The 57,671-nt window shown below is 59.9% G+C and carries 51 protein-coding genes and 1 pseudogene (2 of these 52 only partly in view); 36 read left to right on the forward strand and 16 right to left on the reverse strand.

All coding sequences use genetic code 11. The features are described from left to right. From carB to EWR20_RS05340, 8 genes are all read left to right on the forward strand, one after another. Nucleotides 1-2,022 carry the 3' portion of a carbamoyl-phosphate synthase large subunit gene (gene carB, locus EWR20_RS05305; protein WP_129359604.1) on the forward strand. It extends 1,293 nt beyond the left edge of the window, so only the last 2,022 of its 3,315 coding nucleotides appear in the window; its start codon lies beyond the left edge, outside the window; it ends in the stop codon at nucleotides 2,020-2,022. Next, nucleotides 2,019-2,876: an orotidine-5'-phosphate decarboxylase gene (gene pyrF / locus EWR20_RS05310; protein WP_129359605.1), complete on the forward strand. Its 858-nt coding sequence runs from the start codon at nucleotides 2,019-2,021 to the stop codon at nucleotides 2,874-2,876. Before carB ends, pyrF begins: the two co-directional genes overlap by 4 nt. 336 nt (nucleotides 2,877-3,212) lie before the next feature. Continuing rightward, nucleotides 3,213-3,527: an integration host factor, actinobacterial type gene (gene mihF / locus EWR20_RS05315; protein ID WP_129359606.1), complete on the forward strand. Its 315-nt coding sequence runs from the start codon at nucleotides 3,213-3,215 to the stop codon at nucleotides 3,525-3,527. Nucleotides 3,528-3,531: 4 nt separating this feature from the next. Next, the gene (gene gmk / locus EWR20_RS05320) at nucleotides 3,532-4,116 is read left to right on the forward strand and encodes a guanylate kinase (RefSeq protein ID WP_238147599.1); all 585 of its coding nucleotides are present in this window, start codon (nucleotides 3,532-3,534) and stop codon (nucleotides 4,114-4,116) included. Between the two features lie 205 nt (nucleotides 4,117-4,321). After that, entirely contained in the window at nucleotides 4,322-4,738 is a 417-nt protein-coding gene (rpoZ, locus tag EWR20_RS05325) for a DNA-directed RNA polymerase subunit omega (RefSeq protein WP_129359608.1), read from the forward strand. A 59-nt stretch (nucleotides 4,739-4,797) separates the two neighbouring features. Beyond that, on the forward strand, nucleotides 4,798-6,090 hold the full coding sequence (gene coaBC, locus EWR20_RS05330) for a bifunctional phosphopantothenoylcysteine decarboxylase/phosphopantothenate--cysteine ligase CoaBC (RefSeq protein ID WP_129359609.1): 1,293 nt from the start codon (nucleotides 4,798-4,800) through the stop codon (nucleotides 6,088-6,090). A 4-nt stretch (nucleotides 6,091-6,094) separates the two neighbouring features. Beyond that, complete coding sequence (gene metK / locus EWR20_RS05335) at nucleotides 6,095-7,297, forward strand: methionine adenosyltransferase (RefSeq protein ID WP_129359610.1); 1,203 nt, start codon at nucleotides 6,095-6,097, stop codon at nucleotides 7,295-7,297. A gap of 2 nt (nucleotides 7,298-7,299) precedes the next feature. Next, nucleotides 7,300-9,462, forward strand: coding sequence for a primosomal protein N' (locus EWR20_RS05340; RefSeq protein WP_129359611.1), 2,163 nt, complete (start codon nucleotides 7,300-7,302; stop codon nucleotides 9,460-9,462). Between the two features lie 18 nt (nucleotides 9,463-9,480). On the opposite strand, the gene EWR20_RS05345 is transcribed toward EWR20_RS05340, so the two are convergent. Continuing rightward, a complete protein-coding gene (locus tag EWR20_RS05345; protein WP_129360122.1) occupies nucleotides 9,481-10,581 on the reverse strand; it encodes a glycosyltransferase family 4 protein in 1,101 nt (366 codons plus the stop codon). A gap of 26 nt (nucleotides 10,582-10,607) precedes the next feature. Further along, complete coding sequence (locus tag EWR20_RS05350; RefSeq protein ID WP_129359612.1) at nucleotides 10,608-11,591, reverse strand: alpha/beta fold hydrolase; 984 nt, start codon at nucleotides 11,589-11,591, stop codon at nucleotides 10,608-10,610. A gap of 116 nt (nucleotides 11,592-11,707) precedes the next feature. On the opposite strand from EWR20_RS05350, the gene leuS reads away from it, so the two are divergent. The 5 genes and pseudogenes from leuS (at nucleotide 11,708) to holA (ending at nucleotide 18,929) form a co-directional block, all read left to right on the forward strand. Further along, nucleotides 11,708-14,281, forward strand: coding sequence for a leucine--tRNA ligase (gene leuS, locus EWR20_RS05355; protein WP_129359613.1), 2,574 nt, complete (start codon nucleotides 11,708-11,710; stop codon nucleotides 14,279-14,281). A 9-nt stretch (nucleotides 14,282-14,290) separates the two neighbouring features. Next, nucleotides 14,291-15,241, forward strand: coding sequence for a DegV family protein (locus EWR20_RS05360; protein WP_129359614.1), 951 nt, complete (start codon nucleotides 14,291-14,293; stop codon nucleotides 15,239-15,241). Nucleotides 15,242-15,333: 92 nt separating this feature from the next. Beyond that, entirely contained in the window at nucleotides 15,334-16,296 is a 963-nt protein-coding gene (locus tag EWR20_RS05365; RefSeq protein ID WP_129359615.1) for a ComEA family DNA-binding protein, read from the forward strand. Between the two features lie 653 nt (nucleotides 16,297-16,949). Further along, nucleotides 16,950-17,876: pseudogene (locus tag EWR20_RS12895) on the forward strand (ComEC/Rec2 family competence protein). A gap of 48 nt (nucleotides 17,877-17,924) precedes the next feature. Next, nucleotides 17,925-18,929, forward strand: a complete 1,005-nt coding sequence (holA, locus tag EWR20_RS05380) for a DNA polymerase III subunit delta (RefSeq protein ID WP_129359618.1) — start codon at nucleotides 17,925-17,927, stop codon at nucleotides 18,927-18,929. A 76-nt stretch (nucleotides 18,930-19,005) separates the two neighbouring features. On the opposite strand, the gene rpsT is transcribed toward holA, so the two are convergent. Then, entirely contained in the window at nucleotides 19,006-19,269 is a 264-nt protein-coding gene (gene rpsT / locus EWR20_RS05385; protein ID WP_129359619.1) for a 30S ribosomal protein S20, read from the reverse strand. A gap of 240 nt (nucleotides 19,270-19,509) precedes the next feature. After that, nucleotides 19,510-20,109, reverse strand: a complete 600-nt coding sequence (locus EWR20_RS05390) for a type II toxin-antitoxin system PemK/MazF family toxin (RefSeq protein WP_238147600.1) — start codon at nucleotides 20,107-20,109, stop codon at nucleotides 19,510-19,512. A gap of 33 nt (nucleotides 20,110-20,142) precedes the next feature. On the opposite strand from EWR20_RS05390, the gene lepA reads away from it, so the two are divergent. Further along, nucleotides 20,143-21,999, forward strand: a complete 1,857-nt coding sequence (lepA, locus tag EWR20_RS05395) for a translation elongation factor 4 (protein WP_129359620.1) — start codon at nucleotides 20,143-20,145, stop codon at nucleotides 21,997-21,999. Beyond that, nucleotides 21,996-23,222: a radical SAM family heme chaperone HemW gene (hemW, locus tag EWR20_RS05400; protein ID WP_129359621.1), complete on the forward strand. Its 1,227-nt coding sequence runs from the start codon at nucleotides 21,996-21,998 to the stop codon at nucleotides 23,220-23,222. The genes lepA and hemW overlap by 4 nt, the downstream gene beginning before the upstream one ends. Nucleotides 23,223-23,238: 16 nt before the next feature. Here the strand turns inward: hemW and EWR20_RS05405 are convergent, their stop codons facing one another. Together EWR20_RS05405 and EWR20_RS05410 are read right to left on the reverse strand one after the other, a co-directional pair. Beyond that, entirely contained in the window at nucleotides 23,239-23,658 is a 420-nt protein-coding gene (locus EWR20_RS05405; RefSeq protein ID WP_238147601.1) for a DUF4870 domain-containing protein, read from the reverse strand. Between the two features lie 149 nt (nucleotides 23,659-23,807). Further along, the gene (locus EWR20_RS05410) at nucleotides 23,808-24,674 is read right to left on the reverse strand and encodes a DUF3097 family protein (protein ID WP_129359622.1); all 867 of its coding nucleotides are present in this window, start codon (nucleotides 24,672-24,674) and stop codon (nucleotides 23,808-23,810) included. Nucleotides 24,675-24,882: 208 nt separating this feature from the next. Here EWR20_RS05410 and hrcA point away from each other — a divergent pair, with 208 nt between their 5' ends. The 3 genes from hrcA to EWR20_RS05425 all read left to right on the forward strand — a co-directional run bounded on the left by hrcA (nucleotide 24,883) and on the right by EWR20_RS05425 (nucleotide 27,871). After that, nucleotides 24,883-25,896, forward strand: a complete 1,014-nt coding sequence (gene hrcA, locus EWR20_RS05415; protein WP_129359623.1) for a heat-inducible transcriptional repressor HrcA — start codon at nucleotides 24,883-24,885, stop codon at nucleotides 25,894-25,896. Between the two features lie 67 nt (nucleotides 25,897-25,963). Then, nucleotides 25,964-27,094, forward strand: coding sequence for a molecular chaperone DnaJ (gene dnaJ, locus EWR20_RS05420; protein WP_129359624.1), 1,131 nt, complete (start codon nucleotides 25,964-25,966; stop codon nucleotides 27,092-27,094). Between the two features lie 9 nt (nucleotides 27,095-27,103). Further along, complete coding sequence (locus EWR20_RS05425) at nucleotides 27,104-27,871, forward strand: 16S rRNA (uracil(1498)-N(3))-methyltransferase (protein WP_129359625.1); 768 nt, start codon at nucleotides 27,104-27,106, stop codon at nucleotides 27,869-27,871. Between the two features lie 6 nt (nucleotides 27,872-27,877). Here EWR20_RS05425 and EWR20_RS05430 read toward each other — a convergent pair whose 3' ends face one another. Further along, nucleotides 27,878-28,795, reverse strand: a complete 918-nt coding sequence (locus EWR20_RS05430; protein ID WP_165000963.1) for a GerMN domain-containing protein — start codon at nucleotides 28,793-28,795, stop codon at nucleotides 27,878-27,880. Between the two features lie 232 nt (nucleotides 28,796-29,027). Here EWR20_RS05430 and EWR20_RS05435 point away from each other — a divergent pair, with 232 nt between their 5' ends. The 9 genes from EWR20_RS05435 to EWR20_RS05475 all read left to right on the forward strand — a co-directional run bounded on the left by EWR20_RS05435 (nucleotide 29,028) and on the right by EWR20_RS05475 (nucleotide 39,351). Next, nucleotides 29,028-30,071 (forward strand): PhoH family protein, encoded by a 1,044-nt coding sequence (locus EWR20_RS05435; RefSeq protein WP_129359627.1) that lies wholly within the window; start codon nucleotides 29,028-29,030, stop codon nucleotides 30,069-30,071. A gap of 47 nt (nucleotides 30,072-30,118) precedes the next feature. Continuing rightward, nucleotides 30,119-30,604, forward strand: coding sequence for an rRNA maturation RNase YbeY (ybeY, locus tag EWR20_RS05440; RefSeq protein WP_129360125.1), 486 nt, complete (start codon nucleotides 30,119-30,121; stop codon nucleotides 30,602-30,604). A gap of 6 nt (nucleotides 30,605-30,610) precedes the next feature. Continuing rightward, on the forward strand, nucleotides 30,611-31,897 hold the full coding sequence (locus tag EWR20_RS05445) for a hemolysin family protein (protein WP_129359628.1): 1,287 nt from the start codon (nucleotides 30,611-30,613) through the stop codon (nucleotides 31,895-31,897). Next, complete coding sequence (locus EWR20_RS05450) at nucleotides 31,894-32,988, forward strand: GTPase Era (RefSeq protein ID WP_129359629.1); 1,095 nt, start codon at nucleotides 31,894-31,896, stop codon at nucleotides 32,986-32,988. Before EWR20_RS05445 ends, EWR20_RS05450 begins: the two co-directional genes overlap by 4 nt. A gap of 111 nt (nucleotides 32,989-33,099) precedes the next feature. Then, nucleotides 33,100-34,587, forward strand: coding sequence for an LCP family protein (locus tag EWR20_RS05455; protein WP_129359630.1), 1,488 nt, complete (start codon nucleotides 33,100-33,102; stop codon nucleotides 34,585-34,587). A gap of 255 nt (nucleotides 34,588-34,842) precedes the next feature. Then, nucleotides 34,843-36,579, forward strand: coding sequence for a 2-isopropylmalate synthase (gene leuA / locus EWR20_RS05460; protein ID WP_129359631.1), 1,737 nt, complete (start codon nucleotides 34,843-34,845; stop codon nucleotides 36,577-36,579). Nucleotides 36,580-36,661: 82 nt separating this feature from the next. Continuing rightward, entirely contained in the window at nucleotides 36,662-37,420 is a 759-nt protein-coding gene (gene recO, locus EWR20_RS05465) for a DNA repair protein RecO (RefSeq protein ID WP_165000964.1), read from the forward strand. After that, nucleotides 37,417-38,202 (forward strand): isoprenyl transferase, encoded by a 786-nt coding sequence (locus tag EWR20_RS05470; protein WP_129359633.1) that lies wholly within the window; start codon nucleotides 37,417-37,419, stop codon nucleotides 38,200-38,202. The genes recO and EWR20_RS05470 overlap by 4 nt, the downstream gene beginning before the upstream one ends. A gap of 60 nt (nucleotides 38,203-38,262) precedes the next feature. After that, the gene (locus tag EWR20_RS05475) at nucleotides 38,263-39,351 is read left to right on the forward strand and encodes a quinone-dependent dihydroorotate dehydrogenase (protein ID WP_255411248.1); all 1,089 of its coding nucleotides are present in this window, start codon (nucleotides 38,263-38,265) and stop codon (nucleotides 39,349-39,351) included. An 87-nt stretch (nucleotides 39,352-39,438) separates the two neighbouring features. On the opposite strand, the gene EWR20_RS05480 is transcribed toward EWR20_RS05475, so the two are convergent. After that, complete coding sequence (locus EWR20_RS05480) at nucleotides 39,439-40,092, reverse strand: DUF3043 domain-containing protein (protein WP_366150737.1); 654 nt, start codon at nucleotides 40,090-40,092, stop codon at nucleotides 39,439-39,441. Nucleotides 40,093-40,104: 12 nt separating this feature from the next. Between EWR20_RS05480 and EWR20_RS05485 the strand changes: the two genes are divergently transcribed. The 5 genes from EWR20_RS05485 to EWR20_RS05505 all read left to right on the forward strand — a co-directional run bounded on the left by EWR20_RS05485 (nucleotide 40,105) and on the right by EWR20_RS05505 (nucleotide 45,321). After that, entirely contained in the window at nucleotides 40,105-41,526 is a 1,422-nt protein-coding gene (locus tag EWR20_RS05485; protein ID WP_129359635.1) for a dipeptidase, read from the forward strand. A gap of 151 nt (nucleotides 41,527-41,677) precedes the next feature. Beyond that, nucleotides 41,678-42,040 carry a HesB/IscA family protein gene (locus tag EWR20_RS05490; RefSeq protein WP_129359636.1) on the forward strand — a complete coding sequence of 121 codons (363 nt, stop codon included), beginning with the start codon at nucleotides 41,678-41,680 and terminating at the stop codon, nucleotides 42,038-42,040. Between the two features lie 296 nt (nucleotides 42,041-42,336). Next, nucleotides 42,337-43,194 (forward strand): aa3-type cytochrome oxidase subunit II, encoded by an 858-nt coding sequence (gene ctaC, locus EWR20_RS05495; protein WP_129359637.1) that lies wholly within the window; start codon nucleotides 42,337-42,339, stop codon nucleotides 43,192-43,194. Between the two features lie 10 nt (nucleotides 43,195-43,204). Next, complete coding sequence (gene ctaD / locus EWR20_RS05500; RefSeq protein WP_129359638.1) at nucleotides 43,205-44,908, forward strand: aa3-type cytochrome oxidase subunit I; 1,704 nt, start codon at nucleotides 43,205-43,207, stop codon at nucleotides 44,906-44,908. An 11-nt stretch (nucleotides 44,909-44,919) separates the two neighbouring features. Continuing rightward, nucleotides 44,920-45,321, forward strand: coding sequence for a cytochrome c oxidase subunit 4 (locus EWR20_RS05505; RefSeq protein WP_129359639.1), 402 nt, complete (start codon nucleotides 44,920-44,922; stop codon nucleotides 45,319-45,321). A 1,213-nt stretch (nucleotides 45,322-46,534) separates the two neighbouring features. Here EWR20_RS05505 and qcrB read toward each other — a convergent pair. From qcrB to ctaE, 4 genes are read right to left on the reverse strand one after another with little or no spacing between them, the layout of a single operon-like run. Next, a complete protein-coding gene (gene qcrB / locus EWR20_RS05510) occupies nucleotides 46,535-48,163 on the reverse strand; it encodes a cytochrome bc1 complex cytochrome b subunit (RefSeq protein ID WP_129359640.1) in 1,629 nt (542 codons plus the stop codon). Nucleotides 48,164-48,165: 2 nt separating this feature from the next. Further along, a complete protein-coding gene (gene qcrA / locus EWR20_RS05515) occupies nucleotides 48,166-49,257 on the reverse strand; it encodes a cytochrome bc1 complex Rieske iron-sulfur subunit (RefSeq protein ID WP_129359641.1) in 1,092 nt (363 codons plus the stop codon). 58 nt (nucleotides 49,258-49,315) lie between these two features. Further along, on the reverse strand, nucleotides 49,316-50,110 hold the full coding sequence (gene qcrC, locus EWR20_RS05520; RefSeq protein ID WP_129359642.1) for a cytochrome bc1 complex diheme cytochrome c subunit: 795 nt from the start codon (nucleotides 50,108-50,110) through the stop codon (nucleotides 49,316-49,318). A gap of 55 nt (nucleotides 50,111-50,165) precedes the next feature. Then, nucleotides 50,166-50,804: an aa3-type cytochrome oxidase subunit III gene (ctaE, locus tag EWR20_RS05525; RefSeq protein ID WP_129359643.1), complete on the reverse strand. Its 639-nt coding sequence runs from the start codon at nucleotides 50,802-50,804 to the stop codon at nucleotides 50,166-50,168. Nucleotides 50,805-51,056: 252 nt separating this feature from the next. Between ctaE and trpD the strand changes: the two genes are divergently transcribed. After that, complete coding sequence (gene trpD / locus EWR20_RS05530; protein WP_129359644.1) at nucleotides 51,057-52,112, forward strand: anthranilate phosphoribosyltransferase; 1,056 nt, start codon at nucleotides 51,057-51,059, stop codon at nucleotides 52,110-52,112. A 61-nt stretch (nucleotides 52,113-52,173) separates the two neighbouring features. Here trpD and EWR20_RS05535 read toward each other — a convergent pair whose 3' ends face one another. After that, on the reverse strand, nucleotides 52,174-52,593 hold the full coding sequence (locus EWR20_RS05535) for a DUF3054 domain-containing protein (protein ID WP_238147603.1): 420 nt from the start codon (nucleotides 52,591-52,593) through the stop codon (nucleotides 52,174-52,176). Between the two features lie 161 nt (nucleotides 52,594-52,754). Between EWR20_RS05535 and EWR20_RS05540 the strand changes: the two genes are divergently transcribed. From EWR20_RS05540 to EWR20_RS05550, 3 genes are all read left to right on the forward strand, one after another. Then, a complete protein-coding gene (locus EWR20_RS05540; RefSeq protein WP_129359645.1) occupies nucleotides 52,755-53,249 on the forward strand; it encodes an NfeD family protein in 495 nt (164 codons plus the stop codon). A gap of 42 nt (nucleotides 53,250-53,291) precedes the next feature. After that, nucleotides 53,292-54,464, forward strand: coding sequence for an SPFH domain-containing protein (locus EWR20_RS05545; RefSeq protein WP_129359646.1), 1,173 nt, complete (start codon nucleotides 53,292-53,294; stop codon nucleotides 54,462-54,464). A gap of 233 nt (nucleotides 54,465-54,697) precedes the next feature. After that, complete coding sequence (locus tag EWR20_RS05550) at nucleotides 54,698-55,051, forward strand: RNA polymerase-binding protein RbpA (protein ID WP_129359647.1); 354 nt, start codon at nucleotides 54,698-54,700, stop codon at nucleotides 55,049-55,051. Nucleotides 55,052-55,157: 106 nt separating this feature from the next. On the opposite strand, the gene EWR20_RS05555 is transcribed toward EWR20_RS05550, so the two are convergent. The 3 genes from EWR20_RS05555 to EWR20_RS05565 all read right to left on the reverse strand — a co-directional run. After that, a complete protein-coding gene (locus EWR20_RS05555; protein ID WP_129359648.1) occupies nucleotides 55,158-55,913 on the reverse strand; it encodes a polyprenol monophosphomannose synthase in 756 nt (251 codons plus the stop codon). 134 nt (nucleotides 55,914-56,047) lie between these two features. After that, entirely contained in the window at nucleotides 56,048-56,905 is an 858-nt protein-coding gene (locus tag EWR20_RS05560) for a hypothetical protein (protein ID WP_129359649.1), read from the reverse strand. Beyond that, nucleotides 56,902-57,671: the 3' portion of a DEAD/DEAH box helicase gene (locus EWR20_RS05565; protein ID WP_129359650.1), read on the reverse strand. The gene runs 2,080 nt beyond the window's last position; the window shows 770 of its 2,850 coding nt (coding positions 2,081-2,850); its start codon lies beyond the right edge, outside the window — the gene reads right to left on this strand; its stop codon occupies nucleotides 56,902-56,904. Before EWR20_RS05565 ends, EWR20_RS05560 begins: the two co-directional genes overlap by 4 nt.

A 57,671-nucleotide genomic window follows, 5' to 3' on the forward strand; every position in this document is an offset into this window, starting at 1 on the left:
ACGGAGCGGCTCCACCAGGTCCGGCGTGCGCTGGCGGCTGGAGCGTCGATCCAGGACCTCTATGAGGCGACCGGAATCGATCCCTGGTACCTGGATCAGCTTCAGCTCATCAACGAGGTCGCAGACCAGGTTCGCGAGGATAAGAACCTGAGCCGTGAGACCCTTGAGCTGGCCAAGCGCCACGGATTCTCCGACGCTCAGATCGCGGAACTGGCCGACAGCCGTGAAGACATTGTGCGCGGGGTCCGTCATGCGCTGGGTGTGCGCCCCGTCTTCAAGACCGTGGATACGTGCGCCGCGGAGTTCGAGGCATTTACCCCGTACCATTACTCTTCCTACGACCAGGAGGACGAGGTCGAGCCCCACGAGGGCAAGTCGATCATGATTCTGGGCTCAGGGCCCAACCGTATCGGTCAGGGCATCGAATTCGACTATTCGTGTGTCCACGCGTCCATGGTTCTTCGGGAGGCCGGATACGAAACGGTCATGGTCAACTGCAACCCGGAGACGGTCTCGACGGACTACGACGTCTCAACGCGCTTGTACTTCGAACCGTTGACCCTCGAGGACGTTCTCGAGGTCATCGATTCGGAACGCCGTACCGGCGGCCTGATGGGAGTTTTCGTCCAGCTCGGCGGCCAGACGCCGCTCAAACTCGCGCGCGAGCTCAAGGAGGCAGGAGTCCCGATTCTCGGGACCTCCCCGGAGGCGATCGATTTGGCTGAGGACCGCGGCGAGTTCTCGCAGGTTCTCGAACAGGCCGGGCTGACCAGTCCCAAGAACGGCACGGCCTCGACATTCACCGACGCTAAAGTCATCGCCGACGATATCGGGTACCCGGTTCTGGTCCGACCCTCGTATGTTCTGGGCGGACGCGGCATGGAAATCGTGTACGACGAGGAGAACCTCGCTCGCTACTTGTCCAACGCGACAGAGGTCTCGCCGTCACAGCCTGCCCTGATCGACAAGTTCTTGGAAGATGCGATCGAAATCGACGTCGACGCACTGTTCGACGGGAATGACCTGTACATGGGCGGAATCATGGAGCATATCGAGGAAGCCGGTATCCACTCCGGTGACTCGTCCTGCACCTTGCCCCCAATCACGTTGAGCCCCGCAGTCCTGGACCAGGTTCGTCAGGCCACGCTGGGCATAGCCCAAGGCGTCGGCGTGAAAGGGCTGATCAACATCCAGTTTGCGGTCGCTTCGAACGTCCTCTACGTGATCGAGGCGAATCCCCGGGCATCGCGGACGGTTCCGTTCGTTTCCAAGGCCACGGGCGTGCAATTGGCCAAGGCTGCAGCGCTGATCGGCACGGGGGAGACAATTCAGTCCCTCAAGGCCTCGGGGCATTTGCCGAGCCACATGGACGGGGCCAATCTTCCGGAGGAAACAGCGATCGCCGTCAAGGAAGCGGTCCTGCCCTTCAACCGGTTCCGTACGCACTCGGGTGCCGCCGTCGACTCGCTGCTCGGGCCCGAAATGCGGTCAACCGGTGAGGTCATGGGCTTGCACAAATTTTTCGACACCGCATTCGCGAAGGCTCAGGCTGCGGTCGGAAACATCCTTCCGACCGAAGGCCGCGTCTTCGTGACCGTAGCGGACCGCGACAAGCGCGCGGCAATCGTCTACGTCAAGATGCTCAAAGAGCTCGGGTTCGAAATCATCACCACCGGCGGAACGGCCCAGGTCATGCGTCGAAACGGCGTGGACTGCACAGTGGTCCCCAAACTGCGCGACGCGAAGGAAGGCGAACGGACCATCGTCGATATGATCACCGACGGCGAGATTGCCTTGATCTTCAATACGCCGTCGGGAGCCGGATCCGCTCGTGGCGATGGCTACGAAATCCGCGCCGCGGCGACCAGCATCGGGTGCCCGCTCATGACGACGATTTCGGAATTCGGTGCGACGATCCAGTCCATCGACGCTCAGCGTCGCCACACGTGGGACGTGATGAGCCTGCAAGACCATGAGGCCACGCTCGCCGCCGCCGCGGAAGCCGAGGGAGCGAAAGCATGACGGCGACAGCTCGTCCCGCCGGGGACCGTTTGTACCGTGCGATGCAGGACAAGGGCCCGCTCTGCGTCGGGATCGATCCGCACCCCGCGCTTCTCGCAGCGTGGGGCCTGCCGGACGACGCCGGTGGCTGCGAGTCCTTTGCCCTGACGGTCATGGATGCCATCGGGGGAGAGGTCGCATCGGTCAAACCGCAGGTCGCGTTGTTCGAAAGGCACGGGTCTGATGGTCTGCGAGTCCTGGAACGGGTCGTCGCCAAGGGCAGAGCCTCCGGAACCCAAGTCATCTGCGATGCCAAACGTGGCGACATCGGTTCTACTATGGCCGCTTACGCCGACGCGTGGCTGGACGGAACATCGCCGTTGGCGGGGGACTCGGTGACCCTGAGCCCTTATCTGGGATTCGGGTCGCTGGTTCCTGCGCTGGATGTTGCGGACGCAAATCGACGAGGCACTTTCGTCCTTGCGCTGACCTCCAACCCGGAGGGCGCGGACGTCCAGCACCGAGGCCAGGAAGTATCGGTGGCCAAGAGCATCGTGGCGCAGGCCGAGAAGGAGAATCGACGTCGTGAGGCCGAGTTCGCAGGCCCCTGCGGATTGGTCGTCGGCGCAACGGTCGGGCCAGCACTGGAGACCTTGGGGATTTCGCTCGCGGAATTCAACGGGCTGATCCTGGCTCCGGGGTACGGGGCGCAGGGGGCCACCGAATCCGATTTGGCGAGGGTTTTTGAAGGGGTCACCGACCGAGTCGTCGTGGCTTCTTCCCGGGGGGTGCTCCAGTACGGACCCGATGCCGGCTCCTTGGTCGGCGAGGCCCGACGCTGTAACGACGCATTGATGGCGGCCTTAGGTCATTAGCCAAAGACGATCTGGACGTGCGGCCTTTATTGCACAACGCAACAGCCCTGGGAACAATTGATTGATATCCGTCTATTGTTCCTGGGGCCGGTCTTTTACGCTGCCATCGGGTCAACGGGCAAGCATGCGAAGACGCTGTGTTCGCCGGAATACCGAGGGTCCGGGGTCAAACTGCAGTTACGTCATCTCATGGAGCAGATAATCCGGCGAATGTTGAGTCGTGGCGCCTTTTTGATTGGTTTATTAGCCTACTCTGAGGTAATTTTGGGTCCATATCCACGAGGAGTTAATGGGGAACTAGCAATCTAACCTCGTGTGCCCATGAGAGGAGTAACTATGGCTCTGCGCCCTCTGACCGACGAAGAAAGAGCTGCCGCGCGTGAGAAAGCGAGACAGTCACGTCAGGTCCGTGCCGACGCGAAGTTGGCCCTTAAGAACCGAGAGATCACCATCAAGGAGTTTCTCGAGAGAGCCGATGCGGATGAGGCTTTGCAACGCATCCGTGTCGAGGATATGTTGAAATCCATCCCGAGCATCGGAGACATCCGAGCAGCGGCGATCATGAGGGAACTCAGGATCGCTCCGAGTCGACGCCTCCGAGGTTTGGGTGCCCATCAGCGCAGAAATCTCATCGAACACCTCGAAGGGTAATCCAGTGACAGAGACCCAGTCCCCGCAATTGACCGTATTAGCCGGACCGACAGCCGTGGGCAAGGGGACGGTCTCTGCGTACATCAGGGATCACTATCCAGAGGTGTGGCTCTCGGTATCCGCAACCACCAGGGATCCTCGGCCGGGTGAACAAGACGGCGTTCACTACTACTTCGTGTCGGATGAAGAATTCGATTCGATGATTGAAAATCGTCAGATGCTGGAGTGGGCAAAGGTCCACAACAATCACCGGTACGGAACCATGAAGACCATGGTCGAGGATGCCCTGGCGGCCGGGCGCCACGTGCTGCTGGAGATTGATCTGCAAGGTGCGCGCCAGGTACGAAACGCCATGCCGGAAGCCCAGATGATCTTCTTGGCTCCGCCAAGTTGGGAAGAGTTGGTCCGTCGACTCCGCACCCGCGGCACCGAAACCGATACGGAACAGCACGTTCGTCTCGAAACAGCCAAGGAAGAGCTCGGTGCCGAACCCGAATTCGACCAGACCGTCATCAATGAGACGATCGAACAAGCAGCAGGGGAGCTCGTGGAAATCATGGGTATTGCGCGGCGCTCCACCGAGGTCTAGGCCGCCGGCCCAGTCCCGGCCCTGGCCGACGGCCACGTGAGCTGACGGACAATCGATCCTCAATAGCAGATGAGACGTGCTTTCGACCCCTCACGGTTGTAGCATGGTGTATTAGGTTTGCCCGGTAGGTCATTTACGATGATCACCGGAAGGACGCTTGGCTAGCTAGGCCGGCGGTTTTTTATCAACGTCACGGGAGAATTTCTTGGCACTTTCCGAACATGAAGGCATCATCGACCCCTCGGTGGACTCGCTCCTCAAGAAGGCCGATTCGAAGTATGGCCTGGTCCTTTTCGGTGCCCGTCGCGCGCGCCAGATCAACGCCTACTACTCCCAGCTGCAAGAGGGGCTCTTCGAACACGTGGGCCCGCTCGTTGACACCGCAGTGAATGAGAAGTCCCTCTCCATCGCCATGCGAGAGATCGAAGAAGACCTCCTCGAATCTCACCCGGTCGAGGGCGGTCGTTACAACGAGAACGGTCAGCTGATTCACGATGACGAGCCCGTAGCCGATTTCTTCGGTTCGGATATCTTCGCCAACGACGCCGAGTCCACGGATACGTTCGTAGCATTCAGCGAAGAGGCAACCGAGGAATCCGGTTCGGAGAGCGAATCCGAATAATCCGACTTGCGTCTTCGTAGGCGAAGACACTACATCTCACGGACCGCTAGACTGGTTTCGTGCGAATTATTCTAGGTATAGGCGGAGGCATCGCGGCTTACAAGGCCGCGATGCTTCTGCGTTTGTTGAGCGAAGACGGCCGTGAGGTCGTAGCCATGCCGACCTTGTCTGCCCTCGAATTTGTCGGAGCCCCTACGTGGGAGGCGTTGTCGGGGCGTCCAGTCCGGACGTCCGTATTCGAAGATGTCGAAGCCGTCAACCACGTTCGGCAAGCTGAAGAAGCCGATCTGATCGTCGTCGCACCTGCAACCGCGGACCTTTTGGCGCGAGTTGCGACCGGCCGGGCTGATGACCTGTTGACGGCCACGATTCTTACGGCCACGTGTCCCGTTGTTTTCGCTCCCGCGATGCACACCCAGATGTGGGAGAACCCGGCGACCCGCCGAAACGTGCGACTGCTGCGCAGTTACGGGTACACCGTGATCGACCCCGCGGTCGGTCGGCTCACGGGTCATGACAGTGGAGCCGGGCGACTGCCGGAGCCTGCAGAAATCTATCGCCGCTGCCTGCAGGCCTACGATGACGCGAAGTCGAACCGACCGGAGGCTGTGGACCTCAGCGGAAAAAAGTTCGTAGTCACCGCGGGCGGTACTCGAGAGGCGCTGGACCCTGTTCGTTATCTCGGTAACCGGTCCTCGGGAAAACAAGGGATCGCCATCGCGCAGGCTGCCGCCGACCAAGGCGCCCAAGTGCACCTCATCCTGGCACACACTGAAGTCCCCGATCCGGAGGAGACCGAAAGGTTCGGCATCACTCGGGTCTCCTCTGCCCGGCAATTGCAGGCTTCCACGGAGCGGGCAACGATCGAAGAAGGAGCCGATGTCCTCGTCATGGCGGCCGCCGTCGCCGATTTTCGCCCACGGGAGGCCTACGGGTCCAAGATCAAGAAAGATCCGAACCGTGACGATGCCCCGGCGCTGGAACTCGTGCGCAATCCGGACATTCTCAAGGGCCTGGTCCGGGCCAAGAAAGAAAGCCGACATCATGCCCTCCTGGTCGGGTTCGCGGCTGAGACCGGCTCGGCCGAACAGAGCGTTGCCGAACTCGGTCGAGCAAAGCTGGCCTCCAAGGGATGCGATGTGCTCGTCGTCAACGAAGTAGGAACCGACCTCGTCTTCGGCAAGGATGAGACCGCGGCAACCATTCTGGTCCGTGGCGGAGAACGTGACCCCGAGGAGACCGAAGTCAGGGGGACGAAATCGGACCTCGCGCGACGTCTTGTGACGCGCGTGGCGTCACACTTCAACATTCCGCCAGAGCAGGCTCAGGCCGCGAACGAACTAGTAGAGTAGCCGCGTGACTTCCAACGATAATCAGCATCTCCGTCTCTTCACCTCAGAGTCCGTAACTGAGGGGCATCCCGACAAAATCTGTGACCAGATTTCCGATTCGATCCTTGATGCTCTGTTGACCGACGATCCAGCGGCGAATGTCGCTGTGGAGACCATGGTGACCACCGGGCAGGTTATGGTTGCCGGCGAGGTGACCACCACCGCCTACGTCGAAATCCCCAAGATCGTGCGAGACACCATTCTGGAAATCGGGTACGACTCGTCGACGCGTGGCTTCGACGGCGATTTCTGCGGAGTCTCCGTATCGATCGGTGAGCAGTCCCCGGACATCAACTCTGGCGTGTACACATCATTGGAGCAGCGCACCGGAGTCGCCGAAGACGCTCTGGATCTTCAGGGCGCCGGCGACCAGGGGCTCATGTTCGGCTATGCGACCAACGAGACGAAAGCTCTGATGCCCGCTCCGATCTGGATCGCGCACCGTCTGTCCGAGCGGCTCACCAAGGTCCGTAAGGACGGGGTTCTGCCCGGCCTCCGTCCTGACGGCAAAACCCAAGTCACGCTGGGTTATGACGGTCATACGCCCGTATCTGTGGATACGGTTGTGCTCTCGACTCAGCACGGCGAGAAGTACTCCCTGGACAGCCTCAAGGATGAGGTTCAGAGGTTCGTCATCGACCCTGTGCTCGAAGATCTCGATCTGGACACCAGCACGGCAGATTTCATCATCAACCCGGCAGGTCAGTTCGTTCAGGGCGGCCCTGTGGGCGACGCCGGATTGACCGGCCGCAAGATCATCGTGGACACCTACGGTGGAATGTCGCGCCACGGCGGGGGCGCCTTCTCGGGCAAGGACCCGTCCAAGGTGGACCGGTCCGCGGCCTATGCAATGCGCTGGATCGCCAAGAATGTGGTCGCGGCAGGGTTGGCTGACCGCGTCGAGGTCCAAGTTGCCTATGCCATAGGTCGGGCGCGTCCCGTCGGCCTATACGTCGAGACCTTCGGAACTCACCACGAGGACCCGGTCCGGATCGAGAAAGCGATCAATGAGGTCTTCGACTTGCGGCCTCTGGCCATCATCAACGACTTGGACCTGCGCCGTCCGATCTACGCCAAGACCGCCGCACACGGTCACTTCGGCCGTGACGAGCCGGAGTTCACATGGGAGAGAACCGACCGCGTCGATGCCCTGAGGTCTGCTCTGTAAATATGGAAAACCATCCGGACGGGGTCCTTCCGGGACTGGAAGGATGGGAGCAAGACACCAGAGCCAACGGTCGTGAAGTAGGCGGCGTCGTTCTGGCCACGGACCGGCCGGTCGCCCGCGTTGCGATCGACACTCGCGTCCCGCACCTGGACAGGCTCTTCGACTATTCGGTGCCATCCCATCTAAGCGACACTGCCGAACCCGGCACGCGGGTGCGCATCAAGTTCCACGGACGCGAGACCGTGGCCTGGCTCATCGAAAGGTGCCAGCAAAGCGATTCCCATGTTTCCCTCCAACCTCTCCGCGAGGTTGTCTCACCGGTCCGCGCGCTGGCCCCGGAGATATGGGAACTCATTCAAGCTGTCGCGAGCCGGTACGCGGGGCTGAACTCGGATGTTTTGCGCCTGGCGGTACCTCCCCGTGCAGTCCGGCCCGAGAAGAAATTCGAACGGGATGTTTTGGGCTTCGAACCACGGAAGAAGACCCCCCACGGCAGCGACGAGCAGAAACCGAATACGCATGTGTCCGTTCCGGCCGAGATCCCGGGACCCACCTGGGTGCCGGAAGGTGACGACGAGGTCGGCCATGGATGGGCCCTGTACGCCGGTGGGACCCGGATGCTAGAACAACTTGCTGAGCCTTCGGGCGATCCGGTTCGACGGGTTGTCGCGGTAGCACCTTCCGCGTCCCAAGACTGGGCCGCGCTGATGGCTCGGGCGTGCGCAGCCACTCTGTCCTCAGGGAAACGCGCCGTCGTCGTCGTGCCGGACAACCCCGCGCTCGACCGGTTGGAGAGTGCACTGAACCGGCTCGTGGATGCGGACAAGATCGCTCGCCTCAGCAACGGATCTGGGCTCATGGCTCGATACAGTTCATTCCTCAAGGCCCTGTCCGGCCAGGCCTGGGTGGTTATCGGTACCCGGTCTGCGGCATTCGCACCCGTTCCGGACCTCGGCCTTCTCGCTTGCTTCGACGACGGGGACGAGAACCTCGTCGAGCGTCAGGCCCCCTACTGCAATGCGCGAGACGTGCTCCTTCTGCGCGCACAGCTCCAGGAATGCTCGGCGATCTTCCTGGGCTACGCGGTCACGCCGGAAGGCGAGCGCCTGGTGCAGACGCGGTGGGCTCAGCCGGTGGCACCGAAGCGCGATGATCTCAGGTCGCACTCGCCGTTGATACGGGCGACCTCGGATTCGTTCACGCGGGAGCGGGATCCCATGGCGGCACTCGCCAGAATCCCGCATCTCGCGTATCAGGTCGCTCGGGAAGCCCTGAGTCACGGCCCTGTGCTGGTTCAGGTGGCACGCACCGGATACGCTCCTTCGCTGGCTTGCCAAAGGTGCAGGGCCTCCGCGCGTTGCCCGCACTGCATGGGCCCGCTGAGCCTGGACAAGGATTCACGTTCTCAGGCGGTGTGCCGGTGGTGCCACCGTGGTGTCTCCGAGTGGAGCTGTTCTGAATGCGGACACGATCAATGGCGGTTGACCACGGTGGGTGCTTTGCGCACCGCAGAAGAATTGGGCCGGGCTTTCCCACAGGTACCGGTGGTGAATTCGAGCGGAGAGAACGTCAAGGATTCGGTCAGCGACCAGCCGGCTCTGGTGGTGGCCACCCCGGGTGCTGAACCTCGGGCCGTCGGCGGGTACAGGGCCGCGCTGCTTTTGGACGGCGACCGAATGCTGGCCCGTGATTCACTTCGGGTCTCCGAACAGGTGCTCAGACGCTGGATGAACGCGTGTTCGTTGGTGACCTCTCGGGTCAACGGCGGCCAGGTGATCTGCACGGCCGAGGAGTCTTCGGCACTCGCGGCGTTAGTCCGGTGGGACCCTGCGGGATTTGCCGCTCGCGAGTTGTCGGAGCGCCACGACCTCGGTCTTCCGCCTGCGGTTCGGACGGCCGCTATTACGGGTCCGCGGATCGCGGTCGAGGAATTTGTCCGTGCCCTCGATCTGCCGACCGTGGGTACGCCCCCGGCCCTGCGTCTCATCGATCCTGTTCCGACGAGTGATGACGACGAGGACGATGAGTACCGGGCCATCATTTTCATGGCATACGGGGTCGCTTCACGGGTCACGGAACTGCTGAGGGGTACAAGAGCTGTGTTCTCCGCGTCCCGCAAATACGAATCTGTCCAGATTCGTTGCGACGCCCTCGACGTTTTCTGATGGCTTCCGGAACACCGGCTAGTGGTTTGTCAGGCGCGTCGCGAGATCGATGAGACGGCGGGCCGACATGTTCCAGCTGTATTGGGCGGCGTCGTCCAGGGAACCGGTAACGGCCGCACGATAGATCTCAGGATCCTCGAGCGCACGAACGGACTCGGCGAACTCGTGTTCGTTCGAAAAGTCGATGTGGTGCGCGTTGGGCGCGATTTCGCGAAAAATGGGAATGTCCGAGACGATGCGGGCTGTACCTTCTGCGGCCGCTTCGGCCACCGGTAGCCCGTACCCTTCGGCCGAGCTTGCCGTCACGAGTGCGGTACATGTGGTGAGCAGCTCCGAATATTCCTCATCGGAAACACCGTCGTGGAAAATGACGCGTGATTCCATCGGAACCAGGTTCTCGAGTTCGGCCCGCCGCCTGGGATCATAGCGGGACAAGAGGTGGAGCTCGTAATCGGGGAGGAGCTCCATGCCCCGTATCAGAAGGTCTACACCCTTGTAGGGCATCGCCGAGCCCATGTAGAGCAGCGTCTTGTGCCGCTTCTGGATCCTGGCGACGGCCTGTTCTTCCGTAGGCCGCATGCCTTCTGGCGGTGCGTTCGGTATGACGGTGACCGGTTTTCTCGTGAGAGCGTGTTCCTCGATGAGTCGGGCCGTGGTCTCACTAACGGTTGCGACGGCGTCGGCTCTATTGAGAAGCATCCGCTGCGGGACGTATGACCGGTGGAAGAGGCGCCATCCCCATCGGACGGGCGCAGGAAGGAACGCCGGTGGTTCCGGGTGATCGTAATAGATCAGGTCGTGCAGCGTCAGGATCAATCGGTATTTGCGTCCCCAGGAACCCATGGTCTGCATGGGGGAGAACACGACGTCCGGACGGTACCGGTTGACGGCCACCGCACTGAGCGGCTCGAGAGGACCGGTCGGGGAGAAGCCCCTCACATGGGGCAAGTCAGGCAGCTGAGTCAAGGCCGACTCGTCGCTGACGAGCATGGCCACGCGCAGCCCGGGGTATTCAGCGGATCCGGCGCAGCGAGCAAGACTATGCAGAAGGCTCGCGGTGTAACGGCTGATCCCGTCGTGGGTCGACCGAACGTAGCGGGCGTCGACGAGCAGCTTCACGCCGGTTCCTTCCCCGGACTCCTGGTTCATCGGCTGAATTCCTTCGCGTTCTCGGTTTGGCTGTCCTGGGCACCGACGGTTTCGAGCTCTTCGGCGAATCCGTCGATCATTGCGGCCGCCCTGCGGGGAGCCTCGTAGTGGATCAGATGCCCGACGTCGGGTATCACCTCAAGACGAGCGTTCCGGAATAGGGCCGCGAGTTTTTCCTGGCCCGGAATCGAGCCCAAGTCATCCTCCTCGGCCGCGACGAGCAAGGTCGGTACGGCTACGTCGCGGGCCGAGTCCAGGACCGTGTCCCGGATCGAGGACTCATAGGCTTCGAGGACGACCGCGCGGGAAGCGAAGCTGCCAAAATAGGCGTCGTGCTGCCCGTTGATGAAACGGCGAAGCGTGCGGTCAGGGGTTTTCATCATGAGCATCGAAGAAATACGAGTCACTACGGAAGAACGAACCAGTGCGTTGCCTAGCGGCTCGGGCAGTTCGGTGCACACTCGGTAAAAGAGAGAAGCCGCGAGGGACGGTATCTTGGCCGATGAGTCCAAAGCGGGCTCGCAGATGGGGTTGATCAGAGCGAGGCCCACAACGCGCGGGAGACCCAACGCCGCAACCTTGGCCGTCACGACGGAGCCGAAGGAATGCCCCACGAGGATCACCGGTCGATCGCCCCAGCGCGTGAGCAGGTCCGCAACCGCCAGCGCGTAGGCCTCGGCCGTATGTCTCCGGCTCGTGAGGGCTTCCGACCTGCCGAATCCGGGCAAATCGGGGACCACAACATCCCACCGCGCGGACAGCGCTTCCGCAATCAGCGCGAGCCCGTGGTGGTCTCCCCGGAAACCATGCACGAGGACCACAACGGGGTCGAATCGTCGTTGTTCCTGATCAGTCCGAGAATAGGTCCAATAGCGCATCCGGGCGTCGTCATGACGAAAGCTGTCCTCCCGTGGAAACCGGCCCCCAGCCGGAGCTTCCTCGAAAGCCGATGCGGAGGTTGTTGTCTCGGAACGGCGCACAATGGGCTCCTCGGGGTCGAAAAGGATAACCTCAGGTGAGGTTCGGGCAACCGATCTTCACCTTACAAGCGAATCAGGTCTCGACGCGTCAACGCGTTAGACTGAATGCATCCCTGATGAGATGTCCTAACGGGGGCGCGCCCTGGCCACGGACTGACACCACTCACAAGCGCAAAGGAAACACTGTGCCGCAAACGGTTGGAGAGAATCCCTCACGAGACGCTGCCGAGGAGAAATCCTACGATTTCGCCTCGATGGAGGCCACGTGGGCGGACTACTGGGAGCGTGAGAATGTCTTCGCTCCGCTCGACGACGGTTCGAAAGAGCGCAAATACGTTTTGGACATGTTCCCGTACCCGTCCGGGGATCTTCACATGGGTCACGCGGAAGCCTTCGCGATGGGCGACGTCGTCACGCGCTACTGGATGCAGAAAGGCTATGACGTTCTGCACCCCATCGGGTGGGACTCCTTCGGACTGCCTGCGGAGAACGCGGCGATCAAGAACAACACGCATCCCGCGGAGTGGACCTACAAGAACATCGAAACCCAGGCCGCGTCGTTCAAGAGGTACGGAATAGCCGTGGACTGGTCCCGGCGCCTGCACACCTCGGATCCCGAGTACTACCACTGGACGCAGTGGCTTTTCGAGCAGTTCTACAGCAAGGGCCTGGCGTACAGGAAGGACTCTCCCGTCAACTGGTGCCCCAAGGACCAAACCGTGTTGGCCAATGAACAGGTCATCAACGGCGCGTGCGAACGATGCGGAACCCAGGTCACCAAAAAATCCCTCAACCAGTGGTACTTCAAGATCACCGAGTACGCGCAGGAGCTCCTGGACGACATGGAGCAGTTGGAGGGCCACTGGCCCGATCGTGTTCTGGCCATGCAACGCAACTGGATCGGACGCTCGGAAGGCGCTCAGGTGCGTTTTTCGATCAAATCCTCCGGTGACAAGCCCGCCGACGAGCTCTCAGTTTTCACCACGCGTCCGGACACCCTCTATGGCAACACATTCTTCGTCGTGGCCGCGGATTCCCAACTCGCTTTGGACCTGGTCACCGAGGAGCACGCAGCGGCTCTGAATGCCTACCGTGAAGAGGTCAAGTCTTTCTCCGACATCGAGCGTCAGTCGAGCGATCGCCCGAAAACAGGCGTGTTCATCGGCCGGTACGCGATCAATCCGCTGACTCATGAGGAACTACCGATCTGGGCATCGGATTATGTCCTCGCCGATTACGGTACCGGTGCCATCATGGCCGTGCCGGCACATGATCAGCGGGACCTCGACTTCGCACGAACCTTCGACCTGCCGGTCCGGACCGTGGTGGACACGGGCGAAGCCGACCCGAACGAGACCGGAGAGGCCACCGGAGGCAGTGGCACCCTTGTCAACTCGGGTCCTTTGAATGGCTTGTCGAAGGAAGAAGCGATTTCTCGCGTGATCGAGCTGCTCGAAGCCGCGGGAGACGGTGAGGGGCAGACGATCTTCCGCCTCCGTGATTGGCTCCTGTCTCGTCAGCGGTTCTGGGGCGCCCCGATCCCGATCATTCATTGCCCGACATGCGGTGAAGTCCCCGTTCCCGAAGACCAGTTGCCGGTACGTCTGCCATCGGATCTCAAGGGCGAAGACCTTGCACCCAAAGGTCAGTCGCCTCTGGCGGCCGCGACCGATTGGGTCAATGTCGAGTGCCCGACCTGTTCCGGACCCGCCCAGCGCGACACCGACACGATGGACACTTTCGTGGATTCCTCGTGGTACTTCCTGCGCTTCGCCTCGCCGAACCTTGATACGGCGGCTTTCGACCCGGCAGAACTCCGCAAGTGGGAGCCTGTAGACCAGTACGTGGGCGGGGTCGAACACGCAATTCTGCACTTGTTGTATTCGCGGTTCTTCGTCAAGGTGATCAGGGACCTCGGGTATCTGGACTATGACGAGCCGTTCCGGGCGTTGCTGAACCAAGGGCAGGTTCTCAACCAGGGCAAAGCCATGTCCAAGTCCTTGGGCAACGGTGTCGACCTGGGCGAACAGCTCAACGAATACGGCGTCGACGCGGTCCGCACCACCATGGTTTTCGCCTCTCCGCCGGAGGACGACGTCGACTGGGCAGACGTTTCACCCTCTGGCGCCGGCAAATTCTTGGCCCGTGCGTGGCGGCTGGGACAGGATGTCTCTGCAGACACAGACGACGTTGCTCCAGGGGACGACGCCCTCCGACGAGTAACTCATAAAATAATTCGGGATGCCGAACAGGCTTTGGAGTCGCACAAATTCAATGTCGTCGTCGCCAAGACCATGGAATTGGTCAACGCGACGCGCAAGGCGATCGATTCCGGTCCCGGAGCCTCGGATCCCGCGGTTCTCGAGGCGACCGAAACAGTTGCTGTGCTGTTGTCCCTGTATGCCCCATATACCGCGGAAGATTTGTGGCACCAACTCGGTCATGAGACTCCGGTGCTGACCGCAGGGTGGCCGGAGGTCGATCCCGCGTTGCTCGTCGAGGACACCGTGACCGCAATCGTCCAGATCAAGGGCAAGGTGCGTGCGCGTCTGGAGGTGTCCAAGGACATCACCGCGGATGCGCTCGAGAAGCTCGCGCTCGCAGACGAGGCGGTCAACAAGCATCTGGCCGACGCACCGATTCGCAAGGTCATCGTTCGGCAGCCGAAACTCGTCAACATCGTGGTCTAAGGTTTTATCATGACGTTAGGACGCGAGCCCCGCACCCGAGTTGCCGTTGTAACGGACTCGGCGGCGGGGCTCGCCCCTTGTGTGACCAAGGAATGGATCCAGACCGGAGGTTTCGCCTGCATTTCATTGCCCTTGATGATCGGCGACCAGATTTACACGGACAGCGACGATCCCGGTGTCCAAGAGCGATTGGTCGTTGCGACGGCCGAAGGCCGGAGAATGACGACGTCGCGGCCTTCACCGGGTGCTTTTACTTCTGTTTACGAAAGCCTCGCGACCCAAGGGTACGAACATATCGTCTCGGTTCATCTCTCTGCCGAGCTCTCCGGAACCGTCGACTCCGCAAGGTCCAGCGCCCGGCAGGCCTCCGTTCCAGTATCGGTAATCGATTCTCGCAGTGCGGCGATGGGCCAAGGGTTCGCGGTCGCGGCGGCCCGCGATGCGGCGAGGGCCGGGGCCGCCCCGGCCGAAGTCGAGAAGGCAGCTCTTCACGCTTGCGACATTGCGCACATGCTTTTCTACGTCCCGAATCTCGATGCGCTGGCCAAAAGCGGGAGAATACCCAAAAGTCTGGCCGTCGTCGGGCAAATGTTCCAGATACGCCCTATTGCGACTATTGCCGAGGGCAAGCTCAAGTACTTGGAACGCCCGCGCCAAGAAGCGGCGGCCATCAAAAGGATGGTTGAGCTGGTCCTGGACGAGGCGGAGCGAACCATAGCCGAGGACACAAGGGTTTCGGGTCTGCCCTCTGGCCGGGCCGTCGTCGCGATCCAGGATTTTTACGGCCGACCTCTGGCCGAGCTGCTTTCCGAAAGGGTCCGGACCCGGTTCGGCGAAGCAGCTCAGGTGATGCGCTCGACCGTGCCCCCGGTTCTGGCGGTCCACGCAGGGCTCGGACCCGTATGCGCAGTGAGCGTTCCCTCCAGCTTAGTCCCGGGACTCTCGCCCACAGGGCGGTAAATCTCCCGCTCACGGTGGGGCCTTCCACAGTCCTCGCGTTTTCAACGTGATGAACCGAAGGCTGACGTGCTCTCAATCCGTACGATTTGCCCATGCAACACCATGAAGGGGCCGGAAAAAGGAACACATACGACGAAGGCGGTGCCGTCCTTCGACGTCGAACGCTCACAGCACGCCGCATAGGCTCCCCTGAAGCTCGGGAAAGACTCAACGCGATGATCGCTCGATCACGCGATCGTTTGAGCGCCGAGGGGGAGTTCGCTGAGGATGAGATCGGCTCGTCTGCTTTGGGCCCGGAGGTTACCAAAGCGGAGGTATCGGGCGCACACCGTGCTGCGCGGGTGCGGTTTTCTCCTTCGCCCCGAGCTCTTGCAGGTGTCCTAGTCCTGGCGGTTCTGGGAATCCTGGTTGCGCTGCTCGTCTTTCCTCGTGCTGGGGCACCTGGTGAGGTTTCGGTCATGGTTTCGGGAACGGCATCTCCTCTTGACCCGGACCGGATTTCCGCCGCCGGCGCAGATGGTCAGTTTTACAAGGAGCGGGCGGCCGATAACGAAGGCGACGCCAGCACAGACTCGGTCATGGTTCACGTGGTGGGTGCCGTCGCCCGGCCGGGTCTGGTCCGTGTGCCTCAGGGGTCCTTGACGAATGACGCTATCCAAGCCGCAGGCGGGCCTGCGCCGGACGCGGCCCTTGATTCTCTGAACCTCGCTGAGCCGGTCCGTACCGGACAGCAGATCAAGGTTTTGTCACGTGAGGAGGCGGAGCATCTGGCGAGTGGCACCGAGAGAGGCGCCGGTCCCGAGGCTGCTTCGGGGAGCCCGGGGGCGAACGGTTCCGCCGCGAAAAGTGGCCCGACCGCTTCGGGGAAGATCGACTTGAACCGTGCAACCGTCAACGATTTGCAGACGCTGCCCAAGGTCGGGCCGAAGCTTGCCCAGCGGATCGTGGATTGGAGGACCGAACACGGACCGTTCCGATCCACAACCGATCTCGACGCGGTGCCGGGTATAGGTCCTACATTGATGCAAGCTCTTGAACCGCTGGTGACTGTGTGAAGAGCGACTCGCATCTGGACCTTCGGTTGCTTCCAGCAGCCATTGCCGCATGGGCAACCGCCCTCTGGGCGGGAAGCCATTATCCGGTCCACGCCACGTGCAGCGTGGCGGTCTTGTGTGCCGGCTTGGTCTCCGGAGCGGGCGCCCACGTGCGCGAGAGAAGATGCCGACGGCGCGTAGGCCGGGTATCTGCGATTCTGGCCGGAACTGGCAGCGTCTGTCTGGCCGCAGGCTCGGTCCTCTGGTTCGCTGTTCCTCCGTCTCACGACATGAGCCGAATCTTGAGAGAAGCTGCCGAACGCGCTCTCGTGGTCCGTTGCGTGATCGTCCCGGTTTCCCAAGAACGTGTCGTGGAGACGAACTTCGCGAAGAGCCGGGTGAGCGAGGCAAACCTGGTGAAGATAGAAGGCCAGAACGGATTGGTACAGGGATCGGAAAAGGTCACGGTGTTCAGAAACGTGACGGATCGGAATTCTGAGAAGGAAAACCGTAGTTCCAGAGCCTCGCGGTCCGCGCAGGGCGTGATCGCTCGTATAGACATGGCGGACGATGGGCGATTCCAGCTCCGCATTCTTGCCGAGGATGGGCTGATACATGGCTACCCTCCTGAGGGCCATTCACCCAACGTGTGGGCTGGTCGGTTGCGGAAGGCAATGTCGGAACGTACCGAGAGGCTATTGCCTTCGGATGTCGCCGCCCTGACCACGGGTATGTCCTACGGGGACGATGCGGATCTTTCGGAGGGGTCTCGGCAGGCCCTCAGAACCGCAGGGCTGACTCATCTCACGGCCGTATCCGGCTCGAATGTAGGCCTCGTTTTCATGATGGGTATTCATATGGTCCGCTGGACCAAGTGTCCACGGAGTCTCACGATCCTTGCAGGTGTCGGCGCCGTGTGGGGATACGTGAACCTCGTGGGGCCGGACCCCTCGATTCTTCGGGCCGCGTCGATGGGAATCATCGGAGGGACCGCGATGATCCTCGGCAGAGCGGGCACGGCCAGTTCAGCATTGTGAGTCAGCATCGTGGGGCTGTTGTGTGCCGATCATCAGATGGCCACGGATGTCGGATTTGTGCTCTCCGTTCTCGCAACCGCAGGAATTCTCGTCCAAGGTCCGCCGTTGTCCCGTGTGTTTTCCGCTGTCTTGCCTCGCCTGATTGCAGATCTAGTGGCCATGACGATTGTCGCTACTTTGTGGTGCGCGCCCGTCCTCGTGTGGCTGTCCGGGTACTGGAGCTTATATACAGTGGTCGCGAATCTCGTCGTGGCACCTGTAGTCCCTGCAGCCACTTTGTGCGGGATCCTGGCGACAATCCTTCCCATGGTTCCGGTTCTTTCAGATTGTCTCGTGATGTGCGTGGGAATGGGGGCCTCGTGGATCGATACCGTAGCCAGGATGATCTCGTCCTGGCCTGTTTCCCGAATCCGGATCGGCACCGGCACGTTCGCCATAGCTTCATCCGTTGCTTTGAGTGTCTCTTGCGTCATCCTGACCTATCGCCTCGATCCGGCCCGGGGAACTAGTATGGAGGATGATCTGGGGGAGGTTCGCGCGCTTGCTTGTGAATCAACCTCGTGACTTTTCACCGACCGCATTGCACCATCGTTCGCCTCATGGAGAAACCCTGTGCCCCCACGTAGATCAGCCCGTGAACCCTCGGGTGGCCCCACTTGGCGTGATGTTGAGCCCGCGCCCGTCGTCCTGCTCTATGGGCCCGAAGAGTACTTCGCGTCCCAGGCCAGGCGGCGTCTGGTGATGGCGGTACGCGAAGGCCGCGGCGAGGTTGAGGTCCACGAGCTTTCCGGGAAGGACTACACGACCGGTTCTCTGGCTATGGCCACGAGTCCTTCGCTCTTCGGAGACGCCCGTGTCGTCGTGGTCAGCGAACTCGAGAAGATGAACGACGAGTTCCTCGCCGAGGCCATCCCGTACGTCGAGTCTCCCGACCCGGAGTCAGTCGTGATTCTCCACCATGGGGGAGGCAACCGAGGGAAGAGACTGATCGACGCTGTGAAGAAGTCTCGAGCCCCCATGGTCGAGTGCAAACCCCTCAAAACGGACCGGGACAAGACAGATTTCGTTTATCAGACTTTCCGGGCCGATCAGCGTCGCATCGAGCCCGATGCCGCCCGTATGCTGATTGCCGCGGCTGGCAGCGATGTCTCCGAGCTCGCCGCGGCCTGCCACCAGTTGGTCGCGGACGGGCCTCCTACGGTCACGGATCAAGTCGTGGAGAAGTACTACGGCGGAAGAGTGGAGGTGACTGCTTTTAAGGTTGCGGACGCCGCGGTCAGCGGTAACAGTGGTTTCGCCCTTCGGACCTTGAGACAGGCGCTGGATTCGGGCGTCGATCCGGTCCCATTGGTTGGAGCCATTGCCGCTCGTGTCCGCCACATAGCGCAGGTCCACGGCCGGAGGGAAAACTCGAATGCCCTGGCCAAATCGTTGGGATTGGCTCCATGGCAGATCGAGCAAGCACAACGCGACTCACGGCGATTCAGCTCGGAAGCACTGAGCCAAGTCATCCGGAGCCTCGCCGCGGCGGATGCCCAGGTCAAGGGTGAGGCCCAAGACCCGGTTTATGCCTTGGAACGGGCGGTCCTGACGCTGTCCACCGCGGGCTCCAGGTAGGCCAAACACCAGGTCAGACAAAACGAAAGGCCCCTCCGAATGGAGGGGCCTTTCGACTCACTTCTCTAGCTGCAGACTAAGACAGAGCGTTGACACGCTTGCTGAGACTCGACTTCTTGTTAGCAGCGTTGTTCTTGTGAAGAACTCCCTTGCTAACAGCCTTGTCGAACTTCTTGCCGACGAAGCGAAGAGCTTCTTGAGCCTCTTCCTTGTTGCCGGCTTCAACAGCAGCATTGACCTTGCGGACGGCGGTACGCAACTCCGACTTGTAAGCGTTGTTGCGTAGGCGCGCCTTCTCGTTAGTCAGGATGCGCTTCTTCTGAGACTTGATGTTAGCCACGTAAAAACTTTCTGTTTTGTCTAATAGGTCAGTGAGGGCAAACGAGCCGGATCTTGACTGAGCGGCGTGGGGATACCTATGGCAATCCGGCCCGCAGTGCCCGATGACCATCGGACACACAACTGTTGAGTTTATCAGAGCTGAATGACTCGGGCCAGGGCGGACACGTAATGAGCTAGGCCACGCATTGGCTTCCGTTCCAGGCGAGGACGATGTACATGGGGAAACCCGGAAAGCGTTTTATCGGCGGGAATTCACCGCGGAGACCACCAGCTCAAACGTCTGACGGTCCAGCGAAGCACCCTCCCGTCGCACGTTGTTCGGATCCACCTTAATGATGCGGTCGATCTTGATCTCCGACGGGCGTGACTGTGAATCCCACGGTCCGGAACCGATGTCCACGTATCTGTCATCGTGCTCATGAGCGTTGTTGTGGTCTATGCTGGTCAGCATCAAGCCCAAGAGCTCCTCGCCATCGCGGCCTACCAGAAGGACCGGACGGTCTTTGCCTTTTGAATAGTCTTCTTCGAACGGAACCCAAGTCCAAACTATTTCCCCGGGATCTGGCCGACCATTCGGATTCGGCGCGTAGTCAGCTTTTAACCGACCGCGATAGTCTCCCTTGTAACCCGATGCATTGCGCGGCGCGCGGTTCCCCGCGGAGCGGCCCGGTTGTGGTCTGCTTGAAGTATTCTGCGCTTTTCGAACCTGGCGAAAGACACGCCTTGTCAGCCGGAAAATGCGGTTGATCGTGTACCCATCGACATTCATGTCCACCAGCTTAGGGGAGAACTTCGCGCCCCACGCGAAAACGTGGGAAACTTGGTCATTGACCGGCACACGTGTGCGTACACCCAGGAAAGGAAGTCTTCCGTGGCACCTCAGGCGAGTCAGGCCCCACGGCCCGCCGCAACCGATCCGAGCATTCTTCGGAACTTTTGCATCATCGCCCACATCGACCACGGCAAGTCGACTCTCGCTGACCGTATGCTCCAGGCGACGGGGGTCGTCACGCCTCGTCAGATGAAGGCCCAGTACCTGGACAGAATGGACATCGAGCGTGAACGCGGAATTACCATCAAGTCCCAGGCCGTCCGAATGCCCTGGGAACTGGACGGGTCCTCCTACGCGCTCAATATGATCGATACGCCCGGACACGTCGACTTCACCTACGAGGTTTCTCGCTCCCTGGCAGCATGCGAAGGCGCATTGCTGCTGGTGGACGCGGCCCAGGGGATCGAGGCCCAAACATTGGCCAACCTGTACCTGGCCATGGAGAACGATCTCGTGATCATTCCGGTCCTGAACAAAATCGACTTGCCCGCAGCGCAACCTGACAAATACGCCGAGGAAATCGCGAACCTCATCGGCGGCCAGCCCGAGGACGTCCTGAGGGTCTCGGGCAAAACCGGAGAAGGCGTAGAGGAGCTTCTGGACAGAATCGTCCGTGAGATCCCGGCTCCTCAGGGTGATCCTGACGCTCCGGCACGTGCCATGATCTTCGACTCCGTGTACGACTCATACAGGGGAGTTGTCACCTACGTACGCGTTGTCGATGGCAAGCTTGCACCGCGCCAACGCATTGCGATGATGTCGACGGGCGCCGAACACGAACTCTTGGAAATTGGCGTGATTTCGCCCGAACCGAAGCCGACCGAAGGCCTCGGCGTCGGAGAGGTCGGTTACCTCATCACGGGCGTCAAGGACGTTCGCCAGTCGCGCGTCGGAGATACCGTCACGGACGGCCGGAAACCCGCACAAGAATCGCTCGGAGGGTACGAAGACCCCAAACCGATGGTCTTTTCGGGGCTGTTTCCCATCGACGGATCGGATTACCCGGTACTCCGTGACGCGCTGGACAAGCTCAAACTCAACGACGCCGCCCTCGTTTACGAGCCGGAGACCTCGGCCGCCCTGGGATTCGGCTTCCGCTGCGGGTTCCTAGGGCTCCTCCACCTGGAGATCATTCGGGAACGCTTGGAACGAGAGTTCAACCTGGACCTGATCTCCACGGCACCCAACGTCATCTACGATGTCGTCGCGGAAGACGGTTCCTACCTGCGTGTCACGAGCCCCAGCGAATTCCCCGAAGGGAAGCTGGAGACCATCGCGGAGCCCATGGTCGCGATCACGATCATTTCCCCGAGCGAGTTCGTCGGCGCCATCATGGAATTGTGTCAATCCAGGCGCGGACAGATCGGCGGAATGGACTATCTGTCACAGGAACGTGTGGAACTGCGCTACCGATTGCCCCTCGCCGAAATTGTGTTCGACTTCTTTGACCACCTCAAGTCTCGGACCCGTGGCTACGCTTCCCTGGACTGGAAGTTGGACGGTCAGCAGGAATCGGATCTGGTGAAGGTGGACATTCTTCTCCAAGGCGAGCGTGTTGACGCATTTTCGGCGATTACTCACCGGGACAAGGCCTATTCCTACGGCGTCTCCATGGCCTCAAAGCTCAAGGAACTCATTCCCAGGCAACAGTTCGAGGTTCCGATTCAGGCGGCCATCGGGTCGCGCATCATCGCCCGAGAAAACATCCGGGCCATCCGCAAGGACGTTTTGTCCAAGTGCTACGGCGGTGACATTTCCCGCAAACGGAAATTGCTGGAAAAGCAGAAGGAAGGCAAGAAACGCATGAAGACGATCGGTCGCGTGGAAGTGCCCCAAGAAGCCTTCGTCGCAGCCCTTAGCTCCTCCGATGAGGCCAAGGACAAACCGAAAAAGTGAGTCCTGCTCAGCCAACTGGCGATCCGGCCCCTCGCGACGGCCTCCTGCCGCCGTCCGTCCTGCGGCAAGCCGAAGGACGAACGTTGAGCCTCTACGTCCATGTGCCGTATTGTTCCGTCCGCTGTGGATACTGCGATTTCAATACCTATGCCAAAGAAGACTTCGGCGAAGGCGTGGGCCGCCTGACATATGCGAAAGACGCTCTGCGCGAGCTGCATTTTGCTCGCGAAGTTCTGCAGGCCTCGGGTGTGAAGAAGCGCCCTCTTCACTCCGTATTTTTCGGCGGGGGCACCCCAACGCGTATTCCGACTGACGATCTGGTTGAGATCCTCCGAACTGCCGTCGAGACGTTCGGTTTGGTACCTGGAGCCGAAGTCACTACGGAAGCGAATCCGGATTCGGTCGAGCGGGAAGACCTCGTTGCCCTCAAGCAAGCGGGTTTCACGCGAGTTTCCTTCGGGATGCAGTCGGCGGTTCCTCGTGTTCTCGAGGTCCTGGACCGAACCCATGAGCCGTCCAACGTGCCCAAGGTAGTTCGCTGGGCCCGTGAAATAGGCTTGGAAGTATCCGTGGATCTGATCTCGGGCGCCCCCGGAGAGACGCTCGAGGAATGGCAGACTTCCGTCAAATCCGCGATCAGCTACGAACCGGACCACATTTCCGCGTACTCCCTGATCGTTGAGCCTGGCACCAAGTTGGCGGCACAGATCGCCCGGGGCGTTTACACGGCAGTCGACGATGACCAACAAGCCGATATGTATCTCTTGGCCAGCCGCCTATTCGAAGAAGCCGGATACGGGTGGTACGAAGTGTCGAATTGGTCTCGAACCGTCGAAACACGCTCCAGTCACAACCTGGCCTATTGGCACAATCAGGACTGGTGGGGGATCGGCCCGGGAGCGCATTCCCACGTCAACGGGACGCGCTGGTGGAATGTGAAACACCCACTGCCTTACGCGCAACGAGTACGAGCCCAAGATTCACCGGCGGCGGCTCGGGAGATCCTCGACGACGACACTCGCTATATGGAAAACGTGATGTTGGCGGCGAGAATCCGCGACGGATTGCCGTTGTCGAGTTTGAGGCCAGACGGTCGTGAAAGAACGTCGTGGCTGGCAGATCAAGGACTCATCGACCAGGCAGCCCTCGACGACGGCACCGTACTTCTGACGCTCCAAGGACGTCTGCTGGGCGACGCGGTCGTGCGTGATCTGACGGCCTGAAAATAGTCGATGGCGTTCAGCGCCGCCGGCGGCGGGAGAACCAGTCGAAGGCGCGCGTGTTGTAGTGATACTGGTACGGATTGCCCCGGTTTACCTTGATGCCCGCAATGAGCGAGGAAACCGCCAGATAAACCCATACAGCCGCCGCGATCAGCCCAAATATCCAGCCGATCCCGGGAACGACCGAGAGCGCGACGCTCACCACGACAACCACCGACGGCAGCAATGTGAAATTCAAGGCCTCGCGAGCCTCTTGAGCGGTGAAGCGGCCACGTGCCCGCAAGGTTGCGTAGATGATAGCGGCCGGAACGCATCCTACGACACCGCCGAAGTGGGCCATCGTGGCCATCGAGCGATCGTCTTTGACGCTGAGAGGCTCCGGAGTCGCGGACACACCTTCGAACGGGGGTTTCTTATCGGTGGAAGTGGTCGTCAAAACCTCGCCTTTTCTTTCGGGCAGACATGAAAGCGTCAAGGACGCGATTCCAAATATTACCGATTAGTTGAGCCAAACGGGTACGTACTTACCGCCACATTGCCACGGATTGCGGTTCGGTGCCAAGGCTCTGGGGCTGGGGCAGTCGATTACGGGGCCCCGGGCGTCGCCGTCAGAAAATCGATGATGTGTTCAACCGGGCCCAGAATTCCCGGGTCCAAGCCCGCGTAGGTGGTGACGCTGGCAAGGATCTTCTTCCACGCCGCCGCACGCTGTGCAGGCGTTTCGTGAGGCCAACCGATTCTCTGGAGAATCCCGGTTTTCCAGTCTTCCCCGCGAGGAACCTGCGGCCATTCGCGGAGCCCCACGGCTTTCGGTTTCACGGACTCCCATACGTCCACATACGGATGACCGACAAACAATACGTTGCCTCGGGCACCCGGCACCTTCATGGCCTGCTCGGCAAGTCTTGATTCTTTGCTGCCCGTAACCAAATGGTCCGCGAGGATTCCCAACCTCCGCTCGGGACCGGGCTCGAATTCTCGAATGATTTCGGAGACATGGTCTAGGCCGTGCATGGGCTCGACAACGATACCCTCGATGCGCAGGTCATCTCCCCATACCTTCTCGATCAACTCCGCGTCGTGCAGACCTTCGACCAGCATTCGCGATGCCCGCGCTTTTCTTGCCTTGGCTCCCGGGACTGCGAGCGAACCCGAACGCGTGCGTTGCGGCTTCGATGGCGTTCGCGCACGGGGAGGCACGAGGCGCACGGGCTCGCCTTCGTACAAGAATCCATGCCCCAGAGGAAAAGCCCGGACAGCTCCGTGGCGGTCTTCGAGCCCGACCACGCGTTGGCCGCCGATCGACTGCAAGCTCACCGCCGCGCCTACCCAGCCGGATTGGACCTCCTCGATGACCATGTCCTTTCGGACTTCAAGGTCCCGGGGCTCAGGCGGCTGGTTACTCAATCCGGCGCTGCCCAGTTCCTGCGGGCCCCATCCGTAGCGATCCATGCAACTTCCTGTCCTGTGGTCCAAAAATTTCCAAGAGCGGGCGCGCGGCCCGTCGCCAATATAGCCTCTCCGCCGAGAGCTGAGCATCCGGCGGCGCGTTTTTCGACAGCGGGCATGCGGCGTAGACTTAGCAGTCGGACCGGGGGAGTGCCAATGGGCTCCCGCCACGAAGCATCTACAGTCAGGATTTTGCGAGGAGGGCGAGACCGTGAACAAGCCACGCCGGCTCGATGTCCTGAGCGCGATCGTCGAGGACTACGTGCACTCGCGCGAGCCCGTCGGTTCAAAAGCCTTGGTCGACCGGCACAAACTCGGTGTCTCCAGCGCAACTGTCCGTAATGACATGGCCGCCCTGGAAGACGCCGGAATGATCATGGCCCCTCACGCGAGCGCCGGCCGGATACCCACGGACAAGGGTTACCGCGCATTCGTGGATCAGATCGCATCGATCAAGCCGCTGTCCGTTGCGGAACGTCGGGCGATCACGAGTTTCCTGGACTCGTCGGACGATGTCGATCAGATGATGGAAAAGACTGTCCGTCTACTGTCCCAATTGACTCGGCAAGTCGCACTTGTTCAGTACCCCACGCGGACCGGGGCGAAAGTCCGGCACCTTGAATTGGTGACCATGGCTCCGCGATTCGTTCTGGTTGTCATGATCACGACTCGCGGGGGAGTCGGCCAGCGCGTCGTCGAGATCCCTAAGGAACTCTCGGAAGAGACGTTGACGGGGATTCGTCGCGGTTTCCTGGACGCGATCCTGGATCGTCCTGTGGGGGATTTGGAGGCTTCGCTGGTGACCGCGGTCGCCGGATGTGAGCCAGCGCATCGTGATTCGGCCAGGATTCTCGCCGGAATGGTGACTATCCTGGGTCGAGGCGAACAGGAAGAACGCCTGCTCATGGCGGGTACTTCTTATCTCGCGGAGTCCACGGACGACTTCAACCGCAGCATCGCGCCTATCCTCGACGTATTGGAAGAGCAAGTCGTCATGTTGCGTTTGCTTTCCGAAATCGGCGAGGACGCCAGGGGCGTCTCCGTCCGGATCGGGCGGGAGAATTCGGACACTCCGTTATCGGATGCGTCCGTGATTGCGACGGGGTACGGGCCGCAACTCGCCTCGAAAGTGGGCATCGTCGGGCCGACACGAATGGATTATCCAGGGACCATGTCCGCGGTGAGGGCCGTCGCGCGGTACCTCTCCCGCATCTTGAACGAATAAATCCGCGCGCACAGCCGTTGACGAATTGGAACCCACGCGGTTTCCGACCGCAGATCAAGGAACATCAGTGAGCGACCACTACCAGACTCTCGGCGTCTCGCGAGACGCCAGTCCAGAAGAAATCAAGAAAGCGTACCGCAAGAAGGCGCGCACCTTGCATCCGGATGTGAATCCTTCGCCCGAGGCGGCAGAAGAATTCAAGCGCGTCTCCCACGCCCACGACATCCTCTCGGACCCGGACAAACGCCGCGTCTATGACACCACGGGGAACGAGAACGGCAATAACACCGGTTATGGCGGTGGCTTCCCCGGCAGCGGGTTCGGTTTCTCGGATATCTTCGAAACGTTCTTCCAAGGCGCCGGCGGACCACGGGGCCCGGAGAGCCGTGTGCGTCAAGGCCAGGATGCCCTCATCAACGTACGGGTCAACCTGCGGGACGCCGTATTCGGAACAGAAAAAGAAGTCACCGTGGATACCGCCGTGACTTGCTCCCTGTGCGAGGGTCAAGGAACCGAGAAGGGAACCGAGCCCGAAACCTGCGACGTCTGCCACGGGCAAGGTCATATTCAGCGTCAGGTCCAGTCCATTCTCGGGAATGTCGTCACCACGGCCGAGTGCCCGAGTTGCCGAGGCTTCGGCACGGTCATCAAGCACCCGTGCCCCGAATGTTACGGCGAGGGCCGTGTGCGTCAGCGCAAGCCGCTGACACTCAAGATCCCGGCGGGTGTTTCGACCGGTACGCGAATTCGACTCAGCGGCGAAGGCGAAGCCGGAACCGGCGGTGGACCGAACGGGGACCTCTACGTCGAGCTTCGCGTGAACCCGGACGAAACCTTTACGCGTGAAGGGGACGATCTCCACGCGACCATGACGGTGCCCATGACTGCAGCAGCGTTGGGCACCACCATCAACCTCGAAACTTTTGACGGTACGCAGGAAGTCACGGTCAAGCCCGGAACCCAGACGGGCCAGACGACCACGCTTCGCGACCTGGGCGTCACCAAGCTCCGCGGCACCGGACGCGGCAACATCGTTGTTCATTTCGAGGTCGAAACACCTTCGAAGATCAACGACGAGCAGCGCGAGCTGTTGCGCAAGCTTGCCGAGCTCCGGGGAGAGGACGACGTCGTCGGCGAAACGATGCAGAACACGGGACACGGATTTTTCTCGCGCTTGCGGGATAGGTTCCAGGACTGACCGGCTTCCATGACGCACCCCGTTTTCTACGTCGAACCGCAACACATCGAATCCTTGGCAGCCGGGGAAACTTATGAATTGGTGGGATCGGAAGGGCACCACGCGAAGACCGTGAAACGACTCGGCGTGGGAGAACCTCTCGACCTGGTTGATGGACGCGGTCATCGCGTCGGCGGTGTCGTCACAGAAATCATTCCGGATGGTCTGGCCGTGTCCGTCGAGTCGGGGCCGTTGCAAGACCCCTCCAGTTCGGTCGTGTTGATCCAGGCACTTGCCAAAGGTGACCGCGACCTCATGGCGGTCGAAATGGCCACCGAACTGGGCGCCAGCGCGATCTTCCCGTGGCAGGCCGAGCGAAGCATTGTGCGGTGGAAAGCAGACCGTGCAGCGAAAGCTCACGCGAAATGGGGCAAAACGGTTTCGGCGGCGGCCAAGCAGGCCAGGCGCTCTTTGGTCCCTCACGTCGGTGAATTGTTGTCCACCTCCCAGGTCTCCCGGCTCATGGAACCGGGGGACCGGATGGTCGTCCTTCATGAGGAAGCCGCGGTGAGCCTCGTGGACTACCTTGGTTCGGTCCAGAGGACGAATAATGATGCCGGTTCGGGCCGCATCTTCGTAGTCGTCGGTCCGGAAGGCGGGATATCCCCTCACGAGGTCCAGACTCTCGAGGAGGCAGGGGCTCAGTGCGCGGTTCTGGGCACGGATGTGCTGAGGAGCTCGACGGCGGGGGCAGCGGCGATCGCGGTCATCAACGCGATGATCGGGCCCTGGCGATGAGAGGGCCTAGTCTCTGATCTTGAACTGGTGGTCATCGTAGAGGCTGACATCCTGGTCGGATACCGCCAGCCCCGGGTCTCGAAGATCCTTTGTGCGGATATAGATACGGATTGTGTAGTCGCCAGGGGACAGTGTTTTGCTGAATTGAATCTCCTGGAGACCGGACTCGCTGCCGGAGAGTTCTTCGTTGCCGGACGCTACTTCAGAACCGTTCTTGCGGATGTCCCAGTACACCCTTGAAGCCACATTGGTGGCTACCATTTTGACGCTGAGGTTCGATGTTGACACCACGTCCTGTTCGGGGTCGATGATCCAAAGAGGCGCTGCGACGGCGTCGTCACGGACCATCGGCTGTCCAAGCGTCTGCTGCCCGAAGCGGTACCCTCGGTGGCCATCGACCAGGATGATGACCTTCATGGTCGGTCCCGCATTGGCTATGCCGCCCGCAGCCGCGGCGGCAGTCGCCGTGTAAATCAGTTGTTGGACCGCGAGATTTGCTTCGTCGCCGGACAGCGAATGGTCAAAGATGTCGGAGGAAACGTTGAGCGTCAACGTGCCGTCCGTAGACATCGACGATCCTACGGACTTCGCGGGCTTCCACGGATTGTGATAGTCCGGGTCGCTGGGATGGACTCTCGTCAGCATGGACACCGCGGTCGCCACCACGTCGCCCGCCGATGCGGCGTCGTCCGCTTGGTAATCCCTGTACTCGCGGTACAGGTAAGAAGATTTACCGGTATTGCCGAGCCAGTACAGCGGAACCTTCCGGTCAGATTGTGACGGCGAGGAGGTCGGCGTGGGAGATTCTTCGGATTCGCTTGCCTTATTGGCGGCATCCAGCAGACCACAGCCACTGAGCACACTGGGAAGAACGCACAAGACCACGACCGCTCCCGCGACCGGGCGCCACGTGCGTGAGATCATGTTCTGAGTCCTCCAGGTCAGTTCGCGCCATGACGGCCTTGCGTTCCGTGCACCCAGTCTAAAGCGTTGACGTGAGTTTCGACTCCCTGAGGCGTCAGTGACATGGGCTTCGCTCGCATTCGGCAGAATCTCGTGGTGCGCTCGCGACAACAACGGTAGTCTTGGACAATAACTGGGTCCTCTGGAACATAGGGGTCCAACGCCCCTTGAAGGAGAGGTAATTCCGCATTTGATGACCGCATCCACGCCTGGTCTTTCACGTCCGTTGTCCGTTTCGAGGACATACACATTTCGAAGCCGCGAGTCCATGGTCGAAGTCCTTGGGCCGCAGGATTCGTCATTGCTCATCATCGAGCAGGCGTTCTCGGATGTTTCCCTAGGTGTCAAAGGGCTCGACGTCGTCGTGACCGGGCCCTCGGCCCAGGTTGATTTGGTCATCAGGCTCTTCGAGGAACTCGAGGTCCTGGCCTCTCAAGACAGCGTCATCAGCGCCGAAGTCGTCAAGCGCTTGGTGGACCTGCTGATCAAGAATATGGCTTCCGCATCTCCGACGATGACGCAGAACATACTTTCGTCTCGCGGCCGGAAAATCAGGCCCAAAACGGTCAACCAGTCCTCATATGTGGAAGCGATCGACAACAACACCGTGATTTTCGGCATCGGGCCGGCCGGTACAGGCAAAACGTACCTCGCCATGGCCAAAGCGGTACAAGCGCTTCAGGCCAAAGAGGTCAACCGCATCATTCTGACCCGCCCCGCCGTAGAAGCGGGGGAGAGCTTGGGGTTTCTTCCGGGCAGCCTCAACGAAAAAATCGATCCGTACCTGCGGCCTTTGTACGACGCACTTCACGACATGATGGACCCCGAATCGATCCCGCGGCTGATGGAGGCCGGAACCATTGAGGTAGCCCCTCTGGCCTACATGCGCGGTCGTACCCTGAACGATGCGTTCGTGATCCTGGACGAGGCTCAGAACACCACGGTCGAGCAAATGAAGATGTTCCTGACTCGTTTGGGGTTCGGCTCCAAGATGGTGGTTACAGGGGATGTGACGCAGGTTGATCTTCCTACCGGATCTGCGTCCGGCCTGCGGCAGGTCCGGAAGATTCTGAACGACATCGAGGAAATACATTTTTCCCAGCTCGAAGCCGTCGACGTCGTGCGACATCAGCTGGTGAGCGACATCGTCACGGCCTACGGGAAATGGGAGGACGAGCAGCAGGTCTCCTCCCAATCACGTGCGGGGCGGCGCCGGTCCGAGGGTGATAGCGAGTGAGCTTCCCCGCCGAGACCGCTGGAGAGCAGAGCCTCCCCTTCGTCGATATCGACAGCCCCGAAGCCGGGACGGGCCCAGAAGAACAGGCTTTTGCTGCGGTCAATGTGGCCCAGTTGCGCAGGCTTGTAGCTTTCGCGTTCGAGTCGCTCCACGTTTCTTTTCAGACGGAGCTATCGATCACTGTTATCGGCGAAGCCGAGATGGAGCGGCTTCACATCGAGTGGATGGACCTCGGAGGTCCCACGGATGTGATGTCCTTCCCCATGGACGAGATGCGTCCGGGAACGCCGGATGAACTCGCGGAGGGAACTCTTGGCGATATCGCCCTGTGTCCCACGGTCGCGGCCCGGCAGGCCGAGGCCGCTGGACACTCAACGGCTGATGAACTGTGTCTGCTTCTGCTCCATGGAATCCTGCATTGCCTCGGGTACGATCACGCCACGACCGAGCAGGAACGAGAAATGTTTTCCCTGCAACGGAATATCCTGGAAGAATTTCTGGGCCACCCCGCGCCCGTGGAAACGAGGCATTAGCACGGTATGATCACGGCACTCCTCGCCATCGCGACCCTGATTCTGCTAGGCGTGGCATTTCTTCTGACCGCTGCAGAATCGGCGTTTACCTATTTGCCACGTCACGAAGCGGAGAAGGCTTCCCAGGCCGACGAGCGCCAAAGCCTCAAAAAGGTCCTCGAAGACCCTCGGCCGTATATGCATGCCCTGAGATTCGCTCGGATTCTCTGCGAATCCCTCGTCTCGGTCGTCCTCACTATTCTTTTTCTGCGTTTCATACCCTGGGTATGGCTTTCGGCGCTGATTGCCGTCGTCATCGCGACTTTGCTGGGGTTCGTCGTGATTGGTGTCTCGCCGCGTCACGTCGGACGATCGCATCCATTGGCCGTCGTCTCCAGGACCTCCGGTTTTCTCCGCGCGATCACCGCCGTGTTGGGACCTGTGCCACGGTGGCTCATGCGTGGCGGCTCAGCTTTTGCCCAGCCCACGGACGAGAACGCCGGGTTCTTCACGGAAGAAGAACTCCGTGAGTTCGTGGATCGGGCCAGCGGCACGGATGTGATCGAAGACAGCGAGGCGGCGATGCTGCACTCGATTTTCGAGCTGGATGACACCCGCATTCGAGCGGTGATGGTCCCACGAACCGACACGGTGACTTTCGACCTTGATGACTCGGTGGACAACGCCCTCAACCTGTTTTTGCGATCCGGATATTCGCGCATCCCCGTCATAGGCGAGGACTTCGATGACGTCCGCGGCTTCTTGTACCTCAAGGACGTCGCCGAGGCGATTTTGACCCGTGATCACCAGGGCAGCGCCCCCGTTGTCTCGGATCTCTTGCGTCCGGCACGTTTCGTTCCCGAATTGCAGAAAGTCTCAGAACTGCTGCCCCAAATGCAGCGGGAGGGCACGCACGTCGCAATCGTGGTTGATGAGTACGGTGGTACGGCAGGGCTGGTCACGCTCGAAGACCTCATTGAGGAGCTCGTCGGTGAGATTGTCGACGAGTACGATACGGCCGAGCCGGAAGCAACGGCCGAAGGCGACGCCTATCGAGTGTCGGCCCGCATGAGCATCGGCGACCTCGGCGAGCTCTTCGACCTTGATCTGGAAGACGACGACGTCGATTCCGTCGGCGGTCTCCTGGCCAAGGCTCTCGGCCGAGTTCCGATCGTTGGTTCCACAGCGGAGATCTACGGGATTCGGCTCAAAGCCGTTAAGCTCGAGGGGCGCCGGAACCGCGTCGGCACGGTCCTCGCATGGCAGGAACCGCCACAGGAAGAACTTGACGGACAGGAGCCCTCGGAGGAATGAACATGGATTTAGCAACCGTACCCGAGGATTTCGTCGCCGGATTCGCGGTCCTGGTCGGGCGCCCGAACGCCGGAAAATCGACGTTGACGAATGCGTTGGTCGGCCAGAAGGTGGCCATCACCTCCAACCGACCCCAGACGACGCGACACACCATCCGCGGCATTGTCCATCGCGATCATTCCCAACTGATTCTGATCGATACCCCAGGACTGCATCGGCCCCGAACACTCCTCGGTGAGCGACTCAACGATCTCGTCGCGGAGACGCTCGCGGAGGTTGACGTCATTGGCTTCTGCGTACCTGCCGACGAAAAGATCGGTCCAGGAGATCGCTACATCGCATCACAGTTGGCCGCGGCGGGGAAAAAGCCTATCGTCGCTATTGTTACCAAGGCCGACAAAGTCCCTGCGGACCGACTCGCGGAGCAACTCGTAGCCGTCACAGATCTGGGCAATGAAATCATGACCTCCGAGCGACGCGCCCGTGAAGAGCGTGCACGCCGTCGGCAGGCCCAGGGCAAAGGCTCCCAGGGCAGAAAATCTGACCCGCCGGCCCTCTTCGCCAAGGGCTCGAACAACTCAGAAAACGTCCCGACGGGGCCGGTCGACGACGGTCAGGGCGGCTGGGCTGACATCATTCCGGTTTCGGCCGTCAAAGATTTCCAGGTCGAGTCCGTTGCAAGCGTACTGAGCTCGTATTTGCCCGATTCCCCGCCACTTTATCCTGACGGCGATCTGACCGATGAGCCCGAGGCCGTTATGGTTGCAGAACTCGTTCGTGAGGCTGCCCTAGAAGGTGTCCGCGACGAGTTGCCGCACTCGGTGGCCGTGACCGTTGAGGAGATGAATGACCGCGAGGACCGGCCCGAGGACGATCCGATGATCGACGTCCACGTGAACCTGTATGTTGAACGGGACTCGCAGAAAGCCATCATTATCGGAAAGCGCGGATCCAGGTTGCGGGATATCGGAACCAAGGCTCGGCAGGGGATAGAACCGTTGCTCGGAGCCAAAGTCTATTTGAGCATTCACGTGAAGGTTGCCAAGGACTGGCAACGTGATCCCCGGGCCCTGGGTCGCTTGGGATTCTAGACGGCATCCGGGGAAGAAAGAGGAAATTCACGGTCTGACGTGAGGAAACTTATCAGCCTCGGGCCGTAAAGTACTTAATGGTTTTTTGCCGTCCGTTCGAGAGGAATATCTGTGCCGCAGTCGCCCGAGACTTCGAATGAAGCGCCTTCGCCGCGCCTCAATGCCCGGGGCCGTCACTACAAGAACCGCGCGAGGAAATCCAAGCGTGGGCTCTGGCTCTCGCTGTGCTGTGTCGGTCTTTTGCTCGTCGTCATGGGTGCCGGTGGATTCGCCGCGATGCGTCTGCGGTCCAACGTCGAGACGGATGCGCTCAATCTCGGGTCGGGCCTCGACGGTGGAAAAGAACTAGCGGACGGCCCCCTCGATATCCTCGTCATCGGCTCCGACACCCGAACGGGCAATAACGCCAATTACGGCGATACTTCGGATGAGGGCTCCGGCGCTCGTTCGGACGTCATGATGCTGATGCAAATCAGCGAGGACCACAAGAAGGTCAACGTGGTGTCTTTCCCCCGTGACCTGATGGTCGACATCCCGCAGTGCCAAGGGGCGGACGGAAAGAAATACCCCGCCGAACAAGACACCCAGATCAATGAGTCACTCACCAACGGCGGGCCGGGTTGCACCGTAGCGACCATCAACCAGATGACCGGTATCAACGTAGACCACTTCATGCTCGTCGACTTCAACGCTGTGAAACAGTTGAGCACCGTCGTGGGGGGTGTGAACGTCTGCGTCAACAAACCGATCAAGGACGAATACTCGGGACTGGACATTCCATCGGGCAATTCCGAGGTCGAGGGCGAACAAGCCCTGGCCTTCCTCCGCTCACGTCACGGTTTCGGCGACGGATCCGACACTAGCCGAATCCAGGCCCAGCAGGGCTTCCTGGCTTCGTTGATGCGGAAGGTCAAGGAACAAGGAACCTTGTCTAATCCCGGCAAAATGTACGGTATCGCGGAGGCTGTCACCCAGAACGTCACCGTCGACAAGGGTTTCACCGACCCCGCCACGTTCGTGGACATCGGCAAAATCCTCTCCGGCGTTGACCTGTCCGACATTGTTTTTGCCACGGCTCCCACAGAGCCATATGTCAATGACGAGAACAAGTTGCAGCTCTCCGGCGAAGCGGAGAAGGTCTTCGAGACTCTGCGCAAGGACGGATCACTGGCCGGTGGGCAGGACGAGTCTTCCGATTCCCCGTCGAGTTCGGCACCCGAGCCGGAAATCGACCGGTCAGTACCCGTGTATATGTCCAATGCATCGGGGACCGAGAATCGTGGCAAGGACCTGAGCGGCAAGGTCGAAGAACTCGGGTACACCGGCGTGACGTACCAGGATCTGGCCGAGGCCTCGGAGACCACCACAATCCAGTACGCCGCCGGATATCAGCAGCAGGCTCAGGAGATCGCGAACAAGTTCGGCCTGGGGTCGGACCAAGTGGTCGAAAGCGCGGCGGTTGCCGGAATCGACGTCAATGTGGGCAAGGACTTCGCAAGCGGAGACACGGTCAAGAAGGAAGGCTCTTCCTCAATTGTCGGCGGCGCGAATGGACAGACCGCCGATCAGCAGACCTGCCAGAAAGCATTCGCTTACTGATACTGGCCGCGGCCTCGAATCTGGCGGATTCGCTGACGTCGGCTATGGGCGTCGCATCCCATAATGTGGACAGACCGTGACCTGTCACGCAGGGATGCGACGCGGGTGGTACGTTGAATATCGTGAATCAATCATCCGTGATCCTCCTGCTTAGTTGCCGCAGCGAGGCCTCGTATTCCGACTAGGCCGACACCTCGCTGCGGAGATCAGTTGCGCCGGCCGCAACCTTATACAACGTCCTGAGAGGCACTCACGATGACTCACCCGCAGAAATCCTCCGGAATGCCGATTCACAAATATCGTCCCTACCACGAGGAAATTTCGGTCAATCTTCCCGACCGCACCTGGCCGGATAAGGTCATGACGCACGCACCGCGCTGGTGCGCGGTCGACCTCCGCGATGGAAACCAGGCCTTGGTGGACCCGATGGACACGGACCGCAAACTGGCGATGTTCAAGCTCCTGGTCGCGATGGGTTACAAAGAGATCGAGGTTGGTTTCCCCTCCGCGTCCCAGACCGATTTCAATTTCGTACGCACCCTCATCGAGGACCATTACATCCCCGACGACGTCACGATCCAGGTTTTGGTCCAGTGCCGGGAGCACCTCATCGAGCGGACGTATGAGGCCATCGAGGGCGCACCCTCAGCGATCATCCATTTCTACAATTCGACGTCAGTTCTCCAACGTCGCGTTGTCTTCAAACAGGATCAGGACGGCATCATGGATATCGCCCTGAACGGTGCTCGTCTCTGCACCAAGTACGAAGAGCAGATGAGCACTACTGTGCCTCTCACGTACCAGTATTCTCCGGAGTCCTACACGGGCACCGAGGTCGAGTACGCTGCGCGCGTTGCCAACGCGGTTACCAATGAACTGGGGATCGGAGAAGACCGCCAGGTCATCATCAATTTGCCCGCGACCGTCGAGATGGCAACGCCCAACGTCTATGCCGACTCGATCGAATGGATGAGCCGTCATCTGGACAATCGGGACAACGTCATTCTTTCCCTGCACCCGCACAATGATCGGGGCACGGGCATCGCCGCTGCTGAACTCGGTTTCCTGGCCGGTGCAGATCGGATCGAGGGCTGTCTCTTCGGCAACGGCGAGCGGACCGGAAACGTCGACCTGGTGACCCTGGGACTCAATCTGTTCACGCAGGGCATCGATCCGCAGATCGATTTTTCTAACATCGACGAAATCCGGCAAACGGTCGAGTACTGTAACCAAATCAAGGTCCACGAGCGTTCTCCCTACGGTGGAGATTTGGTATTCACGGCATTCTCCGGGTCCCACCAGGACGCCATCAAGAAGGGCTTCGAAGCGATGGAGGTCGATGCGAAGTCCCAGAACAAGGATGTCGAGGAGATGGAATGGGCCGTTCCTTACCTGCCCATCGATCCTATGGATCTCGGCAGGAACTACGAAGCGGTCATCCGTGTGAATTCCCAGTCCGGCAAGGGCGGCGTCGCCTACTTGTTGAAGCAGCAGAAGGGCCTGGACATGCCCAAACGTGCGCAGGTGGAGTTCTCGAGCGTCGTCCAGAATCGTACGGACAGCGAAGGCGGCGAAATCACGAGCGTCGCCCTCTGGGACATCTTCAAGGACGAGTACCTGCCGGCGGAAGAGGACCACGGTGAGCGTCGTTGGGGCAAATTCCGAATTGCCGCGATGACCACCGAGGCCACGGATACGGGGGACACGACCCTGCGGCTCAAGCTGGACATCAACGGTCGTGAGATCGACCGTTCTGCCGTCGGCAACGGACCTATTGACGCGCTGACCCGAGTGCTCTCCCATGAGGGTGTCGACGTTCGAGTCCTGGACTACTCCGAGCATGCGATGTCAGCGGGCGAGAATGCCCATGCGGCCAGCTATGTCGAGGCGGCGGTCGGCGATCGTGTCCTGTGGGGCGTCGGTGTCGACGCCAACACCACCCGCGCAGGCCTGAAAGCTCTGATCTCAGCCGTCAACCGCGCATTGCGGTAATCAAGTTCGCCTGACGACGCCGCCCACGCTTTGCGCGGGCGGCGTCGTATTTTTCTCACATCTGCCGTGGGATAATGGGCGAGTGCCAACGACAACCGCCGTATCCAGGACGTATCGCGAGACTGTGATCGTCCTGGGAACGTACCCACTTGGCGAGTCGGACCGGATCATTGTCGGTCTGTCCGCTGGGCACGGTCTGATACGTGCTGTGGCTAAAGGCGTGCGCCGAAGCAACTCGAAGCTCGGTGCGAGGTTAGAACCCTTCATGATCACGGATGTTTCTTTGGTCCACGGCCGGAATCTGGATACCGTGACTCAGGCCGTAACCCGAAAGGCCTACGCTGCTCCCATCGTGGCCGATTACGTCGCGTATACGAGCGCTTCGGCTATTGCGGAGGTTTCGGAGCACGTGGCCCAGGGAGATCCTGAGTCCGCGCGAGAACTCTTCACCTTGACGGCGGGGGCCCTCTCTTCCTTGGCTCGTCAGACCCATCCACCTCAGGACGTCTTGAACTCGTTCCTGGCCCGATCCATGCGGATTGCAGGCTGGTACATCGCAACCGAAGCCTGTGTTCGGTGCGGGGACACCGAGAACGTGACCTCGTGGTCGATATCCGGTGGGGGTGTCGTATGCGCCGCTTGTGCCCAGGCCGGGGACCGTCCGCTGAGCACGGACATGATGACTTACCTCCGCGCAGTTGCCACGGGAAACTGGGACCTTCTGCAGGACGTTGAAGATCACACCGCTGCGGACCGCGTCGGAGCGCTCCTCAGACGTTATGTACAGTGGCACGTGGAGCGCGAGTTCCGCTCATTTGCCTTGCTCGAAAGGACCTTATGACTATCCAAGCCCCCTTTCCTCATCCGTCGGGAAGACGCCCGCCCGCCATTCCTCAGAAGTTCGTACCGCGTCACGTGGCCGTGGTCATGGACGGTAACGGACGTTGGGCGAATGAGCGCGGATTGCCCCGCAATGAGGGCCACAAAGCGGGGGAGCAGGCGCTCCTGGATGTGGTAGCTGGAGCGATTGAAATGGGCATTTCCGTCGTGAGCGCCTACGCCTTCTCGACCGAGAACTGGAAGCGGTCCCTCGATGAGGTCAATTTCTTGATGAGATTCTGCGGCGACGTCTTGGAGCGCCAGCTCGATACACTGAATTCTTGGGGTGTTCGTATCCGTTGGGCCGGCAGACGCCCTCGCCTGTGGAAGTCCGTTATTCGCCAGTTGGAGACCTGTGAGCGGGAGACAGCGGACAACACCGTGTGCACGCTAGTGATGTGCGTGAATTATGGGGGTCGTGCAGAAATCGCCGATGCCGCAGCCGCCATCGCTGCCGATGCGGCAGCCGGAACCGTCAAACCCGGCCAGATTAACGAGAAAACATTCGCTCGGTATTTGGACGAACCAGATCTTCCGGATGTGGATATGTTCTTGCGAACCTCTGGGGAACAACGATTCTCCAATTTCCTTCTCTGGCAGAGCGCTTATGCCGAGATGATCTTCATGAATATCCTTTGGCCGGACGTGGATCGCCTCGTTCTCTGGGACGCCATCGAAGAATATGCTCAACGCGACCGCAGATATGGGGGAGCGGTGGACTCGGTAACTAAATCTGCAGTTTAACCTCAAATCGTAACCCTCAACCTCAAATTCATATTTAAAAACGAAGGCCCAGGAGAATCCGTGGTCAGGTTCTATCCAACATTTTTCAAGATCGCCTTCTCCGGTATGGACGCGGAGAGAGCACACGCGATCGGTTTCGCAGCAATCAAGGCATGCCGGCAATCGGGAGTTTCCAAGGCTCTCCGTATGTTGACGGCGCCGGACAAATCTTTGCGCACGGAAGCACTCGGTCGCGTCTTCCCTTCCCCTTTCGGTTTGGCAGCCGGTTTCGACAAAGGCGCCACAGGGATCAATGCGCTGACCGACCTGGGCTTCGGTCACGTGGAGGTGGGAACGGTCACCGGCCAACCGCAATCCGGCAACCCCAAGCCCAGGTTGCACCGGCTCGTCCGAGATCACGCGGTGATCAATCGCATGGGGTTCAACAATGACGGCGCCGACCAGATCGGACCGCGTTTGGCTTCGGCTCATGCCGACCTGTGGCACGACTACAAGGAACGCACGCGTCCGATCGTCGGCGTGAATATTGGCAAAACGAAGGTCGTGCCCGTCGAGGATGCGATCGAGGACTACGTGCACAGCACGCGGACGCTTGCTCCCCAGGCGGACTACCTTGCGGTCAACGTGAGCTCACCCAACACGCCCGGGCTCCGGGATCTGCAGCACATCGATGCGCTCCGGCCACTGCTGAGCGCCGTCGTACGCGAAGCGGAACAGGCCGCGCGTCGGCACGTTCCGGTACTGGTGAAAATAGCCCCCGACCTTTCGGACACCGAGGTCGCGGCGATCGCCGATCTCGCGGTTGAGCTGGAACTTGACGGCATCATCGCCACCAACACCACGATTCGGCGCGAAGGTTTGGGCTTGCAATCTTCTCCGACCGACATCGAAGAATGCGGGACAGGGGGCCTATCCGGCGAACCGTTACGGAAGAGATCGCTCGAAGTTCTCTCTGCTGTTCGGGCTCGTGTCGGGGCAGATATGACCATCATCTCGGTCGGGGGAGTCACCTCGGCCGGCGATGTGGAGGAGCGTCTGCAACGCGGAGCCAATCTGGTTCAGGGGTATACCGCTTTCCTGTACGAAGGCCCGTTCTGGGCTGCCCGAATCAACCGTGGCCTGAAGAAAATGAGGCGCCGACGCAGCTGACTTCAGCAGACCGTATTAACGATTGAGGACGGCCGGCCACCAAGGAGTGGCCTGCCGTCCTCACTTCAGTAAACTACCGCGCAGGGTTTAGGAAGGGAATTCCCCTCGCTTGACCTGCGGCTTGGGCATCCGCAAACGACGGATCATCATGACCCGGTTGAATACATACATCCCGGATCCCGCTTCGGCGGAACCGAATTTCTCGATCACAAGCTTCTTGAGTTTTCTCCACAGGATGAAGAAGTCCAGGAGCCAGATTGCAATAAAGATCCACATGACGTAGATCGTGAACTGCTGGATGTGGAGGGGCATCACCAGGCCGAGAATGAAGATGACGAGCAAAATGACGATGAAGTAGTCACCGATATTGAACCTTGCATCGACATAATCCCGGATGAAACGACGCTGGTGGCCACGGTCACGAACAGGCAAGTAACGATCATCGCCCGTCTGCATCGCCTGGTTCTGCCGTACTCGCGCTTCCCTGGCGGCCTCGCGTTCCTTTTGCTTGGCCATCTTGCGATCGTCAGGCACAAGGGGACGTTTGCGGGCGGCCTCTCTCTCTTTACGAGTTGGAGTAGGGCGGCCCTTGCCTTGGGCCCTTGCGGCCTCTGAAGAGTTCATCGACTCCGACGACTCTTCTGTGGCAACGCTTTCAGCTGAGGATTTCTTCTTGCTTCCGAACACCCGTCCAGGATACTTGATGGCGCGCCCTGTTACTTTCCACCGCGCCAGAAGCATAAGGTGGCGCCTATGACGAACAACGATGTAACTAGCGCCAATGACGGTCGAAAAGCAGAACCTTCGATTGAGGTTGAGATTAAAGCTCGTGTCGAGAAGACGTTCCAGAACACTCTGGCAACTCTCAAGGAGCTCGTCTCGATTCCCTCGGTGGCATGGGAAAGTCACGATCTGTCCCGGGTGCGCGAAAGCGCCGAACGGGTCGCAGAGCTGGCCCGCGAGTCCGGCTTCGACGACGTCGAAATCCTCACTGCCGACAAGCCTGATGGGGGCCAGGGGATGCCGGCCGTCGTCGCCCGAAAGCATCCTCGCCCTGGATACCCGACAGTTCTTCTCTACGCTCACCACGACGTTCAACCGGTTGGCGACGTAGCCGACTGGGATACGGATCCTTGGGTTGCAACCGAGGTCGGCGACCGCCTGTACGGACGTGGCGCCGCGGACGACAAAGCCGGTTTGATGACTCACCTTGCATCGGTCGATGCGCTTCACAGCGTCCTGGGCGAGGAACTTGGGATCGGCATTACTTTGTTCATCGAAGGTGAGGAAGAGGCCGGCTCACCGAGCTTCGGGAATTTTCTCGCTACTTATCAAGACAAACTTCAGGCTGACGCAATCGTGGTCGCGGATTCTTCCAACTGGCGCGCTGGAGTTCCCGCGCTGACCACGAGCCTTCGCGGTGTCATCTCAGGAACCGTCACGGTGAGGACCCTGGATCATGCCCTTCACTCAGGAATGTTCGGAGGTCCCTTGGTCGATGCGAATACCGCCATGGTGCGCGTCCTGGCATCCTTGCACGATGACGAGGGGTCGGTAGCGGTCGACGGTCTGGTTCGTGGCCCGGATCCTGAGCTCGACTACGCGGAAGAAGATTTCCGCACCGATGCGGGGGCGCTCGAAGATTTCCGCCTCACCGGCAAAGGGAGCATCTCGTCCCGGCTGTGGAACCAGCCGGCGCTGTCCATCATCGGGATGGATATCACTTCGGTCGATCAATCCTCCAACACCATGGCCTCCACGGCCCGAGCTCGAGTTAGCCTCCGTCTTGCGCCGGGGCAAGACCCTCATGAGGCCCATCGACTTCTGGAAGAACACCTGACTCAGAACGCTCCTTGGGGGTCCACTGTCGAATACGACGGCGGCGAAGCCGGTCAGCCTTTCGAATCGGATGTGACCAGCGGTCCTGCTCAGGCTGTCTTGGAGTCAATGAAGGACGCTTGGAAAACCGAGCCCGTTCTCATGGGCATGGGCGGATCGATTCCGTTCGTAGCATCGTTGACGCAGACGTTCCCTGATGCGGCGATCCTCATCACGGGCATCGAGGATCCGGACACTCGCGCACACAGTGCCAATGAGTCTCTCTTCATTCCGGATTTCCAGCGCGCCATAGAATCCGAAGCGTTCTTCATGGTCCGTATGAATCAATCTCGCTGACGACGCCCTACGCGGCCTCGCCACGGTGTGTGGTGAGCATCCAACGTGGGCAACGGTTCGGTCGGCGGAGGAATAACGAGAGCAGTAATAGGGTTACACTGACGCGAGAGCAATAGCTAGGCTTGAGGCGAGCAGAAAGGCAGGTCGCGATATGACTGTTGCACCCGAAATGAAGACCGAGATGCCGACTCACGGCGTGACTCTCACCGAAGGAGCAGCCGAGAAGGTGCGCACCCTTCTGGAACAGGAGGGGCGAACAGACTTGCGTCTCCGTGTTGCGGTTCAGCCCGGTGGTTGCTCAGGTTTGATCTACCAGTTGTACTTCGACGAGCGCGTTCTCGATGGAGATGCTCTGCGCGAGTTCGACGGCGTCGAGGTCATCGTTGATCGGATGAGCACTCCTTACCTGGAAGGCTCGACGATCGACTTCGAGGACACCATTCAGAAACAGGGTTTCTCGATCGACAATCCGAATGCGCAGGGTTCCTGCGCCTGTGGTGATTCTTTCAACTAAGTGATATAGATCGCGTCCAGTCGGCGCGTAATATGGCCCGGTCATTCCCGCTTTGGGGAGGATCGGGCCATAGTCTTGTTAAGGTCGAAAGTTCGGGCTCCAACTCGCCCCTAGCCGTTATGTCGGAGCTGAATCTGTTCCGACTTTCGGGGTACTGTGGTGACACAGTGTCAGCGGAAATCCGCAGGGACGAGTAAGCTCGTATTAAGACCAGAACGCTGTCGCACGACCACCCGGGAAACGGTGGAACGGCTCAGCGTTCATCACACGCACGGAAATTAGAGGAAGGGCAGTCTGTGAGTTCGCAGAAACGAACCGGTAGCAGTCGCGCCAAGGGCATTGTCGCCATCGGTGCGACGGCGGCCGCCACGCTGCTGTTGACGGGTTGTTCGGATAGCGCCGAGGTCGGATTCTTGCCGACCAAGCGCGGCACGACCGACAACGTCGACACGATCATGGATCTTTGGATCGGCTCCTGGATCGCTGCACTCGCAGTCGGTCTGGTGACCTGGGGTCTGATGCTCTGGTGCATCATCGCCTATCGTCGCCGCAAGGGAGAAACTGGCTACCCGCGCCAGCTGGGATATCACCTTCCTCTCGAGATCATGTACACGATCATCCCGATCGTTTTGATCGTGAGCCTCTTTGCGTTTTCCGACAAAGCAGAGCGTTCGGTCGACAGTCGCTGGGATCAGCCAGGCGTCACGGTCGAGGTCTATGGCAAGCAGTGGGCCTGGGACTTCAATTACCTGGACAGTGATACCTACACGTCAGGTACGCAGGCTCGTCTCGACGGCCAGTCTGGCCGGGAGGATAAGCTTCCGACCCTCTACCTGCCGGAGAATACCGAGGTTGAGCTCCAGCTCAAGTCTCGCGACGTGAACCACTCATTCTGGGTGCCCGCATTCCTGCAGAAGATCGACACCATCCCCGGTCAGACCAACTACATGGACTTCAAGACTGGTGGCCCCGGTGATTACCAGGGCAAATGCGCCGAGCTTTGCGGTGAGTACCACTCAGAAATGCTCTTCAACGTAAAGGTCGTCTCCCAGGACGACTATGACAAGCACATGCAGGACCTCAAGAACCAGGGCAATAACGGACGCCTCGGCGATGAGTACAACCGCAATCCCAACATGAACGAATCGAAGTAGGGGAGTACCGGTGTCTACATTCGAGTATTCAGCTGAAGAAACAACGGTTGCGCAACGCACCGTTCCCCGGTCTCGGGGACGGATCGTCGTCAGCTGGTTGACTTCGACCGACCACAAGACCATCGGATACATGTATCTGATCGCGTCCTTCATCTTCTTCTTGCTGGCCGGCATCATGGCCCTCGTGATGCGCCTCGAGCTATTCGAGCCCGGCATGCAGATCCTGGAGACCAAAGAGCAGTTCAACCAGCTGTTCACCATGCACGGCACCCTGATGTTGCTGATGTTTGGTACCCCCATGTTCATCGGCTTCGCCAACGTGATCGTGCCCCTGCAGATCGGCGCTCCCGACGTCGCTTTCCCGCGACTTAACGCGCTTGCCTTCTGGTTCTTCCTGTTCGGCTCCCTGGTCGCCATTTCCGGCTTCATCACGCCCCAAGGCGCGGCATCGTTCGGTTGGTTCGCCTATGCGCCGTTGAACTCCACCACGTACAGTCCAAGCGTGGGCGGAGACCTGTGGGTCTTCGGCCTTGCCCTACAGGGCTTCGGCACCATCATGGGCGGCGTCAACTTCTTGACCACCATCCTCTGCATGCGTGCTCCGGGCATGACCATGTGGCGCATGCCAATCTTCACCTGGACCACGTTGATTACGGCGATCCTCCTCATCATGATCTTCCCGCCGTTGGCAGCCGCGCTGTTTGCCTTGGGTATGGATCGTAGGCTGGGCGGTCATATCTTCGACGCCGAAAATGGTGGTGCGATCCTGTGGCAACACCTCTTCTGGTTCTTCGGGCACCCCGAGGTCTACGTTCTGGCCCTACCGTTCTTCGGTATCGTCTCTGAGATTATCCCGGTGTTCTCACGCAAACCGATCTTCGGGTACAAGGGACTCGTCTACGCGACGATCGCCATTGCTGCGCTGTCCGTGACCGTGTGGGCCCACCACATGTACGTCACCGGTGCTGTTATGCTTCCGTTCTTCTCGTTCATGACGATGATGATCGGTGTCCCTACGGGCGTGAAGTTCTTCAACTGGATTGGCACGATGTGGCAGGGATCCATAACTTTCGAGACGCCACTCTTATGGGTCTTCGGATTCCTGTTGACCTTCTTGTTTGGCGGCGTGACCGGTATTATCCTGGCTACTCCTCCGCTGGACTTCCATCTCTCGGATTCTTACTTTGTGGTCGCGCACTTCCACTACACGGTCTTCGGAACGGTCGTGTTCTGCATGTTCGGTGGCCTCTACTTCTGGTGGCCGAAGTTCACCGGCAAGATGCTCAACGAACGACTGGGCAAAATCCACTTCTGGTTGCTGTTCATCGGTTTCCACACGACCTTCCTGATCCAGCACTGGCTGGGTGTGGACGGAATGCCGCGTCGTTATGCTGATTACATGCCCGAGGACGGTTTCACCTGGATGAACCAGTTCTCGACCGTCGGCGCCATGATTCTGGCGGTGTCGATGTTGCCGTTCTTCTGGAACGTCTACATCACGACCCGCAACGGCAAAAAGGTTGAAGTCGATGATCCGTGGGGCTTTGGAAGCTCCTTGGAATGGGCGACATCCTGCCCGCCGCCGCGTCACAACTTCACGGCCCTGCCGCGAATCCGCTCGGAACGGCCTGCACTGGATCTGCACCATCCCGAGCTGTCCACCAACCACGACGTCGCGTCGGCCGCCCGCAAGGCCGCCACGGTCAATTCCTAGGAGGCAAGCAGATGCGCGAAAATGGCATTCTTTTTTGGGCCCTGTTCATCTTCCTGATTCCGGTGACACTGGTCTACGGTTTCATGACGGGATTCACCGAATGGGTCGGATTCCCGGCCCTCCTGTTGACCGCCTTGATGTCGGCGTTCTTGGGCTTCTTCTTCAGCTTCACTTCGAAGAAGCACCCCAACCAGCCCTCGGATAACTTGGACGGCGAAATCGTCGACGCCGCTGGCGATTACGGCTTCTATTCACCCTGGAGTTGGTGGCCTCTCCTCATCGCCATCGCAGCGGCGATCGGTGTTGTGGCCATGGCCATCGGCTGGTGGCTCCTCATGCTCGCGTTCCCGCTTGCCATGATTGGTCTGGTCGGTTGGGTCTACGAATACAGCCGCGGAAGCCACGCTCACTAGACTGCGAGCGTCGCACTCCCAGCGGAAGAAGGGCCCCAATCCTCAAGGAGAGGATTGGGGCCCTTCTTTTTTCTGATCGAAATCATCCAGGACGAATCCTTCAATGCTGATGGAGGTCGACGGATCTATGACCCGATGGACCCCTGGCTGCCCTAGCCGTTCTCACAAGACGAAAGGGACCTAGCTTTGGTGCTCATAGCGCCACATGTAGCAACGCATGGGGTAGGCGCCGGTACAGACAGAGAACCATTCTGCACCAACCAGAAGACCCGCTCATCCTCAGGCGGCGTATTGCGTTGGAACAGTGCACGAGGAGGCAGCTCAAGGCTGACGCTGCAAGACCGAACCCCACCGGAAGCCGATAGAGAGCCCCACCACAACACGCGGGATGCCGCCAGGATGGTTTGAGCACAGAACTCAGGCGGCCCTGTGGAAAGACAACGGCAGAGGACACTGGGGACCCTCCCCGCCACGTAGGAGGACTCCATATTCCCCTCTCGTACGTAGCTGGTGTCGGCAGCAGCCGAAACACGAGAGGCATTTCCCTGATCCTCTGCCGCTTGATGATAACGCGGCGACCAAGCAGCAACGCCGTGCATCATGATCTCGTTACGTTCCCAACGATGAATTTGAGCCTCGCGACGCCGTGTCGAACGTGCGTAGCCCTGAGCCTTGATTGCACCACATCGCCCTGCTATGGCCGCTATGTTTTTCACCCCCAAACCGCATATGAGGTGTCGGCTCTCAACGCGCTTCCGGGAACGCCTTAATAAGGGTGGCGCGGACGCTATTGAACGAAATCGTGGCGAGTGGGGGAGAGTTCCCTGCTCGAGGAAGTAGCCGACCAGAAAGCACTCAGATCGCAACGCAGGTATGGAAATACCGTAATAGCCCGCGCACCGGCACGCAGACCGCGGACACAGGTTGAGGGGCGGCCATGGGCTAGTGCTCTTTCGCGGCTAGGGAGAGATGAGCCTCATACCGCCGTGAACACTCATGGATGTAAGAACGCCGCAGGGCAGAGCCGGGAACGCGCCCAGGGTGGGACCCACCCCATGAACCGTATTGAGAAGAACACGTTCTTCACACAACCCAGAGAATCAATTCCTGGCCCAGTACAACAGGCGGAGGGGCTACGGGGGGCCTCCGGGCAGAGAAAACCCCCGGCCCTCACAATCGAGGGCCGGGGGTTTCAGGTCAGTGACAGACCGGCTTAGTGGTCACCAGATTCCAACTCGTGGTGCTCATGCGCTGCCTCCAGCTCTGCCGGCGAGACCGGGGCAACCCGGTCCTCGAAGAATAGGCGGGAAATCCGGCCACGAATCTTCTCGCTTCCGGTAACCTTGCCCTTCTTATTCGGCTCAGCAGGCTGAACCTGGGGCGCGTTGAAGTTGACGAGGCGATACCGGTCGTATTCATTGAGGGGTTCGTGAACCTCAATGAATTCACCGTGAGGCAACTGGACAACACGTCCGGTCTCGATGCCGTGGAGTACGAGTTCCCGGTCCTTCCGTTGCAAGGCCAAGCAGATTCGTCGCGTTATCTCGAATGCGATGAACGGACCAAAGAAGAAGAAGAAACGGAGTACGTATGCCACGTCATTGAGAGCCACATGGAAGTGGGTCGCAATCAAGTCCGAGCTGGCGGCCATCATCATGATGGAATACCAAGTCACGCCTGCGGCCCCGGCGCCGGTACGGAACGGAGCGTTACGCGGGCGATCCAGAATGTGGTGTTCGCGATTGTCCTTGGTGACCCAGCGTTCAAGCCAGGGCCAGGTGAAGAACAATCCGAGCAAGATCGCAGCGGGGACCATGGGAAGGAGGACGGCCAGGACCCAAGTTCCACCGGCTTGCACCTGCCAATGCCAGGGCCATGCCCCAGGCATCAGGCGAAGCGCGCCATCGACCCAGCCGATGTACCAGTCAGGCTGGGTACCAGCCTGCACAGGGGAGGGATCATAGGGGCCGTAGTTCCAGATCGCGTTGATCGTGACCGTGCCGGCCATGATCGCAATGATGCCGAAGACGATGAAGAAGAAGCCGCCTGCTTTGGCAGCGTAGACCGGCCCCACGGGGAAACCGACAACGTTCTTCTCGGTGCGTCCCGGGCCGGGGTACTGCGTATGTTTGTGGACGACGACCATGAACAAGTGGATCGCAACCGTCAACAAGATCAACGCCGGGATGATCATGATGTGCAGGGTGTACAAGCGTCCAATGACAGCATGTCCCGGGAACTCTCCACCGAAGAAGAAGAGGGAGAGGTGCGTACCGACCAAGGGGATGGCTTTCATCACCCCGTCGATAATCCTCAGGCCGTTGCCCGAAAGAACGTCGTCGGGAAGCGAATAGCCGGTGAAGCCTGCCGCCATGGAGAGGACGAAGAGCATCCCACCGACGACCCAGTTGAGCTCACGCGGACGCCGGAACGCGCCGGTAAAGAACACACGCATCATGTGCACGGCGATTGCCACGACGAACATCAGCGCGGCCCAGTGATGGACCTGGCGCATAAATAGGCCACCGCGGATATCGAAAGAGATGTGCAGCGTGGATGCGTAGGCAGCCGACATCTCGACGCCCTTCATCGGCACATAGCTGCCGTCGTAGACCTTGGAGGTCATCGACGGGTCGAAGAAAAACGTCAGATACGTGCCGGAAAGGATAAGAATGACGAGGCTATAAAGAGCGACCTCGCCGAACATGAACGTCCAGTGGTCCGGGAAGATCTTCCGGCCGAATTCACGGACTATTCCGGAAAGACCGACGCGGGTGTCGACAAAATTAGCGATACGCCCCGGCGTTGTCGAGGCCTGGTATTCGTTTACAGCATTAGACATGTTTAGGCCTCACTCGCCATCTCTTGCTTCTGCTTGCCGCGTTCCCAGTAAGCCGGACCGACCGGCTCGTGGAAATCGCTGCGGGCCACGAGGTAGCCCTCTGAATCGACCGTAATCGGCAACTGGGGCAGCGCGTGTGCTGCGGGACCGAACACGACGGCGCATTCGTTGGCGGCATCAAACGTGGACTGGTGACAAGGGCACAGCAGGTGATGGGTGCGCTGCTCGTAGAGAGCAATGGGGCAACCAACGTGGGTGCAGACCTTGGAATAAGCAATGATGCCGTCGACGTTCCAGTCTTCGCGATCCTTTGAAACGTGCAGTTCTTCGGGATCCATACGCATCAACAGGACCACGGCCTTGGCCTTCTCCTCGAGGTACCCGTCCTCGTGAGAGATGTCCAAGATATTCTCCGGCAGAACGTGGTACGCAGAACCCATCGTGACGTCCGCTGCCTTGATAGGCGTCCCGGACGGGTCACGCACCAGACGAATACCTTTGTCCCAAAGCGTGTGCGAGAGAACCTTCGTATCGATCGGACCCAACTCGCGGAACAAGGTGATGAAGGTGAGCGGCGCAAGAATGATCGCCCCGATCATCGTGTTGCGAAGCAAGGGACGACGCTTGATCCCGGACTCGTCGATGATGGTCTCGACGATCTCTTGGGCCTCCGCCCGGGAATCCTCCGAGCTGATCTCGTGACGCATCTCGACCATCTCGTGGTCGGGCATCAGAGTTCTGGCCCACTGAACGATCCCGATACCGATTCCGAACATCGTGCAGGCAATACCCAATCCGAGCAACAGATTCTGCAGACGCAGATTGCTGGTCGGGTCCGGGTTATTGACGTTGTACATGTCGCCGCTGGCCTTGATCGCGAAAAATCCGATCCAGAACACGAACGCTCCGACGATGGAGAGAACGAAGAGCCAGGAAACCTGGTGCTCAGCACGCTTCGCGCGCTTGGGATCCAGGTCGGTCAGACGCGGTTCGTGATGCGGTAGACCCGGATCCGGGAACTGTTCCTGGTTCTGGTCTCCTGAGGTAGCAACGGCGCCGGAACGCTCCGGTGCTCCGTCACGATGGTTGCCCATGTGATCCTCTAACTTCCTTGGTACGAGCTGCTGGTAGGTGTGTGATGCTCGAGCGAGCTTACGCGGACCGCGAGGTCAGCCAAACGGTGAAACCGATGACAAGGCCCAAGCCGATGGTCCAGATGAACAACCCCTCTGAAACCGGTCCGAGGGAGCCAAGGGCCAACCCACCGGGGGAGCCGTTGGTATCCTGCGCCTTCAGATAGGTGATGACATCTCGCTTTTCATCGGGGGTGATGTTGGCATCGTTGAAGACAGGCATGTTCTGCGGGCCGGTCTCCATGGCCTCATAAATGTGCTGCTCTGAAACACCCATGAGAGTCGGGGCGAATTTGCCCCGCGTCAACGCACCGCCCGAACCGGCTGCGTTGTGGCACATTGCACAGTTGGCGAGGAACACCTTGGCGCCATTCGCGGCATCACCCTTGCTGGTGTCCAGTGACTCCTCATCGGGGACACCGGGGCCAGCGCCGAGCGAGGCGACGTAGGAAGAAAGCTGCTTGGTCTGGTCTTCGTTGAACTGGCCGGGCTTGAGTTGAGCCTGAGTCCCCTGCATCTGCATGGGCATACGGCCGGTGCCGACCTGGAAGTCGACTGCGGCTGCGCCGACGCCGACCAACGAGGGTCCGTTCTCGGTTCCCTCGGCATTAGTTCCGTGACAGGTAGCGCAGTTCGACTGGAACAGCTTCTGTCCAGCGGCGATGTCATCGGCCGTATAGCTCTGATTGGAGTCGGCCTTGGCCTGATTGGTGGCGGAGGCAACTGCATAGAGGCCGCCAGTCAGGACGAGGGCGACAGCCAAAAGAATGATGGCCGCCAGCGGATGACGCCGCTTCTGGGAAAGTGCCTTCACGTCAAGAGTTCCTTTGTCTGTGTGTGATTGATGTGTGGGCCGGCGATCCTCGTGTCTACTTCACGAAGTAAACAACGATGAACAGCACAATCCAGACGACATCGACGAAGTGCCAGTAGTAAGACACCACGATTGCAGAAGTCGCCTCATAGTGGCCGAATCGTTTTGCGACGTACGCGCGTCCGATAATGAACAGGAATGCAATCAGGCCAGCGGTCACGTGCAGGGCGTGGAAGCCCGTCGTGATGTAGAACGCTGAACCGTAGGCACTCGCCGCGATGGACACGCCTTCTGAGACGAGGGTCGCGTACTCCATTGCCTGGACGCTGACGAAAACAGCGCCCATGACGAAGGTCAGCAGGAACCACTCGGTCATGCCCCATTTGCCGACCTGCCAGATGGAGCCGGTGCGGCGGGCCTTGAGCTGCTCGGCCTTGAATACGCCGAACTGGCAGGTCACTGAACTCAGGACGAGCACAATTGTGTTCGCCAGAGCCAATGGCACTTCGAGATGATGAGTGTTTTCCGCCCACACGTCAGGCGCTGTGGCGCGCAGGGTGAAGTACATGGCGAACAGTCCGGCAAAGAACATCAGCTCACTCGCCAACCAGACCACCGTGCCTACGGACACGATGTTGGGACGATTGAGTGTCGGTTGTGCCGACTTACTGGGAGTATGGGTTGCAGTTGTCACATAGACATTATGTCTGTAAAACTCTCGCCGAACCAACAGCAACGCCCTCTGAGGCTCCCGGCGTGTCACGAGACGATCCACAAAACCCCGCTCATCCGCGGTTTTCCAGGGCAGATAGGACTTCTTGGCTTTTAAAGTCACGTAATGGTGGGACGATCACCACAATTATCCCCCCAGGCTATTCACAGCTTGTAGTCAGGTTCCGGGTCTAGGGGTCACAGGGGGGAGGGTTTTATCGCTTAGGGTTGCCCTATGAGCAACACCCAAGACCCCACGAATCAGCCCACCTGGAAGAGCCTCATCAACGCGATCGAGCGTCACGAAGACCTGAATTACGATGAGGCCGCATGGGCCATGCGGGAGATGATGAGCGGGGCCGCAGATCCGGTTCACGTTGCTGCGTTCCTGGTGGGTCTTCACACCAAGGGGGAGACAGCCGAGGAGCTGCACGGGCTCTCGGAGCAGATGCTCGACATGGCAGAGCCATACAGCGGCCCTCGCGAAGCGGTGGACATCGTCGGCACCGGAGGGGATCAGCACAACACGGTGAACATCTCCACGATGGCTTCGTTGGTCATGGCGGGGGCCGGGGTCAAGGTGGTCAAACACGGAAACCGGGCTTCGTCCTCCTCGACAGGGTCTGCTGACGCCCTCGAGCGACTAGGCCTGCCTCTTGACGCACCAGCCGACCGGGTTGAGGCCTCAGTGGGCGAAGTGGGCATTTCATTCCTCTTCGCCAACACGTACCACCCAGCCATGCGATACATAGGTCCGATTCGCCGGACTCTAGGAGTCCCTACCGTCTTCAACTATCTGGGCCCCCTCGCCAACCCTGCACGCGTGGTTTCCTCGGTGATCGGCGTATCAAGTGCCCGCATAGCGCCTCTCATGGCGGACGTCTTCGCACGTCGCGGAAATCACGCCCTCGTTTTCACCGGCCCGTTGAATTTGGATGAGCTCAGTCTGATCGGACCCACTCAGATGTGGGAGGCCCATGACGGAACACTGGAAGAGAGTGTCATCGAAGTCGCAGATATCAACCTGCCTTCCAACACCCTCGCGGACATCACTGGCAAGGATCCGGAATTCAATGCAGACGTCATTCGCCGCCTTGTAGCAGGGGAGGGCGGCCCAATTCGCGACACCGTTGTTCTGAACGCCGCAGCCGGACTGGTGGCCGCCTCCGACGACACTTCTTCACCGCTGATCGAGCGAATTAATCACGCAATAGGTCGTGCGCAGGAATCGATCGACTCGGGGCGTGCCCAGAAGGTATTGACCAAATGGATTGAATTCCTCATGGGTTAACCCTAAAGTAAAGGTTAAAGTTACGTGAGTTTTTTGGGGGAGTTCTCTTATTCTTGGACTCCTAGTGGCGAGTTGCCGCCCTTCTGGTCAAAAGCTTCACCAGCAACCTGTAGCCGATGAGAAATACAGCGTTGACAATGGTTGCAACGAGGATAAAGGACCAATGCGTTCCTTCGCCGACTATGGCCCTCAGGACCATTCCCACAATGACCGTGGCCAGCCACACCGTAATACCAGTCGGGAAAACCGCCTGAGGGGCTCGCCAAGCGCGGACGATCAGCCAGCCAATGACTGCACCCGCGAGAAACGGCCAGGCTGTGGAGAACGTGCCTGAGAGGTTCTCACCGTGAGAGCTTCTGCCAATGGCCGCAAAGACAACGACGAGGACGATATCGGCCACGAGGAACAGCCACACCGGGGCCTTGTGCATGCGAGGGTGGCTTGAGGCATTATTGCGATTGACGCTGGCATTCTGAGTCATGCTTCGAATCTAGTCGAGGAGCGGCCATGCAATCCACGACGGGGCAGCGGCCAAGTCGTTTACTTTACATAATGTAGATTATCGGCGTTATATGTATGTTCAGCCGACCGTGGATTCCTTGGCCCTATAGAACTTTGCGGGCACCATGGTGAATACAACCTATGGAAGGAATCTCACTCGTGCTGACCTGGATCGCAGAAAATCCATTTGCGGTGTGGCTGATTGCCGTCATCGTGCTCGCAGTGATCGAAATGCTGTCTCTCGATTTCTTTTGCCTCATGCTTTCGGGCGGCAGTCTCGCCGCAACGATCACGGCTTTGATAACACACAGCTGGACGATTCAAGTCGTCGTATTCGCTGTGGCATCTGTTCTGCTGATCTTCGTCGTGAGGCCCATTATCGTGCGACGTTTGGGTCGCAACGCGCCTCAGAGCTCGAGCAATGTGGATCGGCTCCTGGGCCAGCGGGTTGAGGTTCTCGAGACGATCTCCAATACCTCGGGGCTGATTCGACTCGAAGGTGACCATTGGACAGCACGTATGGTTAACCACGAGGGTTCTATCCCCGCGGGCTCGTTTGCCGTTGTACGCAGTATTGCTGGCGCCACGGCCATGGTCGAGGCAGCGGACTCTCCCGGTATCGACCGAGAATCCTAGAAAGCCCATCCGACCCAAGAACCACCAAGGAAGGTGCAGAAAATGACAGCACTTATTGTTGTGCTGGTACTCCTGATCCTGTTCGTGGTGATCGCGCTATTCAAGGCTGTGCGCATCATCCCTCAGGCTAAGGCAGGTATCGTCGAAAGACTCGGAAAGTACCAGACCACCCTGAACCCCGGGCTGCATTTCGTGGTCCCCTTCATTGACCGCGTCCTTCCGCTCATTGACTTGCGCGAACAAGTCGTCTCGTTCCCCTCGCAGTCCGTCATCACTGAGGACAACCTCGTCGTAGGTATCGATACCGTCGTGTACTTCCAGGTCACGGATCCTCGGGCAGCGACCTACGAGATCACCAACTACATTCACGCCGTCGATGAGCTGACGAGCGCAACGTTGCGCAATGTCGTCGGCGGGCTGAATCTCGAGGAAGCTCTGACCTCGCGAGACCAGATCAACGCCGAACTCAGGGGTGTTCTGGACAGCACGACCGGCCGCTGGGGTCTGCGGGTATCACGCGTGGACATCAAGGAGATCCAGCCGCCCCTGTCGATCCAGGACTCGATGGAAAAGCAGATGCGCGCCGAACGTGATCGCCGTGCGGCGATTCTTACGGCGGAAGGCGCCAAGCAGTCGTCAATCCTCACGGCCGAGGGCGAGCGTCAGGCTTCCATTCTTTCCGCCGAAGGCGACGCGAAAGCGGCAATCTTGCGTGCCGATGGCGAGGCTCAGGCCATCCACAAGGTCTTTTCCGCCATTCACAAGGCAAATCCGACGCAGAAGCTGTTGAGCTATCAGTATCTGCAAACCCTGCCGAAACTGGCCGAGGGCGATTCCAACAAACTGTGGTTCGTGCCGACCGAGCTCGGTGACGCATTGCGCGGAATCGGAAAGGCTTTTGGAGACGGCCAAGGTGTCGACCCCATGAACCCATTCACGCCGAATTCCGCGGACGAAGAGCCCGCCCCGGATGTTCCTGACGATGACGGCCCGATCGTCGATACGCCGGATCTGAAGGTTACTGAAGAGGACCTCAAACCCAATATCAATCAGACCAGCGTGGATCCCGACGAATTCGAGATGCCTCCGTCGAGCATCGATCCCGATGAACCGCTTCAACCTGACTCGGATTTGTCCGAGCAGGCAGATGAGCCATCACCCGAGCGTGAGAATAACGACAACGGACGCACCTACGGGATTCCCGGTCAGAAGTAACAGGAACCAAGCCCCTACTAGCGGCTCTTCCCTGACTCTTGCGGCGCCGCACGCACACCGTAACCGGGTGGGTGCGGCGCCGTGGGCTTCAGGCTTCGACGAGTCTCGCCAACGGCGGTGACGGATTTCGAGTCCGGCTACTGAGGATGAGAACATAGGTGGGAATAATTGTGAGTGCGTTGGCGCTGAATCATGTGTCGTGACCGCGCTTTCACCTGGGAAGGAATAAATCAATGAGTGACCGTAGCCTTCGAGGCATGCGCCTCGGCTCGCAGTCCATGGAATCCGAGCAGGGTGTCCAGCCCGCCCCGCGTCAGCGCGTCGAATACCGTACCGAGGACGGCGAACAGGTTTTCGTGACCTTCGCCGCCGAGGCCGAGATTCCGTCCACCTGGACCGCCAAATCGGGCAAGGAAGCCGTTCTCATGGACGGATCCAAGCCTGAGGTCGGCAACGAAAAGCCTGTTCGCACGCACTGGGACATGCTCCTCGAACGCCGCTCGATGGAAGAGCTGGAAGAAACGCTCCAGAAGCGCATCGAGTACTACCGGGAACGCCACGAGCTTCCGGCGGAGCAGGAAAGCTAGTCGATAGCGCGCCTATCGGAGTCGGGAAATGATGACCCGAGGCAAAAGGACCGGGGCAACACCTTGTGAGGTGTTGCCCCGGTCCTTTTTGGCCTCTTCCCTAGGTCTAGAGGTTTGAGCCTAAAGCCCGTGCCTTATTGCTCAGGGTCTTGGCGCGAGCCCCGAGACCCCAGCGGGCAACCTTGAACATGGACTCGAGGATGACGCCCGAGTCCATCTTGGAATCCCCCAGCTCACGCTCGACAAACGTGATTGGCACTTCCGTTATGGTCAGTCCGGCCAGCTCGGTTCGCCAGCCCAAATCGATCTGGAAACAGTATCCGACGGACTCGATGGTATCGAGATCAATGCGCTCAAGGGTCCCCCGACGAAACGCTCTGTATCCGGCCGTGATGTCCTTGACACTGGTTCCGAGGATCGTCTGCGCGTAGAAATTTGCACCCCGGGACAGGAACTGGCGATGCCACGGCCAATTGATGGTCTGGCCGCCGGGTACATAACGGGATCCAATGGCCAGATCGGCGCCGTTATCCACCGCTTCGAGAAGCCGGCCCAATTGCTCCGGCTGGTGCGAAGAATCCGCGTCCATCTCGACGAGGACTTCGTAATCGCGGTCCAGGCCCCATTTGAATCCCGCAATATACGCTGCTCCGAGTCCGCCCTTGCCCTTGCGGTGAAGCACATGGATCTTGCTGTCCTGCGCTGCCAGCCCGTCGGCCAAATCTCCGGTGCCGTCCGGGCTGTTGTCGTCCACGATGAGGACGTGTACCTCCGGTTGCGCGGCTCGCAGTCGCTTGATCACCACGGGAAGAGCCTCGAGCTCGTTGTACGTGGGTATCACTGTCAGGGTCTTTAGTTCCACTGTGAATGCTCCTGCGGAGATCTTGAAGTCACTCAGGTTGTCCTCATGACGCTTATCGGTTTAATAGTACCGGCGCTACCCTATCCCAACTCTTTCGGGATTTCTCGAGCGCGGCAGTGACTTGGCGGACGCCCCTACAACCCGTATTCCAGGGTGCCAATCCTTGCGATTTCGGCCTGGGGGTACTTCTCCCCTGCGAGCTCTGGAAGCAACGGAGTACGAGCACGAGGATCGGTGCTCCACGCTGCTATTCGCGAATCCGCGGTTTGAACCATGAGAGCTTCTGCACGCCACCCCACGAAGTCGGCATTGGCATCCGGAACGATCTGCCCGCCCAAGGGCCCGCCGACGCGGAAAAGCCTCCTGAGACCTCTCGTCTGAGCTGTGAAAGTCGCCCGAGTCGGCAGGCCTGTCTCATCCGAGAGCAACCGGAGCCCCTGGGTAGCCCATGCCCACGGGTTGATAATCGGGTCCTCTTGCGTGGATTTTTCAGCAGGGACGAGGCCGACCGCTGTGCCTGCGCGCAATTCTTCGCGTATCACGTCGATCCAACCTCGATCCTCGAGACTCGCCTCGACCAATAGACCAGCCTCGGAATGTGAAAATTTTGTGTCCGAGGCACGGCGGACTTCGACCCCCGCCGGCAAGTCATGGCCGAAGTCTTCCGCAAATGAATGAAAAGCCGGCTTCTCGTCTCCTTCGCCCACAATACAGGCGGTGTAGCCGGCAGAAACCAAGGCCCTGGTCTCGTCCTCGGCGGGGGCATCTCCCCCACCGCGAGCAACAAAACCGGGCACGAGAACGAGCCCGTCCAAATCCACCGTTGTGACCTTGTTATCAGTCAGGGAATCGGCACCGGCCTCTTCACCGACCCAAACCACGCGGTCGCCTTGGACAAGCACGGCCGTCGCAAACGGGTCCGCAGGACTGTACACGGATCCGTTCCGATACATGACGGTCTCCTGACCGCGATTCTGAGTTGAGATTCTCATACCTCTTCCGATTCTTCGTAGTCGATGCCCGAGGAGTCGTTCTCGGTACCCACGGGCGTGTCCAATTCGTGAATGATGACCCCGCGTTTGATCAAGTTGATCGCTGCTTCGCATCCGGTACGCCACATGGGATCGTCAACCGCGTGTCCCAGCTGGTCCAAGGCGTCGATCACCTGCTTCGTGGCTCGCACGAAGTCTCCCGCAACAAGGCCCGAACCCTCCAGGCTCTTCGAGAGAGACTCGCCCCTCGCCCACCGATAAATGGACCACATGAGGCCGACATCGGGAACAGGGGTCTCCGGCAGACGATGATGTCGCTCACGTCCGGTCAACTCCGTCCACACACCGTGCAGCCTTGTCACCTTGTCTTCCAAACCAGCCGGGTAAGTCCTTAGGAATACGGTTTCATCGCGCTTACCAGAGAACACCAGAGGAGAGACAGCCGCACACATCGCCGCCGGATCCAGCCCCTCGAAGTAGCCGTCTCTCAACGCGAGGGACACCAGTAAGTCGCGCTCACCATATATTTTTCGCAGCGACTCGCCACGGGGAAGGAGCCGAGGTTCGCCTCCGGCGTCTGGGGCCACATAGTCGTAATCGGTCAAGAGCTCGAGGATATTGGCAAACCTCTTTGCAATCGTATTGGTCCGCGAGTCGATCTGCTGCCGCAGCGAATCGGTCTCCTTCTTCAACTTCACCCAACGATTGAACCAGCGAGCGTGGTCTTCCCTTTCCGAGCAACCATGACAGGCATGAGATTCAACAG

The sequence above is a fragment of the Rothia uropygioeca genome, assembly GCF_004136585.1.
Taxonomy (GTDB): Bacteria; Actinomycetota; Actinomycetes; order Actinomycetales; family Micrococcaceae; genus Rothia.

What these genes read in the sequence shown, in the direction of transcription:
- EWR20_RS05445 (WP_129359628.1), top strand. Translation starts at nt 30,611, where the DNA reads ATGATCACGGCACTCCTCGCCATCGCGACCCTGATTCTGCTAGGCGTG.
- EWR20_RS05560 (WP_129359649.1), bottom strand. Translation starts at nt 56,905, where the DNA reads ATGAGAATCTCAACTCAGAATCGCGGTCAGGAGACCGTCATGTATCGG.
- leuS (WP_129359613.1), top strand. Translation starts at nt 11,708, where the DNA reads ATGAGATGTCCTAACGGGGGCGCGCCCTGGCCACGGACTGACACCACT.
- EWR20_RS05435 (WP_129359627.1), top strand. Translation starts at nt 29,028, where the DNA reads ATGACCGCATCCACGCCTGGTCTTTCACGTCCGTTGTCCGTTTCGAGG.
- EWR20_RS05410 (WP_129359622.1), bottom strand. Translation starts at nt 24,674, where the DNA reads ATGGATCGCTACGGATGGGGCCCGCAGGAACTGGGCAGCGCCGGATTG.
- EWR20_RS05360 (WP_129359614.1), top strand. Translation starts at nt 14,291, where the DNA reads ATGACGTTAGGACGCGAGCCCCGCACCCGAGTTGCCGTTGTAACGGAC.
- EWR20_RS05485 (WP_129359635.1), top strand. Translation starts at nt 40,105, where the DNA reads ATGACGAACAACGATGTAACTAGCGCCAATGACGGTCGAAAAGCAGAA.
- EWR20_RS05340 (WP_129359611.1), top strand. Translation starts at nt 7,300, where the DNA reads ATGGAAAACCATCCGGACGGGGTCCTTCCGGGACTGGAAGGATGGGAG.
- EWR20_RS05480 (WP_366150737.1), bottom strand. Translation starts at nt 40,092, where the DNA reads ATGCTTCTGGCGCGGTGGAAAGTAACAGGGCGCGCCATCAAGTATCCT.
- EWR20_RS05550 (WP_129359647.1), top strand. Translation starts at nt 54,698, where the DNA reads ATGAGTGACCGTAGCCTTCGAGGCATGCGCCTCGGCTCGCAGTCCATG.
- leuA (WP_129359631.1), top strand. Translation starts at nt 34,843, where the DNA reads ATGACTCACCCGCAGAAATCCTCCGGAATGCCGATTCACAAATATCGT.
- EWR20_RS05540 (WP_129359645.1), top strand. Translation starts at nt 52,755, where the DNA reads ATGGAAGGAATCTCACTCGTGCTGACCTGGATCGCAGAAAATCCATTT.
- EWR20_RS05505 (WP_129359639.1), top strand. Translation starts at nt 44,920, where the DNA reads ATGCGCGAAAATGGCATTCTTTTTTGGGCCCTGTTCATCTTCCTGATT.
- EWR20_RS05490 (WP_129359636.1), top strand. Translation starts at nt 41,678, where the DNA reads ATGACTGTTGCACCCGAAATGAAGACCGAGATGCCGACTCACGGCGTG.
- qcrA (WP_129359641.1), bottom strand. Translation starts at nt 49,257, where the DNA reads ATGGGCAACCATCGTGACGGAGCACCGGAGCGTTCCGGCGCCGTTGCT.
- EWR20_RS05535 (WP_238147603.1), bottom strand. Translation starts at nt 52,593, where the DNA reads ATGACTCAGAATGCCAGCGTCAATCGCAATAATGCCTCAAGCCACCCT.
- EWR20_RS05425 (WP_129359625.1), top strand. Translation starts at nt 27,104, where the DNA reads ATGACGCACCCCGTTTTCTACGTCGAACCGCAACACATCGAATCCTTG.
- EWR20_RS05450 (WP_129359629.1), top strand. Translation starts at nt 31,894, where the DNA reads ATGAACATGGATTTAGCAACCGTACCCGAGGATTTCGTCGCCGGATTC.
- EWR20_RS05545 (WP_129359646.1), top strand. Translation starts at nt 53,292, where the DNA reads ATGACAGCACTTATTGTTGTGCTGGTACTCCTGATCCTGTTCGTGGTG.
- EWR20_RS05365 (WP_129359615.1), top strand. Translation starts at nt 15,334, where the DNA reads ATGCAACACCATGAAGGGGCCGGAAAAAGGAACACATACGACGAAGGC.
- EWR20_RS05430 (WP_165000963.1), bottom strand. Translation starts at nt 28,795, where the DNA reads ATGATCTCACGCACGTGGCGCCCGGTCGCGGGAGCGGTCGTGGTCTTG.
- trpD (WP_129359644.1), top strand. Translation starts at nt 51,057, where the DNA reads ATGAGCAACACCCAAGACCCCACGAATCAGCCCACCTGGAAGAGCCTC.
- mihF (WP_129359606.1), top strand. Translation starts at nt 3,213, where the DNA reads ATGGCTCTGCGCCCTCTGACCGACGAAGAAAGAGCTGCCGCGCGTGAG.
- pyrF (WP_129359605.1), top strand. Translation starts at nt 2,019, where the DNA reads ATGACGGCGACAGCTCGTCCCGCCGGGGACCGTTTGTACCGTGCGATG.
- qcrB (WP_129359640.1), bottom strand. Translation starts at nt 48,163, where the DNA reads ATGTCTAATGCTGTAAACGAATACCAGGCCTCGACAACGCCGGGGCGT.
- EWR20_RS05470 (WP_129359633.1), top strand. Translation starts at nt 37,417, where the DNA reads ATGACTATCCAAGCCCCCTTTCCTCATCCGTCGGGAAGACGCCCGCCC.